The following is a 57,671-nucleotide window of genomic DNA, read 5'->3' on the forward strand; positions in this document are numbered from 1 at the left end:
GAGTGGAGTGTCGACCGTGGAGTCTGGCCGCTGGCCACGAGCGGCGGCGCGGGGGGCTTCGGCCGCTGGGTCCACACGCTGATCACCGGCGGTCGCCGTGGCGGAGTGTGCGTCGACCGTGGCGCTCAGGCGCTGGGCGCGGGCGCTGGTGAGGCGTTCGCAGACTGTGCCGTAGTCGAGAGTTTCGGTGCCGCAGCGGAGGGCCGGGCGGGCCGAGGGGTAGGTGTGGGCGCGGTCGAGGAGGTCGGCGATGGCCGGGGTGTCGGAAACCTCTACGCCGCAGGACCATTCGCCGAGAACTCGCCTGCGCTCCTCGGCGGGCATGACGTCGAGGTCGGCCAGGGTCAGGTCGGGGGTGTCGGCGAAGGCGCCGAGGACGCGCAGCATGCGGCGGGCGAACAGGTGGGCGGTGTCGCGGAGGTAGTGGTCGGCGTTGAGGGTGACCGTGGCGGCGAATCCGCCGTCGCGATCCGCGGTGAAACCGAAACCGACCGCGCGCAGGGCGCCGTCGAACGCGGGCGGCAGCACGGTGGCGGTGAGACCCGCGCCGAAGTGCGGTGCCGCCGCGCGATCCTGCTCGCTGAAGTGCAGTGTGGTGGCGTAACTGTCGGCGCCGTCGATGGCATCGCGCGCCACGTCCTGATGGCCGTACCCGGCCAGCGCGGTCGCCCGCGCCCGGTCCAGCACCGAACGCAGCGACGGATTGCCGCGCAGATTGGTGCGCAGCGCGACAATGCCGGTCAGCGGCCCGACGACCCCCGCCGCCATCGCCTCTCCGCGTCCACCCACCGCGGCACCGACCACGAGATCCGTCCCGGCCCCGAGCTTGTGCAGCAGGGTGAGGACAGCGGCCTGGTACAGCATGAATTCCGAGGCACCGGCGGATTCCGCCAGCACCCGCAACCGCTGCCGCAACTGCGCGGGAACGGGGAATCGGGCGAGATGCCCGGTCACACCGGGACGACGACCGGCACCCGAGCTGGTTGCACCTACGCCGATGTCGCGACCGGTAGTCGGCATGGGTGAGGTGAACAGGTCCGGTGCCGGGCCGGTGGCGGCCGGGGTGCCGGACAGCGCCGCGCGCCAGTAGTCACGCTGGGCGGCGAGGGCGTCGGCGGCTTCGTGTTCCCAGCGGGCGACATCGGCGAAGTCGAATTCGGCTGGGGGCCACTGGGGTTCGGCGTCGGCGACGCGGGCGCGGTAGGCGACGGCGGTTTCGGCGAGGAGGAGGTGGAGGGAGCGGTGGTCGGCGATCAGTTCGTGGGCGGTGAGGACCAGGACGTGGGAGCGCTTGTCCGCCACCAGGATCCGGATGTCGATCGGCGGCGCGACCCGGGGGTCGAAGGACTGGCGTGCGGCAGCGGTGGTCGCCGCGGCCAGCTGCGTGGGACCTGCGGTCGTGCGGACGGTGACCGCGACCGGCTCGGCCGACACCGACGGGGTCGGCTCGCCATCGGTCTCGAGGAAGATCGTGCGCAGAATATCGTGCCTGCCAACGACTTCAGCGACGGCGTGCCGCAGAGCTTCGACGTCGAGGCGCCCGTCGAGCCGCGCCGCGAGCGACACATTTCCCGCGCCCTCGTCGGCCGAGTCCACGTCGGCCCGGCCGACGGCTTCGCTTCGCCCGGCGAGTTCCAGGGAGCGGAAGCGGTTCCAGCGGGTGCGCTGGGCTTGGGTCAGGGGGGCCGGGTCGGGGCCGGGGTTGCGACGCAAGGGCGGGAGAGGGATGCGGGCGGGTGGGCGGGATTCGATGAGGGCGGCCAGGCCAGCGACGGTGGGGGTGTCGAAGGGGACGCGGACGTCGATGTCTACCCCGAATTCGGCGCGGATGCGGGCGACCAGGCCCGCGGCCAGCAGGGAGTGGCCGCCGAGTTCGAAGAAGGAGTCCTGGGCGCTGATCTCGGTGCGGCCGAAGAGCTGGGCGAACAGGGCGGCCAGGCGGATCTCGGTTTCGGTGGCGGGGGCGCGGTGGGTCCCGGACCCGGCGCGCAGCGCGGCGGGCAGGGCGTGCCGGTCGAGCTTGCCGTGTTCGGTGAGCGGCAGCGCGTCCAGCACCACGAATTCGGCGGGCACCATGTAGTCGGGCAGCGTGGCCGCGACATGCGCGCGCAGGGCCGCGAGGTCGAGTGACGCGCCGGGGGCGGGCACCACGTAGGCGGCCAGCACGGTGCCCAGCGCGGGGTCGGCCGAGGCCACCACGGCGCACTGCCCGACCGCGGGATGACCGGCCAGCGCGGCCTCCACCTCGGCCGGTTCGATCCGGAATCCGCGCACCTTCACCTGCTCGTCGGCACGACCGACGAATTCCAGTGCGCCGGAATCGTTCCGCCGCGCCAGATCGCCCGTGCGGTACAGCCGGGCGCCGGGCCGGAACGGATCGGCCACGAATCGCTGCGCGGCCAGGGCCGGGCGCTCGTGATAGCCGCGCGCCAATTGCGCACCGCCCAGGTAGATCTCGCCGACCACGCCGTCGGGCACCAGCCCGAGCCGCGCGTCGAGGACGTAGGCGTACACATTGCGGTTGGGGATGCCGATCGGCACCGTCCCCGGCCCCTGCGGGCCGACGACGGGCATGTGCGTCGCGCAGACCACGGCCTCGGTCGGGCCGTAGTGATTACGCAGTTCGGCGTCGAACACCCCGGCGAACCGGTCGGCGACCTCCCCGGTCAGCGCCTCGCCACCCACCGGAACATGGCGCAGCGCACCCCATTCGCTCACTTCGGGCAGCAGCAGGAAGGTGCTCAGCGTGGAGGGCACCATGTGCAGCACGGTGATCGCGCTGCGCGAGATGAGCTCGGCGATGTGCGCGATGTCGCCGAAGGCGTCGGGCTTGGGCACCACCAGGCAGGCACCCACGGTGAGGGTGACGAAGATGTCGAGCAGCGAGGCGTCGAAGCTCACCGACGACGACTGCAGCACCCGGTCCTCGGCGGTGAGATCCCACTGCGCGCAGAACCCGATCAGATGCTCGGCGATGGCCGCGTGCGGCACCGGGACGCCCTTGGGCTTGCCGGTCGACCCGGAGGTGTAGACGAGGTAGGCCAGGTTATCCGGGCGCAGCGGCCGCACCCGCTCGGCGTCGGTGGGCGGGTGTGCGGGCAGGTGCAGCGCGGTTTCCTCGGCGGCGGCCAGCTCGACGGGGCCGAGGACCAGGCGCGCACCCGCGTCGGCGTCGAGGAAGGCAATGCGCTCGTCGGGGTAGGCGGGGTCGATCGGCAGGTAGGCGCCACCGGCCTTGAGCACGGCCAGCACCGCGACGATGAACTCCACCGAGGTGCTCGAGCGCAGGCCGACAATGTCCTCGGTGCCGATGCCCTGCCCGATCAGCCAGTGCGCCAGGCGATTCGCGCGCAGGTCGAGCTCGCGGTAGGTGAGCGGGCGGTCGGCGGTGCGGTCGCGGCCGGGGGCCAGCAGGGCGAGGGCGTCCGGGCGGGCGCGCACCTGATCCTCGAACAGCCGCACCAGGGTGGTGGGCGGGGTCGGGACGAGTTCGCCGCGCGAGAGATCCAGCAGCCGGGCGCGCTCGTCGGCGTCGACGAGTTCGAGATCGCCCAGGCAGGTGGCCGGGGTGGACAGCGCGTGGTCGAGCAGGTGCCGGTAGTGCCGCAGCAGCCGGTCGACCAGGGCCGGTTCCAGACGGTCGGTGGTGTATTCGGCTTCCAGGCGGGCGCCGTCGGCACCGTGCACGATGGTCAGGCGCAAGGGCAGGGGGGCACGGCCCGCTTCGTCGTCGAGGCGGGTCGCGGTGACGCCGTCGAGGCGCAGCGGCGCGGGCTCGGAACGGACAGCGAAGCCCAGCTGGGTGATGACCTCGAAGCCGTCGCGACCGCCGGTGCGGTTCGGGTTGACCGCGCGCACCACGTCATCGATGCCGACGCCGCCGTGGGCGAAGGCCCCGGCGCAGGTGACCTCGGAGGCGGCGACCAGATCGGCGAAACTGTCCGCGGCGGAACAGGAACCGCGCAGCACGACGGTATTGCCGTAGTAGCCGATCTGCTCGTCGGCGTCGGCGGCCCTGGTCGTGACCGGGGCGGCGACCAGGAACTCGGACGCACCGGTGTACCGATAGACCACGGCCTGCCAGGCGGCGAAGAGCACCGCGAACGACGACACGCCCTGCTCGTCCGCGAATTCGCCCACCCTGGTGCGCAATTCGGCGGGGAGCTGCGCGCCTGCCCGGCGGCCGCGTCCCGGCTCGGCCCGCGCGAACCGCGGGCGGCCGGGAAGTTCCAGCGCGTCGGGCAGCACGTCGAGGGTCCGGCGCCAGTATCCCAGCGCCTCTTCGATCGCTCCCGAATCCGGCAGCGCGCCTGTGCGCGGCGTGCCGAGGGTCGACGCCACCGCGCGCCGGGCCTGCTCCACGCCGGTCTCGGCGACGGCGCAGGCCGACTCGTCAGCGGCAGCGGTCTCGAGCGACAGCTCAGCGACACCGGTCCCGGCCGACCGGGCAGGCTCGCGGCCGGTCGCGTTCCCCGCGCCGGGGCCGGACGCGTCCGCGACGACGGCCGCCGGGCTCGCGTACGCCGTCGACAGCGCGGTGGCGAAGATCGACGCCGACTCCTCGTCCCAGGCGATGGTGTGCGCCACCAGCGAGAACACGAATTCGCTCGGGCCGGTGCGGATGAGCGTGACCCGCAGCGGCGCCCGCGTCGCGAGATCGAACGGCGCCCCGACCGCCCGGCGCAGCAGCACGGCGACGCGCCGCTCGCGGCTGCGCGCGGACAGTTCGGAGAGGTCGTGCTCGGTCCAGCTCGGCAGTACCGCCGGATCGACCACCTGATACGGCTCGCCGTCACCGCCGAGACCGTAAGTGGTGCACAGGATCCGGTGCCGATCGGCGACCGCCGCCACCGCCGCGCGCAGCCGCCGCGGATCCAGCGCCCCGGTGAGCCGGTAGCTCACCGCGACATTGAGCGAGGCGTCGGAGAGATCCCGGGTCTGCAGGAACCAGGCCCGCCGCTGCCCCGGTGCGAGCGGGACCCGCCCCGGCCGGGACTCGGCCCCGATCTCCACGGCGGGCACCCGGCTGACGGGGTGAGCGACGGTCGTCATGACTACTCCGCGGAGTCGGTGAGGTACCCACCGCGCCGGAAGAACGCGGCACCGTCGTGCTCGACACCGTCGGCGGTGCGCACGCGGGTGATCACCAGGCCGCGGTTCTTGCCCCGCACCGGGTTCGGGCCGCTGACCACCGCGCCGCCGTCCTCCTGCACGATCACGCGACCGTTGGTGCCGCCGTAGCAGGCCTCGGAGATCTTGGCCGCCAGCACCTCGACGCGCTCGCCGCGGTAGTAGCTGTAGGCGCGCGGGTACGGCTCGGACAGGGCGCGCACGAAACGCTCCAGGTCCACCGCGTCCCAGGTCCAGTCGATGCGGCTGTCGCGGTCGGAGCGCTTGTGGAAGTAGGTGCGCTCGGTCTTGTCCTGCGGACGCCACTGCGCGGTGCCGGACTCGAGCGCGGCCAGGCCCTCGGCGACCGCGCCGGGGATGAGTTCCATGCCAGCCAGCACCAGCTCGGTGCCGGTGGCGGTGGGGCCGATGGGCAGGCGGTGCTGCACCAGGATGTCGCCGGTGTCGAGCTGCTCGTCCATCCGGTGCACGGTGAGGCCGAACTCGGACTCGCCGCTGATCAGCGCCCACAGCACCGGCGAGAAGCCGGTGAACTTGGGCAGCAGCGAGTCGTGCAGGTTCAGCGTGCCGTAGCGCGGCATGTTGTAGAGCTCGGCGGGCATCCAGGTGTACCAGCTGTTGACCACGATCACGTCGGGCTCGGCGCGCTTGACCAGGTCGATGGTCTCGGCGTCGGCCGATTCGGTCAGATGGACCGGGATACCGTGCTCGCGCGCCAGCTCCTCGACCGAGTCCGACCAGATCCCCTTGTAGGAATCCTCGCTGGCCGGATGGCTGACCGCGAGCACGACCTCGTGCTCCGAATCGATCAGAGCCTGCAGGGTTTTACGGCCCCAGGTCTGGAAGCCGAACGACACGATACGCATGAACCGAACCTCATCTTTCCGAATTAGTAAGGCTAGCCTATCCTAGCGCTTTGTGCAGCTCAGCGGCGGCCCTCATCGCCGCACCCGAGCGCACCGAGGACTCCGCGAGCACCCGATCCGATAGCTCGCCCAGGCAGCTGAGGTTCGGGAAACCGGGGCCCTGGGCCATGCCCGCCATGTTCGGCAGGAACAGCTTGGCCTCCATGCCGCTCACCGCGAGGTCGTGGCCGATGGCCGCCTCGAGCCGGGTGCGGTCGATCGGGCCACCGATCGCCAGCTCGACCAGGTCGGCGGCGTCGGAGTCGAACATCTCCAGGAACCACAGCGGCTGGCCGCCGGTGGCGTCGACCACCAGGTCGAAGGTGTGCGTGGCGTCGGGGCGGCGCTCGTTGCGCAGGGTGAGCTCGATGCCCTCGCCGTCACCACCGACGCGGACCACGCGGCCCTGCAGGTGATGCACCCGGCTGTCGCCCAGCAGGTTCTCCTGCACCCGCACCGAGAACACGCCACGGTCGGTGCGGCGCACCACATCCCGGCGCTCCTCGATGCTCAGCGCGCGCCACTTGCCCGGGTCGCTGTAGAGGGAGTTCTCGAAGTAGCTCTCGCCGCGGGTGTAGATGGTGGCCGCGGGCGAGATCACCGAGACGGTGAGCACATCGTGGCGCACGAGTTCGTCCATGGCCGAGCCCGCGGTCTCGCCGCCGCCGATGACCGCGGCGCGCGAGGTCGAGGGCAGCTCACGGCGCCCGACCAGGTCCCAGAACTCCGCGATGGAGAGCATCTTCGGGTGATCGGCGAGGGCGCGGCCGCTGTTGCCGGGGCCGGTGATCATCAGCGCGTCGGACTGCAGCCTGCTCTCGGCGCCGTCGGCGTCGACCACCAGCACCTCCCAGCCCTGCGCGGCGGCGGAGATGGTGCGCACGGTGCCGTGCACCACCTCGACGCCGGACTTGCGCGCCACCCACTGCAGGTACTTGGCCCACACGTGGTGGTGCGGGCTGGGCCTGCCGCGGTCGACCCACTCGGCGTAGCCGCCGCGCTCGACCAGGAACGAGGTCCAGCTGAAGCCCATCATCGCCTCGTTGATGGCGCGGTTGTGTCCGCGCGCCCAGGACGAGTGGTACGGGAAGCCCACGTCCTTCTCCGGGCTGGTGCCCAGCCGGTGCTGGCCGTCGGTCCAGCCGCCGGTGGGCAGCCAATTACCGCCCACCGCATGGGATTCGATCACGACGACCTCGGGTGCGGGCAAACCCAGCTGCCGCAGTACGTGCGCCTTGGCCGCGACCGCCATGGCCTTGGGGCCTGCACCGACCACCAGAAGTCTGTCCACCGAGTTCTCCCATTTTCAACCGTTTGAGCGCCCGAAGCGGGGGGCACTCTTACATGTTTGCATAGGCTTACCTTATATTGGGCACCGATGCTAGTCACCGTGGTGAAATCACAGACGAGCAGCATCAGACACAGAACGATGGGACCCTCGAAAATGATCAAGAACAAGGTTCGCGCCACCACGGCCGCGTTCGCCCTCACCGCCGCCGCGATCCTCGGCACCGCAGGCACGCTCGCGACCGCCGCTCCGGCCCTGGCCGCGCCGTCGATCGTTCGCACCACCCCCGCCCCGAGCGCCGGTCAGCTCCAGGCCAAGCTGCAGCTGGTGCTCAACACCGGCGCCGACCGCGGCACCCGCGCCAACGAGCTGGAGAACGGCGAGGCCGGTCTGCCGCTGATGGATCAGATCGGTGGCGTGATGGCCTCGGTCCCCGGCTTCGCGTGGAATGTCACCAACGCCTACACCGAGGGCTCCTACACCTACGCCGACCTGCTCGTCACCGTGCCCGGCTTCGGCACCTTCCCGCCGATCGCGGCCAGCTGGGTCGATGTCGACGGCACCTGGAAGCTCACCTCCGAGTCGCAGTGCACCATCGCGTACTACGCGTCGCTGTCCTGCTGATTTCACACCAGGCCACGGCGGCCCGGCACCCCGCGACGCGCGAGGGCCGGGCCGCCGTCTTTTCCGGCGCCCGGGTCGCGACAAACCCCGTTGGTTAGGCTACCCTCACAACATGGGTAAAGGAACCAATGGCCTGATCATGAAGGTCTGGCGCGCCGACAACTACAAGCTGCGCGTCACCTCGGTGGAATCGATCACCGACAAGTACCTGCGCATCGGATTCGAAGGCGACGGCGTCCTCGCCGAGCACCCCGCCCACCCGACCCAGTTCATCCGCATCTGGATTCCCGATGCCGAGAGCGACAAGCTGCACCACCGCGGCTACACCCTGATCAACCAGGACCCCGAGACCGACCGCTTCGACATCGAATTCGCCCTGCACGGCGGCCCGGCCAGCCAGTGGGCCGCGCGCGCCGAAGTCGGCGACACGCTGGAAGCGAGCTCGCTCGGCATGGACGCCTCACACCCCGACACCGACCAGAGCGACTACGTCATCTTCGGCGACACCGCCTCCCTCCCGGCGATCAACGCGCTGCTCGACGCGATCCCCGAGGCCACCGCCCGGGTGTGGCTGGAATCGCAGTACGACTCCGACCCGACCCTGCCGGTGCACGCGCACGCCAACCACGAGGTGACCTGGCTGCCCCGCGTCGACGACGGACGGCTGTTGCGCGAGGCGGCCCAGGAGATCACCTGCGTCCCCGGCACCTACGCCTGGATCGCCTGCGACGGCGCCACCACCCGCTCGATCGTGAAGACCTTCCGCACCGTCCACACCCTCCCCAAGACCGCCATCAAGGCCCGCGCGTACTGGAAGTGACGCACACAGTGTAATAAATGTTGTCGTACAATTGCGGGCATGACCAATCCCCGCACCGGCTCTACCGCCAACGTGTCGGTGTCCATGCCGACCGACGTCCTCACCGCCGTCCGCGATCGCGCAGGGCGGCGGGGCGTCTCGGCCTACATCACCGACGCCGTTCGGCATCAGCTCGAGATGGACGGGCTCGCGGAGATAGTCACGGAGTTCGAAGCCACACACGAGCCACTGACCGAGGCCGAGATCGCTGCGGCTTCTCAGGACATGTTCGGCGACAACGGTGTCGCGGACCAGGGCGCGGCGTGAAGGAGCCTGCGACTCGCTCCGTCGTCCTGGATTCCCAAGCCTTCTCCCTGCTGCTGAAGCAGGACCGCGCCATGACCGCACGTATCGAGGCGTCCCGGCGCGCAGGTATACCCGTTCGGGTATCGACTCTGACCATCGTGGAGTCGGTGTACGGCAAGACCGACTCCGCGCGTCTCGCGTGGTTCCTCTCCCGAATACGAGTCGAACCCGCGACCCAGGACGACGCACTGCTCGCGGTCGAGCTGCTCCGCGACGCAGGCGGCCTCCACGGACACAAGTACGCGATCGACGCCCTCGTCGCGGCGATGGCCCTACGCGCACCGGCTCCCGCACTGGTCCTCACCTCAGACCGCGACGACTGGCAGAAGCTGTGCGGGCACCGGGTCGTCATTCGCGACGTTTAGCTAGACGCCCCGGAACTCCAGGTGGACGATCCGCGTGGTTTCGTCACGCAAGTCGACCGTGACCTCGCGAATCATCACCTTTCCCGCTGCCGATGTGAACCATGCTTCCTGGCCTCGTTCCACCCGGGGCGAGGTATCCAGAGGCGGCCCGGCGATCGTCTTCACGGAATAGGGTGGCTGGCGGAGACCGAGAGCGATCGGGAATCGAGACTGCTCCAGCATTGCGGCGAGATCGGAGGGGGATGTCTTGACCGCGATCCGGTATTTTCGATCGCGAATTATTTCGCGCTGGACCAGCAGAACTTCAGCGCTCGTCGGTAGGACCCAGTCACCGTACTGTGTTGCCTCTCGCAACAACTCCGGACTGGTTGATTCCTCGACATCGGGCACCATCATCCGGTCGATGGTGTGGTCGACTGCGCGGTCGCACCCGAAAACTCCGAGCGAGATCAGCAGACACAACCCCAGTGCCGACGCCACCCATACCAGCCATCGGCCGCGTCGGGCAGTCTGCACACCGACCTCAGCAGGTGTCATCGAGGAGTCCCCCTACCACTCGGCGCAGGCAAGCTCAGGTCGCCGACCGAAGGCAGCTCTCCTACGTATCGCTTGACTGTAGACGAACCGATCATGTCGAACTCCTTCGCCAAACCTGCCGTATGCAGGGCCCCCAGTTCACGGTCGGTCCAGTTGAATCCAGCGATCTCGGTATTTTTCTCACCATCCCAGTTGTATCGATCGAACAAGTGGCACTGATAATCCAGATCTATACGATACTCCGCATCCCCCTCGCCCAGCTTCTCAATCCTGACCGCCCCACAAGCTGTGGTTTCGACCGCACCGATCGCCAGATACCAGTCTCGGTCCAGAAATTCGTACTCTTTCCACTCCAGCTGGAATGATGCCGAGATTGAGTTCTCGGTCGTGATACCACCGATTCGCCTGGCGATATTCCGCACATTGACGGTTATCATGTTGTCGAAGTGGAGTTTCAGGGCGGGCTCGTCGTGCATGATCCTGTCCGGGTCGAGCTGCAAATCCGTTCCTGTATTCGCGAGGTAGTGCTCAAGGTGGTCCGCGGCGTTTGTCATCCCGGCTGCATCAGCAGCGGCAGTGGCGAAGATCATCTGGTCGAAGAACTGCAAATCGTCATACCTGGCCCACAGCGGCTGCGAACCGTGCGCGCCCTGCCCCGGATCCGTTGGCGGCGTGGGTGGCATCGGAGGAATGTCACCAGCCATCTATGACCCCCCGTTCACAAGGTGCCCGGCACCGAAGATGGTCACAAAGTCAGAACAGAGAATCAACGCGGTCCTCCCACCACATGTTGTCACCGTACCCGAACTTCCGGGCACTCAGGTCTACCGCGATCTTCTCCGGGAGATCGAACTCACTGACATTGAACGCAGGTATCGATCGCCCTGGGGCATAGTCCAGTGCCACAGAAATCTTGTCCACAGTTTCCTGAATCTGCTGCTGACGCAGAGCAACTGAAGCTTCGAGCGCAGCCAGTGATGCAACGATCTCTGATCGCATCTCACCGCGGATCGGGTTGTTTATGTGTGGGGCCCATGCACCGAGCGGGAATGTTGCGCCGAGAAAGGTCATCGGCTGCAGTATTTTTTGACACAGGTCTGCCGCTTGGTTGTAGACCTGGCGTTCGAGGTAGGTACCACCGTTCTCGACAATCTTGGACACCGACTCGAAGTCGAGGCTCCTTGCCGCCACTGTCTGCCCGAGGTTGTTCGAGCTCACACAATACGACTCCGCGACCGCGCCGGACCAACTGCCCTGCAGCCACCTCGCCCCGCCGGCAAGGTTTTCCGACGTGACGTAGTCGTTGATACCGAGCAGGCCGATCCGCTTGCCGATTGCCTGCAGTGATTCCCAGTCCGCCGCGAGCACCGACAACAGGTCGGCCGTCGGCTTGACACCGATCGCCGCGCCCCGGGCGGTCGTCGTAGACAGAGACGAGTCCGATCGCCGATTCGACCAGCTGACGGACGGTGCACTCGTTCTCCGACACTGCGGGAAGACTCGGAAGTTGTAGCCCACCGAATCGGCTCGCATACTGGCCCGCGCCGACAGCGAACCGGCCACTGTCGGAACCGAGGTCGTTCGAGACAGCGGAGATCGCGGCCGCATTGGCTTCGTCGGTGGACCCGAACCGAGACACGACCGTGGCCAGACCCGAGCGGAAGTCGCCGATGACGGCCGCCTCGGTATCGAGTACCGCGCCTGCTGCGCTGCGGAACTTCTCCAGCGACGGTGCGAGCGTCGCCAGCAGTCCCGTCGCCCCATCAGGTAGTGCTACCGCCGGTAGCAGGCGTGCGACGTTGGAAGCCGAGCAGGTCACCAGCTCCCCGAGATCTGTGGTGAATCCTGTGAGACTCGACAGCTCGACCGACAGATCAGCCACGCCGCCCCCGTGTCACTCCAGCATCCGGCCCTGCCGGTGCCTCCTTGCTGCAGGCAAATACACCGTCAGACAACATCATTGAGTCCGCTCCCCCTCCCGGCCGAGTCTATATCGCCCGATCGGAATCTATGAATCCGGCGGTGACGCCGTCGCCGCCCGGTCCAGGAGGTCGACCAGGGCGTCGAACCGCCCGTCCTTCCTGCCGGTGGTCTATGGGCCGGTAGTCACTCGGCCAATCGGTCTCTGTCCGTGTAGTGAACCACCCCGACTTCCCTGCCGCCCCGTTGTGAGGTAGCAGGAAGATCGCGACCGAGCTGGTCATCGGTGGCTGGATTATGTTGGCGGACAAGGACTACCAAAGCATTTCGGTATTCTCACTCCGTACAAGGGCCAGAACAATCCCGCCTCGTAGAAGTGGGCCAACCGCTCTCCCACGAGGCTGCTCGGCCGCTTCGACAGGTCCGCGTCCTTCGGATACGACACCCCCCTCCCGCCGGTCCTGCTCGCGGGTGTGGATCACGTAGTTGTAGACCGCCCGCGGGCATCCGAACGCACGCGCCAGCGCCTCCTGTTGCCCCGGAGTGGGGCGAGGCGGTACTGGCACCCTTCCGCTATTCCAGGTTTCGGAGATGGAGCTCGCTGAACTCGTCGAAGTCGTCGGCCTGGGCACCTAGTTGGGCTGGTCAGGTAGATAGGCGGTCTGAGATAGCACACCGACCCCGGGGATGTCCCCGAGGGCGGACGACGCCGGGTCATCCCTGGGAGTGACCCCGAATCCCCCCTGACGGCGACGCGCGCCGGGGTGATGGTCGGGCAGGCTGGTCGGGACAGTCGCGCGGATGCCCACCGCGCGAGCCGATCATTCCGAACGGGGGCCGGGTGTCGGCGATCGACGCGGTGTTGTGGGGGTCCGCGGTGGTGTTCGCGGTGGTGTTGATCGCGTTTCCGGCCGCGGGGCGGAAGGTGGCGCCGCTGGTGCTGGCGCTGTTGGGGGTCGGGGCCGTGATGCAGTGGGCGGTCGGTGGGTATTGGCATATGTGGCCGGTGTATCTGCTGATCGTGCTGATGCTGGGTTATGTGCTCACCGATGCCGATCCGCCGCGACGCCGGGTGGTCGCGCGGACGGGGCTCGGGGTGCTCGCGGCGGTGTCGATCGTGCCGTGGGCGGTGCCGCCCGCGCCCTCGTTGACCACGCCGAGCGGGCCGTACGCGGTGGGGTCGGAGATCTTCCGGTGGGTCGACGAGTCGCGCGGCGAACCCGCGACCGAGGCCGATGACCGGCGCAATGTGGTGGTGCAGGCCTGGTATCCGACGACGGTCGGGTCCGGCAGGCAGTGGAGGTATCTCGACGGGCTCGACGCGTTGCCCGGGCGGGTCAGCCAGATTCCCGGGTTCCTGCTGCGCGAGTCCTGGCGGATCGACACCCACGCGACCGCGCAGGCACCGGTCTCCGGCGAACGCACCCGCTGGCCGGTGGTCCTGTTCTCCCCCGGCTACGGCGCTCCCCGCGCCTTCTACACCGGCCTGCTCACCGATCTGGCCAGCCGCGGATTCGTCGTCCTCGCCATCGACCACCCCTACGAATCCGGGGTCACCGAACTGGCCGACGGCACCGTCGCCACCACCGTCGAACACTTCCCCGCCGACGACCCCGACGGCCTGCGCTTCATGACCGAACGCCTCGAAACCCGCACGGCCGACCTGCGATTCGTCCTCGACCAGCTCGACCGTCCCGAGACGATCGGCCTGCTGGCCACCCACCTCGACACCGCGACGATCACCGCCACCGGCCACTCCCTCGGCGGCGCCACCGCCCTGGCCGCCCTCGACGCCGACCCCCGCCTGCGCGCCGCGGCCAATATCGACGGCACCCTCTACGGCGCACTCCCCGACCACACCCTGACCCGCCCGGTCCTGCTACTCGAGAGCGACCACGCCGACACCGGCCACTCCCAGCGCTACCTCGACGGCAACGCCGCCCTCCTCGACCACCTCACCGCCCCCGGCTTCCGCTACGAGCTCGCCGACGCCGACCACTACAGCTTCACCGACGTCCCCCACTTCCTCGCCGCCCCCGCCCGTTTCGCCGTCACCCACCTGCTCGGCGGCACCCGCGGCCCGGACGCCACCCAGCACGCCACCAACGACATCCTCACCCCCTTCCTCACCGGCGACCACTCCGCCATCCCCACCGCCGCAGCCACCCACCCCGGCATCACCGGCGGACCGATCCCCGGCTGACTCAGTCCTGCTCGTAGTGGGTGTCCCGCTCCCACGCGACCATGGTGCGCCAGCGATCGTTGCCCGCCAGATAGCTCATGAACGCCGCCAGCACCAGCTCGTTCGTCGGCACGGTGACGGCGTAGTGGTGCGCCGCGTCGCCATCGCGGTAGTCCAGCCCGAACTCGTCGGTGCCCGGCAGATACGAGGTCTGGATGTACACCTCGTCCGCCGTCCCGAGGATCGCCATCGAATGCTGTCCGTCCCCGAGCGATTCGATCAACTCGACCACCTCGTCCCGGGTCGCGTCCTCGGACACAGTCGCGAAATCGGTCTCCAGATACATCATTCCCCTCCCGACGGACCGGGCGTCCGCTCATCTCATCGGGCGGATGATAGACGACGCGCAGCGGCCCCGCGGATCGGAATCCACGGGGCCGCTGGGGGTTCGAGGTCAGGCCGGGACCGGTTCCAGGCGCCAGCCGGTGGCGCGCTCGCGTTCGTTCCAGAAGGCGGCGTAGCGGCCGTCGGCGGCGAGGAGTTCGGCGTGGGTGCCGCGTTCGACGATGCGACCGCCGTCGAGGAACAGGATCTGGTCGGCGTGGGCGATGGTGGCCAGGCGGTGGGCGACGACGAGAACCGTTTTGTCCCTGGTCAATTCGTGGATGCCACGAACGACCACCGCTTCGCTGTGCGGGTCGAGGGCGCTGGTGGCCTCGTCGAGCAGCACGATCGGCGCGTCCTTGAGCAGGGCGCGGGCGATCGAAACACGTTGGCGCTCACCGCCGGATAGCGACGCGCCACCCTCGCCGACCTGGGTGTCGAAGCCCTCGGGCAGGCGGTCGACGATCTCGTCGACGCGCGCCGCCATGGCCGCGCGGCCCAGCTCCTCGTCGGTGGCCTCGGGGTTGCCGATGCGGATGTTCTCGGCGACCGAGCGGTTGAACAGGTAGACGTTCTGGAACACCAGCGACATCTGGCCCAGCAGCGTCTCCGAGGGCTGGGCGCGCACATCGTGCTCACCGACCGAGACCGTGCCGGACTCCACGTCGTAGAACCGGGCGGCCAGGCGCAGCAGGGTGGTCTTGCCCGAACCGCTGGGGCCGACGATGGCCGTGGTGGTGCCCGCGGGCACCGTGAACGACAGGTCCGACAGCACTGGTTCGCCGGGGCGGTAACCGAAGCTGACCTCGTCGAACACCACAGCGGGCGCACCGGGGGTGACGGCCTCGGTGGCCTCGGGCAGGGTCGGCTCGTCGAGCAGGTCGGTGATGCGGTCGGCGGCCGCGGCGGCCGAGCGCAGGGCGCTGCCCAGCTGGGCGGCCTGGTTGACCGGTTCGATGAAGCGCGAGCTCACCGCGATCAGCGCGATGGCGACGGCGGCCGAGATCGAGCCGTCGGTCACCTGCACCACCGCGATGTACACCAGCACCAGGAACACGGCCTGCACGAACAGCGCGAACACCACCAGGCCGGGCACGGTGGCCACCATCATCCGCATGATCGCCGAACGGTGCCGCACCAGCGCGGAATCCAGCTTCTTGTTGCCCGCGCCCACCGCGCCGAACGCGCGCAGCACCGGCTGGGCCTGCGCGAATTCGACCACGCGCGAATCGGCTTCGGCCGCCGCGTCGTGCAGCCGGGCGTCGGCGCCGGTGTAGGCGCGATTGGCGAGGTTGTTCACCAGGTAGAGCACCGGCGCGGCGAGCAGCATGGCCAGACCGACGCGCCAGTCGATGAACAGCATGCCCAGCGCCACGGCCACCGGCACGATGACGCCGGTGAGCACCTTGGTGAGCAGGTAGGCGATCAGGCCCTGCATCTCGCGCACCTGCTCGACCACCACGCGCGAGAGCGGTCCGGCGTCGCGGCCCTCGAACCAGCCCAGCGGCAGCGCGTTGAGCTTGTCACCGAGGCGGGTCTGCAGGCCGGACTGCATGCCGAGACCGATGCGCAGGCCGAGCACGGCCTGCGCATAACCGAACACGATCAGCCCGCCCACGGCGACGGCCATACCCAGCGCCCACAGCCAGGCGCTGCTCAGGTCGTCGTCGATGAGCGATTCGAGCACCGGGACCAGCAGCAGGTAGGCGGCGGCCTGGCACAGCGCCTGCAACACGATGGCGGCGAGCAGCTTGGGGACCAGCGGCCCGAATTCGGCGGGAACCAGCCGGAATACCTTGCGAATCATCGTGCGTCCTCCACCAGGGCGAGCGTGCCGAGCGCGGCCTCGTTGATCTCCCAGAGCCGCTGATAGAGCCCACCGGCACCGACCAGATCGGCGTGGGGGCCCTGTTCGACGAGGGTTCCGTTCTCCAGCACCAGGATGCGGTCGACCCCGGTGATGGTGTGCAGGCGGTGCGCGATCACCAGCACGGTGCGACCGGCGACGAGCGCGGCCAGCGCGTCCTGCACGGCGGCTTCCGATTCCGGGTCGGCGAAGGCGGTGGCCTCGTCCAGCACGAGCACCGGGGTGTCGGCGAGCAGGGCGCGCGCGATCGAGAGGCGCTGGGCCTCACCGCCGGAGAGGATGGCGTCGACGCCGATCTCGGAGTCGTAGCCGCGCGGCAGGGCCACGATGCGGTCGTGGATCTGGGCGGCGCGGGCGGCGCGCTCGAGGGCGGCGTCGTCGGCGTCGGGGCGGGCCAGCGCCAGGTTCTCGCGGATCGAACCACGGATCAGGCGCACATCCTGGAAGACGAAACCGACCGTGCGATACAGCTCCTCGCTGCCGTATTCGCGGATGTCACGGCCGCCGATGGTGATCCGGCCCGCGCCCACGTCGTAGAAGCGGGGCAGCAGCTTGGCCAGGGTCGACTTGCCCGAGCCGCTCGGGCCGACCAGGGCGGTGATGGTGCCGGGGCGCAGTTCCAGGTCGAGACCGCGCAGCACGTCGTGGTCGGTGCGGTAGCCGAACCGCACGCCCTCGAAGCGGACCACGCCGGACTCGCCATCGGTCGGCGAGGCGGTGTCCGGGGCCTGTTCGAGTTCGGCGGTCTGCTGCAATTCATGCAGGCGCAGGGCGGCGGCGCCACCGGCGCGCAGGGCCTGCGAGCCGTAGCCCAGGCCGAGCAGCGAGCTGCCGATACCCAAGCCGACCAGCACGAACGGCAGCATGTCCAGCGGCTGGACCCAGCCGAGGCCGACCCCGGCCAGCCCGCCGACCACCACGACCAGCATCACGAACACGGGCGCGACGACGATGTCGGAGGCGGCCTGCACGCGGATGATCGGCATCTTCATCTTGTGCGCCGAACGCACCAGACCGTCGACCGAGTCCTGGAATTCGCGATGCGCCTTGCCCGCCTGGCCGAACGCGCGCACCACCTGGATGCCGTCGACGAATTCGATGGCGGCCTGCGAGGTGCGCTGCTCCCAGCGGGTGTAGACGGCGACGCGGTCGCGGCCGTCGCGGTCCATGATCCGGCCGAACAAGCGCACGTAGGCGAGCAGCGGGATGAGCAGGACCAGGGTGAGCCGCCAGTCGACGGTGAACAGGTAGCCCAGCGTCACCACCGGCACCACCACCGCGCCGACGAACTCGAGCCGGGCGTGGGCGACCAGGTAGTGCAGGGCCTCGACGTCGTCGCGCAGGTAGGTCTTGACCTCGCCTGAGCTGCGCTCGCCGAACCAGCCCAGCGGCACCCGGGTGAGCTTGGCGGCCAGCGCGCGGCGCAGGCTGAGCTGATACCCCGCGTCCACCGCGTGCGACCAGATCAGCACCACGACCTGCAGGAACGCGCGCACCAGCAGCACCGCGACGGCGGCGCCGAACAGCCACCACACGCGATCGGTGTCGACCGGGGATTCGAGCAGTTCGCGGCAGGCCTGCACGATCAGCAAAAACGGCACGACCGCGCAGATCGAGGCGACCGCGACGATCAGGCTCGCGACCGTGAGCATGCCCGATACCGGCGCGAGGATCTCCTTGCGCGCCTGCGCTTCCTGCTGCTTCTTCGCCTTCGCGACCGCCTTGGGCGGCCGGTTGCCCGACTCCGCCCCCGGCGGCGGCGCTACCTGCACCGTCATCACTTCTCGCCTCTCGACCTGTTCGCGGCAACTCGCCGAAGATAGGTTAGCCTAAATTGCCCGGCGGCGGACCGGTGGGCAGGGCGGATGAGCTGCGGGGTTGAAGGTGTGCGCCGACGGGAATGGCGAGAATGTAGGCGACGTTGCGCAGACCGAACCGATCGTTCACCGTGAGGAGCACATCGTGTCCGTTCTCGACGAAAGCACCACCTTCGGCGCCAAGGTCGCGCAGCGGCTGGCAGGCGATCATGTCGTCTGGTTGACCACCGTCGCCCCGAGCGGGACGCCCCAGCCCAATCCGGTCTGGTTCCTCTGGCAGAACGGGGAGTTTCTCCTGTTCACCCAGCCCGGCACCCCGAAGCTGCGCAATATCGCCGCCGACCCGCGCGTCTCGCTGAATCTCAACAGCACCGCCAGCGGCGGCGATTTCGCGGTGTTCACCGGGTCGGCCCGGGTGGGCGAGGCGGCGACCGACGCCGAGATCGCGGCGTACTCGCGCAAGTACACGCAGGGTTTCGTCGAGATCGCGATGACCGAGGCCGAGTTCTTCGCCGACTACGCGGTGCCCGTGCGTGTGGCGCCCGATCGCATTCGCGGGTTCTGATGGTCTTCGCGCCGCTGCCGTCCTCGGCCGCGTGGCGGCAGCACGGCGCGCGTACCGGATTCGAGGTGGCCTACTTCCGCGACGGCGAGCGCGGGCTCGTCGTCGAGGGCTGTGCGACCGCCGTCGAGGACGGCCAGACCTGGGCGATCGACTACCGCCTGCGGATCGACAGCGATTGGCGCACCCGCTCGGCCCAGATCACCGGCCGCTACCCCGGCGCCCGGCACGCGATCACCGTGCAGACCGACGGACTGGGCCGCTGGCAGGTCGACGGCGTGCACGCCCCCGAACTGGACGGATGTCTCGACGTGGACTTGGCGGCCTCGGCCTTCACCAACGCCCTGCCGGTGCACCGCCTCGGCCTGGCCGTCGGCGACGCCGCCGACGCCCCTGCGGTCTACGTGGACGCGACCGACCTCACCGTCACCCGCCTGAACCAGCACTACCGCCGCCTCGCCGACACCACCGCCCAGCGCTACGACTACCGCGCGCCCAGGTTCGACTTCGAGGCCACCCTCGAATACGACGACTCCGGCTTGATCCTCGACTACCCAGGACTAGCGACAAGGGCCGACTGACCCCCCACACCAGCCCCGCACGCCCCGACCTCGAGGAGGGGCAGGCCGACGAAGTCGGCCGTCGCGGCCCGTCCCGGGGGGCCGCGACTCGAGCGCGCCAGCGCTCCGATAACACTGCTCTCATGCGACGCAGGCAGCAGCCGCCGCTGCCGAAACGGCACGGCCTCGATCCCGCCCGGCTCCGGCTCCCCGAGGACGGGCACTGGGCGACCGTGCGCGAGCACCTGGTGGAGCGGTTGCCACGGGTCGATCCGGCGCGGATCGACGAGATGCTGGCGGCCGGTGAGATCGTCGATCTGACGGGTCCGCTGGCGCCGGACGCGCCGTATGTGCCCGGTGGCGCGGTGTGGTTCCACCGTGATCTGCCCGTGGAGCGCGAGGTGCCGTTCGAGATCGGGATCGTGTATCGCGACGCGGACATCCTCGTCATCGACAAGCCGCATTTCCTGGCGACCATCCCGCGCGGGCAGCACATCCTGCAGACCGCCCTGGTCCGCCTGCGCCGCGATCTCGACCTGCCCGATCTCATCCCCGCGCACCGCCTGGACCGGGTGACCGCCGGGCTGATCCTGTTCGTGGTGAATCCGGCCGCGCGCGGCGCGTATCAGACCATGTTCCACCGGCGCACCGTGCGCAAGGAGTACGAGGCCATCGCGCCCTACGATCCCGCGCTGGAGCTGCCGCGCGTCGTGCGCAGCCGGATCGTCAAGGAGAAGCACGTGATCGCGGCGCAGGAGGTCGAGGGCGAGCCGAATGCCGAGACCGAGGTGGAGCTGCTCGAGCACCGCGACGGCCTCGGCCGCTACCGGCTGCGCCCGCACACCGGCCGCACCCATCAGCTGCGCCTGCATATGAACAGCCTCGGCGTGCCGATCCTCGGCGACGATTTCTACCCGGTGCTCACCGACAAATCCGTCGACGACTACACCCGGCCGCTGCAATTGCTGGCCGCCTCGCTCGAGTTCACCGATCCGCTCAGCGGGCAGCCGCGACGGTTCGAGACCGGGCGCGGCTTGCAGGCGTGGACAGATCTGCCGGGCTGGTCCGGATCGGCTGACGAGTAGCTCACAACCCCCGGACGGCGTGTCGATCTTGATGCTCGCCAGCCGCCCCGGTAGCCCCCGGTTTCGGCCGGGAATCCCGCGTTGACCTGCGTTCCCCCGGCCGTTTCCTTTTCGTGACCTTTCCGTACACTCGGTCGGGTGCCCGTACCCGCCACCGTCGCCGAGCCCCGGCCCAAGCTGCACGCGTACATCGATATCGCGGTGGTCGTGGTCGTGCTGGCCGGGACCAATCTGATCGCGCACTTCACCACCGCGTGGGCCAATATCGTGACCGTGCCGATCGCCGCGATCGCGCTGCTGGCGCTGATGCGTCGGCGCGGGCTGGGCTGGGCCGAGCTGGGGTTGTCCCCACGGCACTGGCGACGCGGGACGATCTACGCGCTCGGCGCGGTCGGCATCGTGCTCACCGCGGTCGCGATCGGCGCGATCCTGCCGATCACCCGGCCGTTCTTCCTGGCCGACCGCTATGCCACCATCTCCGGCGCGCTCATCGCGTCGATGATCGTCATCCCGTTGCAGACGGTGATCCCCGAGGAGCTCGCCTTTCGCGGCGTGCTGCACGGGACGCTGGACCGGGTGCTCGGGGTGCGCGGGCTGTTCGCGGCCGGGTCGCTGCTGTTCGGGTTCTGGCATATCGCGTCGTCGCTGGGGTTGACCAGCGGGAACAAGGGGTTGTCCGACATCGTCGGGGGCGGGCTGGCCGGGCAGATTCTCGGCATCACGCTCGCCGTCGTGGCCACGGCCGGGGCCGGTGTGGTGTTCACCTGGCTGCGCAGGCGCAGTGGCAGTCTGCTCGCGCCGATCGCGTTGCACTGGTCGCTCAACGGGGCGGGCGCGCTGGCCGCGGCACTCGTCTGGCATACCGCGCTGCGCTGAAGGCTTCCGACATGATGTCATGTCAGAAGTACCTTGTTCTCGATCGAAAGGCTCCCTGCCGATGAAGCGCATCCATGCCGGTCTCGTCGTGGCAGTCACCGGCGGCGCGGCGGGCATCGGCCGCGAGATCGCGCACCAGTTCGCCGCCGCGGGCGCGAAGGTGTGCATCGGCGATCTCTCGGGCCACGACGCGCGGGTCACCGCCCGCCAGCTGCCCGGCACCGTGCACGGATGCGAACTCGACGTCACCGACGAGCGGTCCTTTCACAGCTTCCTCGCCACCGCCGAGGCACTGCTCGGACCGATCGACGTGCTGGTCAACAATGCGGGCGTGATGTGGGTCGGCGCCTTCGACACAGAACCCGACGCCGCCACCGCGCGGATGATCGCGGTCAACCTGCACGGTGTCATCCGGGGCGTGCGGCTGGTCGCGCCCGGCATGCGAGCCCGCAAGCGCGGTCACATCGTCACCATCGCCTCGGCCGCCTCCCGGCTCTCCCCACCTGGCGAGGCCACCTACGCGGCGACCAAACACGGCGTGCTGGGCTACCTCACCGCCGTCCGCGAGGAACTGCGCGGCACCGGCGTGCGGCTCTCGGTCATCCTGCCCGGCGTGGTCGACACCGAACTCGCCGTCGGCACCGCCACCGGCGCCGCGAAACTCCTCGACCCCACCGATGTCGCCCGCGCCGTCGTCGACGTGGTCGAACACCCCCGCTTCGAAGTCTCCCTCCCCGCCTACGTCACCCCCCTGGTCCACCTCACCGGCCTACTCCCCCAGCGACTACGCGACTTCTTCCTGCGCCGCACGGTCCCCAACCAGGTCACCGCCACCCGCGGCTCCGCCGCCCGCACCTCCTACGAAACCCGCGTACTGGGCGAAGAGCCGCACTCGGGGAACTGACCGCGACGGTCAGGCCGAAGTCGACCCGGGTCCGAGACGAGCCAGCAGCTCGCCGACCTCGCGAACCGCATCGACGGTTCGCAGCAGATCCGGCATCCGATCGAGAGCCCTTGACCATTTCCCCCGGAGCCGGTCCACCGGCTTGCCTTCATCGAGCGCCTCCACGATCTCCTCGACGTCAGCGGGCTGGGTCTGCGGCCCCGGCGCGGATTCGAGCAGCGCGACCACCCGCACCAGACTCGTGCGCAATTGCTCGAGGATGGCGGCGGAGGCGTCGTCCAGTCCGGCGCTGTGCTGCGTGACGGCAGCATTGATCATGCCGTTGTTCCCCGATCCGCCGATATTTCCGGCGACTACCTGGCCGCCCGAGATTTCGACACCATGTCCACCGGTCACTACGTTTCCCCTACTCCGTGCCCGCACCGTCGGCGGCACCCTGTTTGTTATCTATCGACCCGATATTGCCCGTGCCGCCGACATTTCCGGCGATCACCTGCGAGTTGTTGAGAACAGTCGAATTGTTGATCTGGGTGACCATTTCCCGGAGTCCCTCGGCCGCGATTCCGCGTTCCTCGAGAAATTTCTGTATCGCGTCCAGCACGCACCGCTCCATGATCTTGAGATAGCGATCGCTGTCGGACTCCTGGAAGAACGAATTCAGCCGGAGGCCTGCGGCGAGTTCTCGCATGCTCGCCCGGCTCCCGAAGACCTCGGCCGCCTCCGTCGGCGAACTCCACCGGCCACCCGAGCCCTCGCTCCCGCTGATCGACCGCCATAGATCGAGTGTCCGGGCCACCAGGTTCAAGGGAAGCAAGGCAAGTGCCGACGCGGCCTGGCCCAGTGCTTTGAGCTCGAGATTGGGCGGTGGCCGGTCGACCCCGCGGAAGCGGCCCGCGATAGGCGCGAGGACGAAACCATGCCACTCGACGACCAGCATCCGCTCGACGCAGCCGACGTGCAGATATCCCGATACCCCGAGCTGACGACCCCATCCTTCTACGCGAAAACACCGGAAGTACCGCATCCACTCCGGTGAGCAGTCGGCTAATTCCGCCCAGTCCCGGTTGCCGAGCACTGGGTCGGTATCGCTTTCGAGTGCGTGCAGCATCGCGTCGGCACGGCGCTGATACGGCAGTTGCCAAGCCGGGACGATCGCCCACTGGGTGACCGTCGCTTCGTTGAACCGCGAACCCGGCGTCAGGAACTCCGCTTTCGTCAGTTCCGCCACTCGCGCGGATACATAGTCCTGGAGTTCGCTCGGGCGGAACCGGGGAACTTCGGCCGCCGTGTCGTCTTTCGCACGCAGCTGAAACGCACTGGACCACGACCGGACCAGATTCCCCGCACCCAGGAACGGCGCGTCCCCGCGATAGACGATGACCTCACCCGAACTGTCGACCGCACGCCGGGCGTCCTCGGCGGCGATCCGGCGCAGCCGCTTCTCGTACCGGGCACACGCGGCCATGATGTCCGCCCGCCGGGACACCGACGGATCGTAGGCGTGGAACCGGAAATAGGCGGTCGCCGTCTGCCATGGCACGAACAGCTCGTAGGTCAGTGTCAGATAGATGCCAAGGGCGGCCACGAGCGCCACGGACAGCGAGATCATCACCGTAGCCGAGTCGTTCAGGCCGAGCAGGACGTACCCCGCGGCCAGCGGCCACGCCCACAAGAACGACAGGAGCCACCACAATGTCGCGGTGAGCGCCCAATTCGAACTCCGGCCCACCGAGCCCGAACCAGCGGGACCGAACTTGGCCACCACCCTGGCAAGCAGGCGCCAGCTCAACGCGGACAGTAGCCACCCCATCATCAGCGGCGCGGCGGCCAGGAGAAAGACCACCGCGCCACCGACCACATAGGCATTCAGCTTGCGCCGCTGCGCCCGTGCGGCAACAGCCTCGCGCAGGACCAGTTCGGCTTGCACACCAGGACTCGGTGGCACCGACCGTTTGGGCTCTGCGAGGAACTCGTTGATGAACCGATCGGCCAGCCGGGGGTCGAGATGAACCGCAGCGCTGAGAAACCTGGTGGCCTCGTCTTGATCACGACCCACGTCAGACATGCAACCCCCACGCAAAACGGTCGAATAGTGTTGACACTCCCCATATTTCACCGTGTCTCGCGCAACCGAGACTACCGCCCGCGATGACCGGCTGGGGTCATTTCGCCCCTAGCGACCCCTCGGGTTCGTTGACCTGACGACGGTCGACGTTTACGCTCTCTGCAATCACACATATGTTCGATAGTCCATATGTTCGAGTGACGCGGAAGGCGCGAGATGTCCGACGATCGGTCGATCGAGAATGCCCTCAGCACGCCGGACACCGCGATCACCGCCCTGGCTCAGCAGGTGGCGACGGCGCGGGGGAAGATCGGGCTGCAGCACGACACCGCGCTGTACGAGGCGCTCTCCGATGCCGAGATCCGCGCGGAACGTGAACTGGCCGAATGGGTTCGGGCGCAGCGGCGCAAGCAGCGCCGCCAGGCCGTCGCCGATGAACTCGCCACCGACCGGCGGGATCGGCGCACCGGCACACTGATCCGCCGGGCCGACGAGGCCGACGCGCGGTGGCATCGCAAGGCCCTGGCCGCGCGGCGGCGGGTGTCGAGCGCCGATGCCCGGCTCGCGCAGCTGTACCGGCGGTCGGAGTGGTCCTCGCGGGCGCTGATCGGGGTCGTTGTGCTCGGCATGGTCTGGGCCGGGGTGAACGTCCAGCGCAATCTCGTGCCGAGCGGGGATATGAGCGATCCGCTCTACTGGCTCAGCTACGGCATCGAGGCGATGATCTCGATCCCGATCATCGTCATCATGATCACCGCCACCACCGCCGCCCGCTGGGGGCGCGAACTGGAACGCGGCAAGGTCCTGCTGTTCGAACTCGCCCTCCTCGGCACCACCGTCGCCCTCAACGCGGGCCCCCACCTCGCCGCCGGATCCTTCGGTCGCGCCGCCGAATACGCCATCGCGCCGGTCATGGTGGGCGTGGTGATCTGGCTACACGCGTGGGTCTCGGCGCGGTACGCGATGTTGATCGAGGCCGCGTCGGTCGGGCTGCCCAACGACGCACCGAGCTACTCCCCCGCCGAGCGGATGACGTCCGGCTTCGCGGACGAGGCAGACCAGACCTCCGCCATGGAGAACACCACCCGCCCCCGGACCGACGCGACGGACACCCCCGCCGCCGAGCGCACCTCACGCCCGCACGGTGTCCGCCGCGTCTCGACCGAGAAACCGACCGCCCCCAGCACTCTCGAACTGATCCACAAGGCCGCCGCCGAACACCGCCGCGGCACCCCCGCCCCCACCACCCGGCGAATACCGGTGGCCGCCGCCGCGCAGACTCCCGCCGGCGACGCGACCGGCACCGACCCGGTTCCCGAGGCGACGGCGCACGCCGACACCGTCGCCCGTAACCCGAACGGCGACACCCCGTCACCTGCCGAACTGGCAGCGGTGCACATCGATCCCCAGCCCCCGGCCGACGAGCCGGAACAACTCACCCGCACGGCCGAACCCGAGCCGATCCGCGATAGCGAGCCCGCGGCCGCAGTCGACGCAACCCCCGGTAGCGAGCCCCCAGTCGATCAAGCGGCAGCATCCGAACCGGCACCCACCGACCCGGCCGACGACCTCCTCACCGAAGATCCCGAAGAAACCCCCGACTACGACTTCGACACCGACACCGAAGTCCGAGCCCTGGCCCGCCAGATCGCCAACCGCAGCCCCCTCCGCCTGACCCTCGCCCAGATCGAGGAAATCCTAGAACTCACCGACCAGTCCTGGCCCGCCCCAAATATCGGCGCCGAGGTAGGCGTCTCCGGCGCCACCGTCACCAACATCATCGAATTCGCCCGAAAGATCCGCCAGCCCTACGCCTTCACCGGCTGACGAACTCACGCCGGATCAGACCACAGCTCCAAGCTCTTCGCGATCTCGGCGACCTCCACATCGGCCGTCGCGATTCTGTCCATCAACTCTTCCTGCTCGTCCGGGAGTGGGCGGACACGATAGCCGTTCAGCCGGAGCATGGCGACACCGGCGACGAACGCGGTTCGTTTGTCGCCGTCGATCAGCGCGTGGTTACGCGCGATCGAATGCAAGAGAGCAGCAGCTTTGAGGAACAACCCGGGGTAGGCCTCCTGCCCGAAGACCGTCGCCTTCGGACGCTCGACAGCCCCTGCTAGTAGACCGATGTCCGCGACAGCGTGCGGCGTCTTGTTGACCTTGCGAGCGATGGCGACGACCTCAGCGAGATCGAGATAGATCATGCGAGTCGGCGCATCAACTCGGCATGCTCGTCCATGATCGAGTCGACCATCGAACCGAACGCCTCTGCTTGCCGGGCGACATACATATGAATGGCTTCCTGCGCCAAGTCCTGCTTACTGCGCCCAAGCCGCTCGGCCAGCTCGGTGAGCCGCCGGTCATCGTCCGCATTGAGCCGCAGTGTCATCGCCATGGCCACATGATACCAGCCAGGTATCACACTCCTGACGCAACGACGAAGGCCCGCTTCCCAGGGGGAAACGGGCCTTCGTGGCAACGATCTCGATGGATCGAGGAGGGACCTTACTTGGCCTTCTCCAGGACCTCGACCAGACGCCAGCGCTTGGTGGCCGACAGCGGACGGGTCTCCATCAGCTGAACGCGGTCGCCGACGCCGGCGATCTCGTTCTCGTCATGCGCCTTCACCTTGGAGGTGGTGCGGATGATCTTGCCGTAGAGCGGGTGCCGGTGACGGTCTTCCAGCTCGACGACGATCGTCTTGTTCATCTTGTCCGAGACAACGTAGCCGCTGCGTACCTTGCGGCTGTTGCGCTCTTCCTTCTTCTCGCTCATGCCGCGTCTCCCTTGCCAGCGGGTGCCGAGGCCAGGCCGAGCTCGCGCTCACGCATGACCGTGTAGATGCGCGCGATCTCGTGGCGGACGACGCGCAGACGACGGTTGTTGTCGAGCTGACCCGTCGCCATCTGGAAGCGCAGGTTGAAGAGCTCTTCCTTGCTCTCGCGCAGTTTGGCCACGAGCTCTTCTTCGTTGAGCTCGCGGAGCTCTGCGGCCGGTGTTCCGGTAGCCATCAGAACTGCTCCTCCCTGGTCACGATCCTGCACTTCATGGGGAGCTTGTGCATCGCGCGACGCAGGGCCTCGCGAGCGATCTCCTCATTCGGGTAAGACATCTCGAACATGACCCGACCGGGCTTCACGTTCGCGACCCACCACTCCGGCGAACCCTTACCGGAACCCATGCGGGTCTCGGCAGGCTTCTTGGTGAGCGGGCGGTCGGGGTAGATGTTGATCCAGATCTTGCCGCCACGCTTGATGTGGCGGGTCATCGCGATACGCGCCGACTCGATCTGACGGTTGGTGACGTAGGCGGGCTCGAGAGCCTGGATGCCGTACTCACCGAACGCCACCGCGGTGCCGCCCTTGGACATGCCGGAGCGGGACGGGTGGTGCTGCTTGCGGTGCTTGACGCGACGGGGCATCAGCATGCGTCAGCCCTCCTGGTTCTCTGCCGGTGCGTCCGCCACAGCGGTGGCGGCGCGACCGACCTCGGTCGAGGTCGCGGTGGTGCCGGCGGAACCGGAACGACGCGGGCGGCTCGGACGCTCGCGACGCGGGCGCTCCGGAGCAGCGGCGGCGGCGGTCAGCTCACGACGACCACCGACGATGTCACCCTTGTAGATCCAGACCTTCACGCCGATGCGACCGAAGGTGGTCTTGGCCTCGTAGAGGCCGTAGTCGATGTCCGCGCGCAGCGTGTGCAGCGGGACGCGACCCTCACGGTAGAACTCCGAGCGCGACATTTCGGCGCCACCGAGGCGGCCCGAGCACTGCACACGGATGCCCTTGACGTTCGGCGAACGCATGGCCGACTGGATGGCCTTGCGCATCGCGCGACGGAACGCCACACGGTTGCTGAGCTGCTCGGCGACACCCTGAGCGACCAGCTGCGCATCCGACTCGGGGTTCTTGACCTCGAGGATGTTCAGCTGGACCTGCTTCTTGGTGAGCTTCTCCAGCTCGGCGCGGATGCGGTCGGCCTCCGCGCCACGGCGACCGATCACGATGCCGGGACGCGCGGTGTGGATGTCCACACGCACGCGGTCACGGGTGCGCTCGATCTCGACCTTCGAGATACCAGCCCGCTCCATGCCGGTGGCGAGGAGCTTGCGGATCTGAACGTCTTCCTTCACGTATTCCGCGTACTGCTTGTCCGCGTACCAACGCGACTTCCAGTCGGTGGTGATACCGAGGCGGAAGCCATGGGGGTTGATTTTCTGTCCCATTTACTTTGCCCCTCCCTTCCGGCGGCTACGAGTGGCAGCGCCGGCAGTGGGCACGCTCTCGACCTCGATGGTGATGTGGCTGGTGCGCTTGCGGATCCGGAACGCGCGGCCCTGGGCCCGCGGCTGGAAACGCTTCATGGTGGCACCCTCGTCGACGAACGCGGTCGAGATGACCAGGGTGGCCGGGTTCAGGCCGAGGTTGTTCTCGGCGTTCGCCGCGGCACTGGCCACGACCTTGGCGACCGGCTCGCTCGCGGCCTGCGGCGCGAACTTCAGGATCGCCAGGGCGTCCTCGACGCGCTGACCGCGGACCAGGTCCACGACGCGACGCGCCTTCATCGGGGTGACCCGCACGTGCTTGGCGGTGGCGCGGGCAGTCGGGTTCTGAACCGTTTCGGTGTTGGTGTCAGTCATCGCCGCTTGCTCTTCCGGTCGTCCTTGACGTGGCTCTTGAACGTCCTGGTCGGCGCGAACTCACCGAGCTTGTGTCCGACCATGTTGTCCGAGATGAACACCGGCACGTGCTTGCGACCGTCGTGGACGGCGAAGGTGTGGCCGATGAAATCGGGGATGATGGTCGAGCGACGCGACCAGGTCTTGATGACCTGCTTCGTGCCCTTCTCGTTCTGCACGTCCACCTTCGCGAGGAGGTGGTCGTCGACGAACGGGCCCTTCTTGAGGCTGCGTGGCATTTCTTACCTCCTCCTTAGCGCTTCTTGCCGGTCTTGCGACGGCGGACGATGAGCTTGTCGCTCGGACGGTTGGGCTTACGGGTGCGGCCCTCAGGCTGACCCCACGGGGAGACCGGGTGGCGACCACCGGAGGTCTTACCCTCACCACCACCGTGCGGGTGGTCGACCGGGTTCATGACGACACCACGGACGGTAGGACGACGGCCCTTCCAGCGCATACGGCCGGCCTTGCCCCAGTTGATGTTCGACTGCTCGGCGTTGCCGACCTCGCCGACGGTGGCGCGGCAGCGCACGTCGACACGGCGGATTTCACCGGAGGGCATACGCAGGGTCGCGTACGGCCCTTCCTTGCCCAGCAGCTGGATGCTCATGCCTGCGGCACGGGCCATCTTGGCGCCGCCGCCCGGACGCAGCTCCACGTTGTGGATCGTGGTACCGGTCGGGATGTTGCGCAGCGGCAGGTTGTTGCCCGGCTTGATGTCGGCCGTGGGGCCGGACTCGATCGGGCTGCCCTGCTTGATGCCCTTCGGCGCGATGATGTAGCGCTTCTCGCCGTCGGCGAAGTGCAGCAGGGCGATGTTGGCGGTGCGGTTGGGGTCGTACTCGATGTGCGCGACCTTGGCCGGGATGCCGTCCTTGTCCAGTCGACGGAAGTCGATGACACGGTAGGCACGCTTGTGACCGCCACCGCGGTGACGCGTGGTGATGCGACCGTGCGCGTTACGGCCACCGGACTTGGTGAGCGGGCGCAGCAGCGACTTCTCCGGCGTCGACCGGGTGATCTCGGCGAAGTCCGAGACGCTCGAGCCACGACGGCCCGGCGTAGTCGGCTTGTACTTACGGATTGCCATGAGTTCTTCTCTGCTTTCTGGATGACCAGCCGCTTACGCGACCGGGCCTCCGAAGATCTCGATGGGCTTGCTGTCGGCCGAGATGGTCACGAGCGCGCGCTTGGTGTCCTTGCGCTTGCCGTAACCGAAGCGGGTCCGCTTGCGCTTGCCCTGACGGTTGGCGGTGTTGACGCTGGTCACCTTGACGCCGAAGACCTTCTCGACGGCAATCTTGATCTGCGTCTTGTTCGAATCCGGGTGCACCAGGAAGGTGTAGGTGCCTTCCTCGATCAGTCCGTAGGACTTCTCCGAGATGACCGGTGCGAGCAGGATGTCGCGGGGGTCGGCGATGGTGCTCACTTGCTCTCCTCCTGGGCCGCCTCGGCGGGACCGTGAACGAACGCGTTCAGGGCCTCGACGCTGAACACCAGTTCGTCGCTGTTGAGGACGTCGTAGGTGTTGAGCTGATCCGGGGCGATCGGCAGCACGTTCTGCAGGTTCGCCACGCTCTTCCACGCGGCGACGTCCTCGCGACCGACGACGACCAGGAACTTCTTGCGGTCCGACAGCTCGGACAGGAAGCTCTTGGCGGCCTTGGTCGACGGGGTCTGACCCGCGACCAGCTCGGTGATCACGTGGATGCGCTCGTTGCGGGCCCGGTCGGAGAGGGCACCGCGCAGGGCGGCGGCCTTCATCTTCTTGGGGGTCCGCTGGCTGTAGTCACGCGGCTGCGGGCCGTGGACGGTGCCACCACCGGCGAACTGCGGCGCACGGGTCGAACCCTGGCGGGCGCGGCCGGTGCCCTTCTGGCGGTACGGCTTCTTGCCACCACCACGGACCTCGCCACGAGTCTTCGTGGAGTGGGTGCCCTGGCGAGCGGCGGCGAGCTGAGCGATGACGACCTGGTGCATCAGCGCGACGTTGGCGGTCACGTCGAAGATCTCCGCGGGGAGTTCGACGGTGCCTTCGGTCTTGCCGCCTGCGGCCTTGACGGTCAGCGTCAGGTTGGCCTTCTTGTCGAGGCTGGTCATGCGTGCGCACCACCCTTCACGGCGCTCTTGACGATCACGACGTTGCCCTTGCGGCCAGGGATCGCGCCCTTGACCAGGAGCAGGCCGTTCTCGGCGTCGACCTTGTGAACCGAGAGGTTCTGCGTGGTGACGCGGTCGTTACCCATGCGGCCCGACATGCGCATGCCCTTGAACACGCGGCCGGGGGTGGCGCAGCCACCGATGGAACCCGGGCGACGGTGCACAGCCTGCGCACCGTGCGAGGCGCCCTGACCGGCGAAGCCGTGACGCTTCATGGTGCCGGCGAAGCCCTTGCCCTTGCTGATACCGGTCACGTCGACGTAGGTGCCCTCTTCGAAGACATCGGCGGAGAGCTCCTGGCCGACCTCGAAGGTGGAGGCATCCGCGACGCGGATCTCGGTGACGTGGCGGCGCGGGGTGACACCGGCCTTGGCGAACTGGCCGGCAGTCGGCTTGTTCACCTTGCGCGGGTCGATGGCGCCGAAAGCGATCTGGACGGCCGAGTAGCCGTCGCGCTCCACGGTGCGGATCTGGGTGACCACGTTCGGGCCCGCCTTGATGACGGTGACCGGGACGACGCGGTTCTTCTCGTCGAAGACCTGGGTCATGCCGAGCTTGGTGCCCAGGATGCCGGCCGCGGGCCGGTTCTTGTTGTCAGTCATATCTCGAGTCCCCGTCACTGAATGTTGACGTCGACGCTGGCCGGCAGGTCGATGCGCATGAGCGCGTCGACCGTCTTCGGCGTCGGGTCGAGGATGTCGATGAGGCGCTTGTGTGTACGCATCTCGAAGTGTTCGCGCGAGTCCTTGTACTTGTGCGGCGAACGGATGACGCAGTACACGTTCTTCTCGGTGGGCAACGGCACAGGCCCGACCACGCGGGCGCCAGTGCGGGTCACCGTCTCCACGATCTTGCGCGCAGACGCGTCGATCGCCTCGTGGTCATAGGCCTTGAGCCTGATGCGGATCTTTTGTCCCGCCACGCTAAGTGTCCTTTTCTCCGCTTTCCTTCGTGGTCACAGGAGCAAGCTCCCGCACCACCCTCATTTGCACAGTCCGAACACACGGGCTCATCCCCGCAGGCGCGAGGAACAAGTTGAAGACCGTGACCGGGCATCGCCCGATCCTCGCCGCTGTTCATCTGTCATGGTGCTCCGGTCCACGCGGTCGGGCGTGTCGCCTTTTCGCTCATTCTTCAGCCCTGATCACTTGCTCATCATCGGCCTGGAACGTGGTCCCGGACGTATCCACACCCGGCGAACCGGGGAGATACAAACTTCTGCTCGCCTGACTCGAACCGCCTCCTCCGAGGAGAGGGCATGATCCTGTGCAAGGCAACCCGAACAGTATGCACCATTCCGACAAGGCTCTTCAAATCGGGGGTCATGAGGTATCGATCACGCCCCCGCAGGGGCATCTACCTGGACCGCATCGCCGGAACGGGCTGTACCGAACAATGGTAGCTGTCACGATGCCAGCGGCCTCGAGCGAGGGTTCCCCGCTAACTTACTTTTGAGTAAGATAGTTCCCATGACACAGGAAACCGCGACCTACCGCGGCTGGAAGAAGCTGCCCGACAACAAGCTCGGGCACGCGCTGTTCTCCCTGGGGATGGTCGCCCGGGTCCCCTACTTCGGCACCGTGCTGCCCCAGGTGGTCCGGCTCGAGCCGGGTATCTGCGAGGTGACCTCGCCCAAGTGGTTCGGCATCCACAACCACATCGGCACCTTCCACGCGATCGCGGCGTGCAACCTGGCCGAGGTGGCGATGGGCATGCTCAGCGAGGCCACCGTGCCCACCACGCACCGCTGGATTCCGAAGGCGATGAACGTGCAGTATCTGGCCAAGGCCGAGAGCGGGCTGCGCGCGGTGGCCAAGCTGGCCGAGATCCCGGACTTCGACGCCATCACCGAGGGCACCGAGCTCACGGTGCCGGTCTCGATCTACGACAAGGACGGCATCGAGGTCGTGCACGCCGACATCACCACCTGGGTCACCCCGCGCTGAGTTCGGCCCCCGAAAGTCGTTGACTCGGTACGGTTGTGCTCGACGACGACAGACGGGGAGTGGTCCATGCTGGAAGTCGCGCAGCTGGTGCGCCGGTTCGGCGAGCACGTGGCGGTCGACGGGGTGTCCTTCGGGGTGCCGCCCGGCGCGTTGACGGGGTTCGTCGGGGGCAATGGCGCGGGCAAGACCACCACCATGCGGATGATCATGGGGGTACTGGCCGTGCAGGGCGGGGAGATCCGCTGGGACGGCAGGCCGGTAACGGCGCAGGACCGGCGCGGCTTCGGGTACATGCCCGAGGAACGCGGGCTCTATCCCAAACAGCCGGTCCTCGATCAGCTGGTCTATCTGGCCCGGCTGCGCGGACTGGCCACGGCCGAGGCCAAGCAGCGGGCCGGGGAACTGCTGGAACGCTTCGGGCTGGCCGACCGGAGTAAGGACAAGCTCGAGTCGCTGTCGCTGGGCAATCAGCAGCGCGTGCAGATCGCGGCCGCGGTGATCGCCCAGCCCACCGCGCTGATACTGGACGAACCGTTCTCCGGGCTGGACCCGGCGGCGGTGGATTCCATGGTGGAACTGCTGCGCGAATACGCCGACCAGGGTGTGCCGGTGCTGTTCTCCTCGCATCAGCTGGATCTGGTGGAGCGGCTGTGCGATCAGCTGGTGATCCTGGCGGGCGGGCGGGTCGTCGGGCAGGGCTCGGTCGAGTCGCTGCGGGCGGGCAGCGCGGCCCGGTACCGGCTGGTGGTCGACGGTGATCCGGGGTGGTTGCGGGAATTCGCCGGGGTGCGGGTGCTCTCGACCGAGGGGTCCTCGGCACTGCTCGAACTGGACGGGACCGACACGGACACCGTGTTGAAGGAAGCGCTGACCCGGGGGTCGGTGCGGGAGTTCGCCGAGGCGCGGCCCACCGTCGCCGAGATCTACCGGGAGGTGACCGCGTGAGCGGGGTGTGGCGGATCGTCGCGGTGCGCGAGATCGTGGTGAAGCTGCGGGATCGCAACTTCGTCGTGTCGACCGTGGTCACCATTGTCGCGATCGTGGCGTCGCTGGCGATCAGCGGATTCCTCAGCAGCAGGCCGGACAAGGTCGAGGTGGCGATCACCGGGCCCGAGACCGCGGTGGTACTCGATACCGCGAACGCCCTGGCCGACGCCGCCGACAGCGATACCACCTTCACCGCGCACCCGGCCGCCGATCGGGCGGCCGTGGAACAGCAGGTGCGCGACGAGACCGTCGATGTGGGTCTGGTGCCCGCGGAGTCCGGTGGCTGGCTGCTGGTGGGCAAGACCGCCGAGGACGACAACGCCACCACCTACATCACCGCCGCCGCCCAGCAGCTGGCCCTGCAGCGCAATGCCGAGGCCGCGGGCGTCTCGCTCGAGGAGCTGGGGCGCGGCGCGGGGGTGAGCTACGACCTGCTGGAGAAGGGCGCCGTCGATCCGGGGCTGAGCAAGATCGTGGCGCTGGTCTTCGCGTTCCTGTTCTACCTGGCCTCGGTGCTGTTCGGCATGTCGATCGCGCAGAGCGTGGTGGAGGAGAAGCAGAACCGGATCGTGGAGATCCTGGCCAGCGCGATGCCGTTGCGGCAGTTGCTGATCGGCAAGGTCGTCGGCAACGCGGTGCTGGCCTTCGTGCAGCTGGCGCTGTTCGTCGGCGCCGGGCTGGCGGGTCTGGCGGCCACCGGCAAGGCCGATCAGCTGGGTCAGATCGCCGGGGCGGCGGGCTGGTTCATCGTGTTCTTCCTGGTCGGGTTCGTCGCGCTGGCCAGCCTGTGGGCGGTGGCCGGTGCGCTGGCCACCCGCAGCGAGGACCTGCAGTCCACCGCCACTCCCCTGTCGATGCTGATCATGATCGTGCTGTTCGCGGGTATCTTCCTCACCGGCACCGCGCGGGTGGTGGCCTCCTATGTGCCGATCATGTCGATCGTCGCCATGCCGGGGCGGCTGGCCGATGGCACGGCGGCCTGGTGGGAACCGATCGTCGCGCTGGTGCTGATGGGGGTGGCGGCCTACGGGATCGTGGTCGTCGCGGAGAAGATCTACCGCCGCTCGCTCATGCAGACCCAGGGCCGCCTGACTATGCGCCAGGCCCTGGCGCTCGAGGACTGAGCTCCGTTCGGGATCGCCTCGCCGGTGGCGCAGCTCCGCGGGCTGCGACACCGGTCCCGGCCGCTCGGCGATCCGGATGGAACCGTGGACGGCGCCGACCGCCGCCGGGTTCCGTCCGAACGCATGGTTGCGCCGCGCGGCGCGCAGCGGATTGAATGCGGACGTGAGTGTTGCGCGGGAATTCGATGTGTGTGTGGTCGGGCTCGGACCGACGGGGCGGGGGCTGGCGCATCGGGCGGCGGTGGCCGGACTGCGGGTCGCGGCGGTGGATCCGCGGCCGGAGCGGTTGTTCCCGCCGACCTTCTCCTGCTGGGTCGACGAGCTGCCGGACTGGCTGCCGGACAGCGTGATCGCCCAGCGCATCGCGACCCCGACGGTGTGGACCAAGACCGAGCACCGGATCCCGCGCGAGTACTGCGTGCTGTCCAAGGCGGGACTGCACGCGGCGCTGGCCCTCGATGACGCCACGGTCTTCGCCGAGCGCGCCCGCCGCGTGGACCAGCACGAGGTCGAGCTCACCGACGGGACCGTCGTCCGGGCGAACACCGTCTTCGACACCCGCGGTCTGCCCACGCTGGGCAAGCGCCGGGCCGCCTCGGCACACGGCATCTTCGTCGACGCCGAGACCGCCGCGCCCATGGTCGGCGACGGCGAGGGCCTGCTGCTGGACTGGCGGCCGGAAAACGGCGCGGGCCCGGACGAACCGCCCTCGTTCCTCTACGCGGTCCCGCTCGGCGACGGCACGGTGATCTTCGAGGAGACCAGTCTGGGCCTGCGCGGCGGTATGCCCCAGCACGAACTGCGCAAGCGCACCCTGGCCCGCCTCGCCGCGCACGGCATCGTCCTGCGCGGGGACGAGCCCAGCGAGGCCGCGCACTACCCGCTGGACCAGCCGCCGCCGAAGCAGGGCGCCGCCGTGGCGGTCCCGTTCGGTTCGCGCGGCGGCATGATGCACCCGTGCACCGGCTACAGCGTCGCCGATTCGCTGGCGCTGATCGATACCGCGGTCACCGCCGTGCGACAGGGCGAGGACCCGGTCGAGGCGCTGTGGCCGTGGCAGGCGCGCGCGGTCTACTGGATGCGGATGCGCGGGCTGTTCGGCCTGGGCAGGCTCACCACCGATCAGTCGATCGCCATGTTCGAGGCGTTCTTCACCGAGTCCGAACGCGGGCAGCGCGCCCTGCTCTCGGCCCACGACGACTACGCGGCGCTGGGCGCGGTGCTGTTCAATACCGTCGCGCACACCTGGCCGTTCCGCTGGCGCTACGACCTGGTCGGCTGGACCAACCGCGACCGCTGGGTGGACTACCCCTTCGCCCCGGCCGAGGTCCAGACCAGCTGACACGCGAATCGCCTCCCCGGAGTCCGAGGAGGCGATTCGGCGTGCGGAACCTAGGCGGTCTGCGCGGCCTTCTTGTATCCGGCGATGGCCGGGTACGCGAACACCGCGATCATGCCGACCGTCCACGCGAGAGTCTTGAGCAGCGGCTCGGTCACCGGACCGCCGTAGGACAGCCCGATCATGGCGTTGATCGCACAGCTCATCGGCTGATTGGCGACCACGGTCTGCAACCAGGTCGGGTAGGCGCCGATCGGCACGAAGCCGGTGTTGAAGAACATGAGCAGCGTGTTGACGATGCTGATCAAGCTCACCAGCATCACGCCCTCGGTAATGGTGGCCAACGCCGTGACCATCACCGCGAACCCGAGACCGAACAGCACCGGCACGCTGACCAGCGCGATATTGGTCAGCGGCGATTCCATGAACAGGAAGCCCAGCGGCACCGCGACCAGCAGCACGATGATCGTGGTGATCAGGATGCGCAGCACCTCGGCCAGCAGCCTGCCGGTGAGCAGCGAGGCCTTGTTCAGCGGCATCGTGTAGAAGCGGCTGAGCAGTCCGGCCGCCTTCTCGCGTTTGAAGCCGAGCGCGCTCACCACCGCGCCGGTCATGGCCGCGACCAGCGTCAACAGCGCGGCCTGGCCGTAGATGGCTGGCATGCCGCCGTAGGCGGTGATGTAGTCGCCGAGCACGATGCGGAACATCAGCAGGGTCACCGCCGGGTAGGCGATGGTCTGGATGGTCGTCGACGGGTCGCGCAGCCACACCATCAGCAGGCGCTTGGCCTGGATGACGCTGTGCGTCGCCCATACGGTCACCGCGCCCTCGGGCTTGGCGTGCACCTCCGGCAGCTGGGCCGCGGTCAGGGTTGTCGTCATGATCGCCTCACACTCGCCCACACAGCCAGTGGGAGGAAGAAGATGGCCAGCCCGCCGAGCCACGTCAGCGAGACCCAGGTGCCCGCCCAGCTCAGGTCACCGGCGGCCATATCGCTGAGGGTCTGCGCGGCCTGCGAGATCGGCTGGTTGCGCGCGAAGGCCCGCGCCCAGGTGGGGAAGGCCTGCTCGGGCACGAAGCCGGTGGAGAGCATGCCGAAGATCAGGATGGGCAGGGTGAGGGCCTGGCTGAGCGCCTCGGGGTTCTTGGTGAGGCTGCCCAGCGCGTCGGCGCCCAGCGTCAGCACCACGCCGACGGCCAGCGCGAAGCCGAAGAACGCCAGCGCCTGCACCCAGCCGCCGGTGAACCGGAAGCCGATCAGATAGCCGTAGCCCACTGTCGCGATCAGCGAGACCACCGAACGCACCAGGCCCGCGCTGATCCGCGAGAGCAGCGGCACCAGCGAGCCGATCGGCATGGTCTGCAACCGGGTACTCAGGCCGGTGAGCGCCTCGAACGCGGCCAGCTGGGCATTCGACATCATGGTCATGGCCATGGTCTGCAGCACGATGATGGGCATCACGTACTGCGCGTAGTCGATGCCCTGCACCTTCATCACATAGCGCAGCGGCAGGTAGAACGCGACGGTGATCACCAGCGGGAACAGCACCGCGACGATCAGCTCGCCCTTGGTGACCATGGTGCGCACGATGCGCCCGGTCAGCGCGCGCCACTGCGCGAAGCTGCTCGGATGCGCTTCGGGGAGATCGGCGAACAGGGTGTCCGCCGTGGCGGCGGGGGCACTCACTGATGCCCGCCCGAATGGCCGGTGATGGAGAGGAACACGTCGTCGAGCGAGGGCCTGCGCAGCGCGATGTCGGCCAGGTCGATGCCCGCGGTGTCGAGCCTGCGCAGCGCCTCGGCCAGGGTGGCCGCGCCGTCGGGGGCGGGCACCGAGAGCTTGTCGGCACCGGCGATCTCGGCGGCCACCGCGGCGGGGACCAGATCGCCCAGCGCCTGCACGGTCGCGGCCAGGCGGCTCGGGTCCAGCGGGACGATCTCGCAGAAGCTGCCGCCGGTCTTGGCCTTGAGCTGGTCGGCGGTGCCCTCGGCGATGACGGTGCCCTTGTCGATGACGATGATGTTGTCGCTGAGCACGTCGGCCTCTTCGAGGTACTGCGTGGTGAGCAGCACCGTGATGCCCTGGTTCTTCAGCGCGGTGACCAGGTCCCACACGCCCTGACGGCTGCGCGGGTCCAGACCGGTGGTCGGCTCGTCGAGGAAGACCACCTCGGGCCGCACCACCAGGCCGCAGGCGATGTCGACGCGGCGGCGCATCCCGCCGGAGTAGTTGCGCACCGCGCGCTTACCGGCGCTGACCAGGTCGAATTCCTCGAGCAGCACCTCGGCGCGCTTGCGGGCGGCCGATTTGGTCAGGCCCATCAGCCTGCCGAACAGCTCGAGGTTCTCCCGGCCGGTGAGGTTCTCGTCGAGGGCGGCGTACTGGCCGGTCATCATGATCGCCCGGCGCACCCCGGCGGCGTCGGTGCGCACGTCGTGTCCGGCGACCACCGCGGTGCCCGAATCGGGGCTCAGCAGGGTGGACAGGATCTTGACCGTGGTGGTCTTGCCCGCGCCGTTGGGGCCGAGGATGCCGAGCACGCTGGCCCGTTCGGCCTGGAAACTGATGCCTTGCAGGGCGTGCACGTCCCCGAAGGACTTGCGCACGTCGGATACCAGCACCGCGGGCTCGTCGCGGTGCTGCGCGACGCCACCCACGGGCGAATCCACTGACTTCGAACTCGGCATCAACTCTCCACCATCGCACCGGGCGCGCGAGACCCGTCCGGAAACGCGCACACGGAATTTTTCGTCTCGGTAGGTGATCCATACCGTTCGGCGCGATGTTACCGGTCCGGCGCTTTTCCCGGTCGCGTCTCGGTCTGACTCGCCGGTTTTCCACACTCGTGTGGTCTTCCTCACGAGGGCAGTGCAAGGGCAGTGCGGCGACCTTGTCGGGCCGCTCGGACGGCCATACGCTGACCTTCGGGGAAACACTCGTCTCACCGGTCCGTTCCGACGGGCGTGTTCGATCTGCCGTGAGAGGTGACAATGATCGAGTCAGCACCGGCGGGCGCCGCCGCGCCCGCGAGCCGAACCGACGTGCTGACGTCGTACGACCCGCGCACCGGCGAACAGCTCACGCAGTATTCCGTGCACAGCACCGCCGAGGTCACCCGCGCCGTGCGCACCGCGCGCGCCACCCAGAACTGGTGGGCCGAACTGGATTTCGCGGGCCGCAGACGGCTGCTGCTGAAGTGGCGCCGTCATATCGCCCGCAACGCGGGCGCCCTGGTGGAGGTACTGCGCAGCGAGACCGGCAAGCCGGAGGCCGACGCCGCACTCGAGGTGATGCTGGCGGTGGAGAACCTGGACTGGGCCGCCCGCAATGCCGAGCGCACGCTGGGCCGCAAGCGGCTGGCCTCGGGCTGGTTCACCCGTAATCAGCACGCCTCGGTCGGCTATCTGCCGCTGGGCGTGGTCGGGGTGCTCGGCGCCTGGAACAACCCGGTCTTCACGCCGATGGGCGCCATCGCCTACGCCATGGCCGCGGGCAACTCCGTGGTGTTCAAACCGCACGAGCTCACCACCGGCGTGGGCGTGTGGCTGGCCGAGAGCTGGGCGACCATCGCCCCCGACCAGCCGGTGCTGCAAGCCGTCACCGGTGACCAGCGCACCGCGACGGCACTGTGCCGGGCCGAAGTCGACAAGATCGCCTACGCCGGTCCGGAGGCGGGCGGGCGCGAGGTGATCGCCCAGTGCGCGCGCACCCTCACGCCGGTGGTGGTGGAACACAGCGGCAAGGGCAGCATGATCGTGCACGTCGACGCGGTGCTCGACGCGGCGGCCGAGGCGGCGGTCTTCGGTGCCATGGCCAACGCGGGCCAGAACGCCACCGGCATCCAGCGCTGTTATGTGGCGGATTCGGTCTTCGACGATTTCCTGGCCCGGGTGGCCGAGCGCGCGGCCCGGCTGCGGCCCGGCGCCGACAATCGCGCCGCCTACGGCCCGATGATCAACGGCGCCCAGGTCGACGTGGTGCGCAGGCAGGTCCGCGACGCCATCGCCCGGGGCGGGCACGCGGTACTCGGCGGGCTGGAGTCCTTCCGCGAGCCGTATGTGGAGCCGATCGTGCTGGCCGAGGTGCCCGAGGAGAGCATCGCCATCACCGGCGAGGGCATCGGCCCGGTCCTGGTGGTCAACCGGGTCGCCGACCTGGCCGACGCGGTGACCAGGGTGAACGCGGCGGGCAACGGCATCGCCGTCACGGTGTTCACCCTCGATATCGCCAGCGCCGAATTCATCGCCGAGCAGCTGAGAGTCGGGGTGGTGACGGTGAATTCGTCCACCGCCTTCACCGGCATCCCGGCCCTGCCCTTCGGCGGCGTCGGTGAGTACGGCCAGGGCCACAGCCACGGCCAGCAGGGTCTCTACGAGTACAGCCGCACCATGGCCATCGCCCGCAGGCGGTATCGCGCGCCGCTGCGGCTGTCCACCTTCGACCGCCACCCGCGCCATCTGCGCACCGCCAAGGCGTTCTTCCGGTTACGGCACGGCCGCTGAGACTCCGGCTCAGTCCTGATCGGTGGGGTTGCCGATCAGGACTGCGCCGGTCAGCGCGGCCATCCGGGCCAGCTGTTCGGGCCGGGCGTCGAAGCGCAGCAGCCTGCCGACGTCGATGATCTGCCCGATCGCGGCGTGCACCCGGAAGCGCGCCTCGATCGGATCACCGTCGAGCAGATTGGCCCATTCCAGGACGTTCTGACGCTGGATCGCGCGCAACCGGTGCTGTTCGGCCTGCGGCAGATTGCTGAACTCCGCGTAATACACCGGCATGATCTCCGGGGTCGCGAAGGTGAGCCGGGCGTAGCGGTCGGCGATGAGGCGGGCGGCGTCGGCGCGGGTCTCGGATTCGGCCAGCGCCTCGCCGATGGCGACGGCGAGCCGGTCGCCGGTGCGGTGAAAGGCGGCGGCGAGCAGGTCGGCCTTGCTGTCGAAGTGCCGGTAGACGCTGGAGGCGTTGATGCCGACGGCGGCGCCGATCTCCTCGATGCCGGACTCGTGGTAGCCGTTGCGGCCGAAGATCCGGATCGCCTCGGTGAGCAGCTGTTCACGTTTCGAGGTCACCGGCAGGCCGCGGTTCTGCCGGTCCGGTTCGGGCGCGGCGGGCGCGGGCGGCAGCTCGGCGCGCACGATCGACCAGGCCATATCGAGTTGCAGGGCGAGCATGCGCGAGTGCGCGAGGGTGGTGCGGTGCGCGGCGATACTGGCCAGCGCGCTCAGCGCGCCGACAGCGAGCAGGGTGACGTCCTCGGGGCTCGCCTCGGGGCGCAGCGCGGCGATGGGCGCGGCGACCATGGCCTCGAGTTCGCGGTAGAAGGCGCGGATGCGGACCCGGTCCTCGCGCTCGAGGTAGCGGCGTTCCCAGCGGTAGAGTCCGGCCTCGCGCCGCAGGTCGATGTTCTGTTCGGCGACGGCGGTGAGCAGCGCGTCGAGCCTGGCCTCGGGCGGCAGGGCGGGGTCGTCGGCGGCGGCCGCGCCGTCGCGCAGACCGCGCGCGCCCGCCTCCGCGGCGGCCACCAGCAGCGCGTATTTGTTGGCGAAATGGCGGTACAGGGCGGGTCCGGAGATGCCGACCTCGGCGGCGATCTCGTCCACCCCGACCGGGTAGTAGCCGCGGGCGCTGAACGCGCGCGCGGCGGCCCGCATGATCTGCAACTTGCGATCCTTGGGCCTGCGGCGCACGACCTTCGCCGGTGCGGTGGTCGGCTCGCAGGCGCGTTCGGCCTCACTGCGATCGGCGACCATGCACTCACTTTCCGTTCCGCGTACCGGGGTCATCGACTACTCGGGCGCCGCCGGGAAGCAGCGCCGGACCCAGTCAACCTAAGTTAACCACAATTCGCAAACGGCGAGAGGCAGGTCGGCCAAACGAAAACCGCCCCGCCGATGGGCGGGGCGGTTCGTCGAGCGTGCGGGCCTACAGGCCCAGGCCGCGGGCCAGGGTCGGCCAGGACAGCTTCAGCTCGTCCTTCCAGTAGCCCCAGGAGTGGGTGCCGTTGGGACGGAAGTTGAAGGTGGCCGGGATGCCGAGCTCGTTGAGCCGGTTGGCCAGGTTGTGCGTGCAGTAGTTGGTGCCCGCCTCGATGACACCACCGATGACGATCTGGTTGGCCAGGCCGTAGGCACCGGGCAGCGCGTACGGACCGTCGAGGGTGTCGTACGGGCCGGGCAGGCCGTTGCCGGTGGAGATGTAGAGATCGAGCCCGCGCAGCCCCTCGGCGTTGACGTACGGGTCGTTCTTCACCCACTCCTCGGAGCCCTGCGGACCCCACATGTTCATGGTGTCGCCGCCGCCCCAGGTCTCGACCGTGAGCTTCACGAACTCCGAGCCGACCGGGTCGGAGGTCTGCGCGCACCCGCTGTAGGCCGCGGCGGCCTGGTACAGGCCGGGCTTGGCGATCGGCAGCGCGAGCACGGTGGTGCCCGAGGTGGACAGCCCGGCGATGGCGTTCACGCCGTTGGTGCCCAGCGCGCCGTCGACCAGCGGGGGCAGCTCCTCGGTGAAGAAGGTCTTCCACTTGTTGCGGCCAACGACCGGGTCGTCGGCGATCCAGTCGGTGTAGTAGCTCCACGCGCCACCGATGGGCTGGATGACATTGACGTTCTTGTCGCCGAGGAATTCGAGCGCGTCGGTCTTGGCGACCCAGGACGCCGAGTCCTCGCCGCCCCCGGCACCGTTGAGCAGGTACAGGGTGGGCCGCGGGACCGAGGCGTCGGCCGGGCGCTGCACGTCGACGATGATGTTCTGGTCCATGGCCGCGGAGTACACGTGCAACCGCAGGCTGCGCGAATCCTTGACCTCGGCCTTGACGATCTTGGAACCGTCCGGGGCGACCGGGTTGGCCAGCAGGCTCTGGGAATCGATGATCGGGTCAGCCGAGGCGGGACTCGCGCCGAGACCGGACATCAGTCCGGCGGCCACTGCGGTTGCCGCGATCATCGCCGCGGCGCGGGAGCCACGACGCCGGGTCTGCCGACGCATCAATTTCGCACCTTCGCTTCGTCTCGAATTCTGTTTACTGCGTGCCCAAGATACGGGTTATGCATTCGATACAACAGTGGTAACCACGACAACAGTGCGGTCACATCTTGCCTCACCGGCCACAGTGCTGTCACCGGGACCCGGACTCCCGGTCCCCGGCGTCGAGCAACTCGGCCAAGCGCGGACCGATCTCGGCCAGCGCCTGGGGCGAGGTCATCTGATCATGCACCACCGCGACCGGCCGATCGCGGATCTCGCCGTCGACATACGGGGCCCAATTCCCGGCCGCCGCCTCGTGACCCAGCGCGCTGAAGTACTCGAGCCTGCCCCGGAACACCGCGGGCCGGTGTTCGGCGATCAGTTCCGCCGAGCGCACCGCGCTGCGATAGATCCGGCGCACCCGTTCCGGGGTCAGCACGGCCATATTGGCCGGGATGATCGCGTGCAGGGCGGCGAGCGCGTCCTCGCTGAGCTCACGCACCCCCGAGACGGGCAGCGCCGCGCTGATGTCGACGCCCAGTTCGGCGAGCGCGTCGCGGACCGCGGTGTGGAAATCGGGCACGTCGATGTCCGGGTGCGAGTCGAGCATGGCCAGCAGCGAGACCCGCTCCCCCGACGCCTGCAGCTCGGTGGCCATCGCGTGCGCGAGCACACCGCCCAGCGACCAGCCCATGAGCCGGTAGGGCCCGTGCGGCTGTTCGGCGCGGATCTCGGCGACGTAGCGCCGCGCCATCTCGGCCAGCGTGCCGGGCAGGTAGCCCGCCTCGCTCAGGGCCGGTGACTGCAGGCCGAAGATCGGACGCCGGGACGGGATGTACTGGGCGAGTCCGGCATAGCACCAGGACAGCCCGTACATCGGGTGCACGCAGAACAGCGGCCCGCCCGCCTCGGTGCCGTGCGGCACCCGGTTGCGGATGGGCAGCAGCACGCCGAGGGCGTCGTCGGATTCCTGGTCGTAGTCGCCGGAGCCCGCCTGGGTGGCGTCGATCCGATCGGCCAGGGCGGCCACGGTGGCGTCGGTGAAGAACCACTGCACCCGCACGTCGGCGCCCACCCGGGTGCGCAGCCTGCTGATGGCCTTGGTGGCGATCAGCGAGTTGCCGCCCAGTTCGAAGAAGTCGTCGTCGAGGCCGACCTTGCCCGCGCCGAGCACCTCGGCGTAGACCTCGGCGACCGCGCGCTGCAACGGCGTGGTCGGCGGGCGGTAGGGCCGGGTGGTGAAGGCGGGCACCGGCAGTGCCTTGCGGTCGAGCTTGCCACTGGCATTGAGCGGCAACGACTTCAGCACCAGCAGCGTGGCCGGAACCATGTAGGCGGGCAGCGCGGCCCTGGCGTGCGCGAGGACCGCGGCCTCGTCGAGCGTGGCGGTGGGATCGATGGCGTAGCCCGCGGGCTTGCCTGCCGGTGCGGGCTCCGCCGGAACCGGCACCACGTACCCCACCAGCCGGTCCCCGGTCGGCCCGTGGACCAGCGCGACGGCGGCGTGCCGCACGGCCGGATGATCGCGCAGCACCGCCTCGACCTCGCCGAGCTCGATCCGCTGCCCGCGCAGCTTCACCTGGAAGTCGCTGCGGCCCAGGTACTCCAGCTCGCCCCCGGCCCAGCGGACCATGTCACCGGTGCGGTACACCCGCCCGCCACCCGGCAGGGCGACGAACCGTTCGGCGGTCAGCGCCGGAGCACTCAGATACCCGCGCGCGAGCTGCACACCTTCCAGATACAGCTCCCCCGCTGTGCCGGGCGGCACCGGACGCAGCTGCCGGTCGAGCACGTGTACGCGGGTGTTGGCGACCGGCGCGCCGATCGGCACACTCACGCCCGCGACCCGTCCCACGTCGGCGGCGGTGACCACGGTGGCCTCGGCGGGACCGTACCAGTTGATCAGGTCCACACCCGACAGCACCTGGGCGAACCGGTGCGCGGTCGAGGTCGACAGTGCCTCACCGGCGGCGAACACCCGGCGCAGGGCGGGCAGTTCGACGCCACCCTCGTCGGCCAGGAACGCGTCGAGCATGGATGGCACGAAATGCACGGTGGTGACCTTCTGTTCGGCCATCACCCGGGCGAGATACGCGGGATCACGATGCCCGTCGGGTTCCGCGATGACCACAGTGGCACCGGTCTGCAACGGCCACAACAGTTCCCACGTGGAGATGTCGAAGGTCACCGGCGTCTTGTGGAGCACCACGTCACCGGGGCCGTGCGGGTACGTACGCTGCGCCCAGCGGAACTGGTTGACCAGCTGCCGATGGGTGAGCATGACACCCTTGGGCCTGCCGGTGGACCCGGAGGTGTGGATGACGTAAGCCAGATTGTCCGGCTGTGCCGCCGCGAACGCACCGTTCACGGAAGCGGCCGCGCGGGTACCGAATCCAGCCCCCGAAGCCGACCCGCCGACCTCGGTGCCACTACCCGGCGCACCGGGTACCCCACCGGCCGGGCCGGGAGTGCCGAACGGCGCACCGGCCCCGGCTACTTCGGACGCCGCCGCACCAGCGACCCGGTCCGCGCCGATGGTGTCGATGGCGACGACCGGAACTGCCCCACCGGTGCTGAACCCGGTTGTGGCAGTGGTCAATACGCACACCGGCTGGGCCGAGGCCAGCACCCGTTCGGTGCGTTCGGCGGGGTGATCCGGGTCGACCGGAACGTAGGCCGCGCCGGTGCGCAGGACGGCGTAGATGGCGGTGACGAGGTCGATCCCCCGCCGCATGGCGACGGCGACCAGCGCCTCCGGTCCGGCTCCGCGCGTCCGGAGTTCGGCGGCGAGTGCCCGTGCCCTGGCGTCGAATTCGGCGTAGGTGTAGGTCTTCTCGCCGTCGATCAGCGCGGTCGCGTGTGGCGTGCGGGCCACCTGTGCGTCGAACAGGGTCAGCAGTGTCGACTCGTCGAGCAGTTCCGGCGCGTCGGTGGCATTGACCGAAGCCAGGGTCGCGCGCTCCTCCGCCAGCAGCACGTCGATATCGGCCAGGCGGGCCTGCGGGTCGGCGGTGAACCGGGCCAGCAGCATCGAAAGTCGTTGCGCCAGCGCGGTAGCGGTGTCGGCGGCGAAGACATCGCGCAGGTACTTCACCGAGACCCGCAGCTGACCGCCGGACACCACCTGCACGGTCAGCGGGTAGTGGGTGCCGTTGGCGGCGTCCATGCCGGTGACCGTGGCCGAGCCGGTGGCGGCCTGGGCCAGGGCGGCCCGGTCGACGGGGAAGGACTCGAAGACCACCAGCGAGTCGAACAGCGCTTCGATGCCCGCGATCTCCTGGATCTCGCCGAGGCCCAGGTAGTGGTGGTCGAACAGGGCGGCCTGGTCGTCCTGGAGGGCGCGCAGCAGTTCGGCCACGGTATCGCCGGGTCGCACCCGCACCCGCACCGGGATGGCGTTGAGGAACAGCCCGACCATGCGCTCGACGCCGTCGAGGGCGGCGGGCCGGCCGGAGACGGTGGCGCCGAAGACCACGTCGTCGCGGTCGACCAGCCGGGCGATGAGCAGCCCCCACGCCGCCTGCACCACGGTATTGACCGTGACGCCGAGCCCGGCCGCCAGCGCGGCGAGCGCGGTGGTGTCGGCCGGGGTGAGCGCGAAGCCGGTTTCGCCGGTGCCGGTGGCGATTTCGCGGCCCTGGTCCACCGGGGCGAGCGGGGTGGGTTCGGCCAGGCCGGTGAGCGCGGTGCGCCAGGCCTGGCGGGCGGCGTCGAGATCCTGTCCGGCCAGCCAGGTCAGGTAGTCGCGGTACGGCGCGACCTTGGGCAGGCGCCTGCTGCGGCCGCCGACGGCGTAGGCGGTGAGCAGTTCCTGCAGCAGCAGCGGGGTGGACCAGCCGTCGATCAGGATGTGGTGGCTGGTCACCAGCAGGTGCGCGCCCGCGGGGGTGCGAGCCAGGGTGAAGCGCAGCAGCGGCGCGGTGGCCATGTCGAAGTGCGTGGCCAGGTCGGCATCGCGGAGGCGCTGGTAGGCGTCCTCGTCGGCGTCGACGACCCGCCACGGCACCGGGACCTCGTCGAGCACGATCTGTAGCGGGGTGCCCGCCGCGTCGGTGGCGAAGGCCACGCGCAGGTTGTCGTGCCGGTCGAGCACGGCCTGGGCGGCCTCGTGCAGCCGGTCGGCGTCCACGGCCGGGTCGAGATCGAGGACGAACTGGGTGATGTAGGGGTCGACCGAGTTCTCCGCGAGCAGCGCGTGGAAGAGCATGCCGGATTGCAGCGGCGTCACCGGCCACACATCGCTCAGGCGCGGGTACCGCCGGACCAGGCGGCCGAGTTCGGTCTGTCCGAGCGTGACCAGCGGGAAGTCCGAGGGCGTGAATCCGCCCGCGCCGGGCCGCAATCCGTGTTCGGCGAGGCCGCCGAGCGCGCGGATCCAGTGTTCGGCGAAGGTCTTCACCGCGTCGGCGGTGAGCACGGTGGTGGCGTAGTCGAAGCGGGCGACCATGCCGTCGGCGGTGGCGTCGACGGTGAGGACGAGCGCCAGGTCGTCGGCGGCCAGGTCGGTGTGCACGGTGGCCGGGCGCAGGTCGCGGAAGCGCACCGCGAACCGGCCGCGGTCGAGGGCGCGCACGCTGTCGGCGGCCTCGATATCGAGGTAGCGCAGCAGCCCGAAACCGGCGCCGTGGGCGGGGACCGTGCGGCGCAGTTCCTTGATCTGGGCCAGCGCGGCACCCGCGGCCGGACCGCCGACCAGGGCGTCGGCGATATCGATGCCGTCCAGGCGCAGCGGCAGCGGGAAGTCGGTGGTGAAGCCGCCGACGACGTTCTCCGCGTCGGCCCGGCCGAGCAGGCGTTGGTCGGCCCGCAGCCGGGCGACGCCGCCCAGCACCCGGACCGCGGGGGTGTCGGCGGCGGTGTGCAGGGCCAGCGCGGCGGCGGTGATCAGCACTTCGTCGACGGTGGCGCGGTAGGCGTCGGCGACCCCGCTCACGGCGGCGGACCCTTCGCCGGTGATGGTGAGCGAGACGCGGTTGCGCTGCCGCAGGTCCGCCGGTTCGTCGGCCCTGGACCGGATCACCCGGTGCCAGTACTCGCGTTCGGCGCGGGCGGCGACGGTGGACGGGTAGTCGGCGAGCCGGTGGATCAGATCGCCCAGCCCGGCGTCGGGTGCGCCCGGCGCGGCGTGGCGGCCCCGGCTCCAGGCCGAGGTCAGCTGGTCGATCACGGTGCGCCACGAATTCTCGTCCAGCACCAGCGCGTTGGCGACGACCACCAGCGTGGCCGGGCCGTCACCGACGCCCGTGAGTACGAAGTGGATATTGCGGCCCTCGTCCGGGTCGAGCGCGGCGGCGGCCGCGGCCACCACATCGTCGACAGGCAGCGTGGACTCGCCGTCCTCGGCGTCGAGCCTGCGGAAGGCCTCGCCGATGCGTTCCTCGGCGGGCGGAATCCGCAGCGCGGGGGTGTCACCGGTGCGATCCAGCAGCGCCCACAGCATCGGGTGCTGGTTCATGACGGCGGCCGCGGCCTCGGCGACGGCCTGATCCGGGCACTCGGCGGGCACGGTGAGCAGCACCGCGCGCGGTTCCACGGCCCGCTCCCCCGCCTCGATCAGCTGGGCGGCGGTGGCGGTGAGCGGCAGCGCGGCCCGCAGGACGCCCGCTCCGGACGACAGTTCGGCGCGCTCGGCGAGGGCGCCGACGGTGCGCGCGTCGAAAAGGTCGCGCGGCCGCAGCGCCACCCCGGCGGCCCCGGCCCGCGAGACCACCTGAATGGCGGTGATGCTGTCGCCGCCGAGGGCGAAGAAGTCGTCGTCGAGGCCGACCCGCTCATGTCCGAGCACCTCGCCGATCACCCGCGCGACGGCCCGCTCGGCCGGGGTGCGCGGCGGCCGGTGTTCGCTCCGGGCCACGATCGGGTCGGGCAGTGCCCGCCGATCCAGCTTGCCCACCGGGGTCAGCGGCAGTTCGTCGAGCACGATGATCGCGGCGGGAACCATGTAGTCCGGCAGCACCTGCGCGGCCAGCGCGGTCAGCTCAGCCGGAAGATCCTCCCGCACACCGCCTTCCGCCAGCACATAGGACACCAGCATGGTCGACCCGGACCCATTGTCCCGGCCGATCGTGGTCGCCCACGCGACACCCGGCGCGGCGGCCAGCACCGCGTCGATCTCGCCGAGCTCGATCCGCAGGCCACGAATCTTCACCTGGAAGTCGTTGCGGCCCACGAACTCCAGCACGTCACCCCGGCGCCGGACGAGGTCACCGGTGCGATAGAGACGAGCGGCAACACCGGTGGTGGCCACCGCGTACGGGTCGGCGATGAAGCGGGCGGCGGTCAGGGACGGGCGCTCGTGGTAGCCGCGGGCCAGCTGGATGCCGCCCAGGTAGAGCTCGCCCGTAACGCCCTCGGGGACTGGGCGCAGGCGGGCGTCGAGGACCAGGGCGCGCACGCCGCGGATCGGGCCGCCCATGTGGACCGGCTCGCCGGGGCGCAGCGGGTCGCTGATGGCGGTCATGATGGTGGTCTCGGTGGGGCCGTAGCCATTGTGGAAGTGCCGCTGCGGCACGGTGTTCCAGCGAGCGGCCAGGTCGGCGGGGACGTGTTCGCCACCGACGACGAGCGAGCGCAGACCGGGCACACCCTCGGGGTCGAGGGTGGACAGCACGGTCGGGGTGAGGAAGGCGTGCGTGACGCCCTCGGACCGGATCAGTTCGGCCAGTTCGGTGCCACCCACCGATCCGGCGGGCGCGATCACCAGGGTGCCCGCGCCGCCGAGAGCGAGCAGCAGCTCGAGCATGGAGGCGTCGAAGGACGGCGAGGCGAAAGCCAGGGCACGCGAATCGGGACCGAGCTGGTAGCGCTGCTTCTGCTCGGCGCAGAAGTTCGCCAGTCCGGCGTGGGTGACCACGACGCCCTTGGGCAGCCCGGTCGAGCCGGAGGTGTAGATCATGTACGCGGCCTGGGCCGTGTGCGGTGTGCCGCGCAGTTCGATCTCGCGCAGCGGGATGCCGGGGAATCCGGCGATCTCGGCGGTGAACGCGCGCTCGTCGAGCGCCACCCAGCCGGTGTCGCCCGCCAGCGGCGGCAGGTCGGCGAGTTCGGCGGTGAGCGTGATGCCGAACAGCGCACCGGAATCGGCCACCATGTGGCTGATCCGCTCGGCGGGATAACCCGGATCGATCGGCACGATCACCGCGCCGGTGCGCGCGATGGCCCACACGGCCAGCACCGCTTCGGCCGAGCGCCGGATGGCCACGGCCACCGCGACTTCCGGTCCAGCGCCCCGGGCGAGCAGGCCGCGGGCGAGCTGATTCGCGGCGGCGTCGAGGTCCTTGTACGGGTAGCCGCGACCGTCGGCGCGCAGGGCCGGGCCGGTGGGGTTGGCGCGGACGGCGGCGTCGAGGAGTTCGGCAAGGGTGCGCGGCGGTTCGGCGGCGGGTCCGGCGAAGCTGGTCTGCCGGGCGATCTCGGTGGCGTCGAGCAGCTCGATATCGCCGACCGCGAGATCGGGGTCGGCGACCAGTCCGCCGAGCAGGCGCTGGAACCGCACCGCGAGGGACTGCACGGTCTCGGCGTCGAACAGGTCTGTTGCGTAGGCGAATTCGGCCTGGATGCCGCCGTTCTCGGGGAACTCGCGCAGGGTGAGCAACAGGTCGAATTTGGCTTCGGCGGTGCGGGCGTCGAGCGCGCTCACCGCGAGCCCGGGCAGTTCGACCGCAACCGGGGCGAGGTTCTCGAACGACAGCGCCACCTGGAACAGCGGATGCCTGCCCGCCGAGCGCGCGGGCTGGACCGCGTCCACGACCCGCTCGAACGGCACATCGGCGTGCGCGAAGGCCCGCAGATCGGTCTCGCGGGTCTGGGTGAGCAGCTCGGTGAACGGCCTGCCCTCATCGACGTGATTGCGCAGCACCAGCGTGTTGACGAACATGCCGACCAGGTCGTCGAGTTCCCTGGCCCCACGCCCGGCGATAGGCGTGCCGATGGCGACGTCATCGGTATCGGCGAGCCGGGCCAGCAGCACCGCGAGCGCCGCCTGCACCACCATGAACACGGTGACACCCTGCGCCCGAGCGAGTTTCGCCATCTCCGCGTGCAGCCCGGCATCGATCGCGAACTCACTGGTGGCGCCCGCGAAGGACTGCACCGGCGGCCGCGGCCGATCGGTGGGCAGCGCGATCTCCTCGGGCAACCCCGCCAGTTCGGTGGTCCAGTAGGCCAGCTGTTCAGCGGCCACCGACGACGGATCGTCCTCCGCCCCCAGTGAATCCCGCTGCCACACCGCGTAATCCGCGTACTGCAAGGGCAGTGGCACCCACGCGGGCTCCGCACCGGCGGTCCGCGCGGTGTAGGCGAGCACGAGGTCGCGGGTCAGCGGCCCCATCGAGAAACCATCTGCCGCGATGTGATGCGCGACGAACACCAGCACGTACTCGTAGTCCCCACCGGCGGACCGCGCGTCAGCGTCCAAGTCCGCGGACCGCGCGCCCGCCTGGGGGGCTGAGCCGTCCGACGGTGGTGTCCGCGTAACTGCTCCGGTGCTCCCCCGGCCCTCTGGCGACGGACCACCGTCGTGCCCGATCACCCGGAGCAGCCGCATCCGCACCGGCGGCGCGGCCGTCACATCGAACCCGACCCCGACAATGTCCCGGATCACGTCCGCGAGCTCGCCGGGCATGACCACCACGGGCGTCAGATCAAGCGGCACCGCCCCCGGCGCCAGCACCTCCTGGACCGGGCCGTCACCGACCTCGGGGTACCGCGTGCGCAGCACCTCGTGCCGGGCGAACAGATCACCAACGGCCAGGTTCAGGGCCGCGAGGTCCAGATCGCCGGTCAGGCGGATGGCGGCGGGGATGTTGTAGACCGTGGCCGCGGGGTCGAGGCGGTTGAGCAGCCACATGCGGTGCTGGGCCAGGGACAGCGGCACACGATCCGGACGGGGGCCCGCGACCGGGGGTAGCGCGGCCAGGGCGTCGGCGCGGTGGACGCGCAGGGCCAGGTCGGCGACGGTGGGAGCCTCGAAGAGGAGGCGGACGCCGACCGCGCGGTCGAGGGCGGTGCCGATGCGGGCGGCGGCGCGGGTGGCGAGCAGGGAGTTGCCGCCGAGGGCGAAGAAGTCGTCGTCGGCGCCGACGGTGTCGAGTTCGAGGATCTCGCCGTAGACCCCGGCGATCAGCTGTTCGGTGGGGGTGGCGGGGGCGCGGAAGGTGGCCGCCTCGAAAACCGGGGCGGGCAGCGCATTCCGGTCGAGTTTGCCGTTGACGGTCAGCGGCAGCGCGTCGAGCACCACGAACGCCTCGGGCACCAGATACGCGGGCAGCGCGTCTCGCAGCGCCGACTTCACCTGCGCCACATCGAGTTCGGCGCCGACCAGATAGGCGACCAGCCGATCGCCGAAGTGCGCGTCGGTACGGGCCAGCACGGCGGCCTGATCGACGGCGGGCAGCGCCAGCAGCGCGGCCTCGATCTCGCCCGGCTCCACCCGGAATCCGCGCACCTTCACCTGGAAGTCGGTGCGGCCGAAGTAGATCAGTGCACCGTCGCGGGTGCGGGCCACGAGGTCACCGGTGCGGTACATCCGCGCACCGGGCTCGAACGGATCGGCGACGAACCGCTCGGCCGTGAGCGCGGCCTTGCGCAGATAGCCCCGCGCCAGCTGCACACCACCGAGATACAGCTCGCCCCGGACACCCGGCGGTACCGGCCGCAACCGCTCGTCGAGCACGTGCACCCGGCTGTTCCATTCGGGCGTGCCGATGGGCACGGTCACCACGTCGGCGGCGGTGACCCGGTGATCGGTGATCGAGACGGCCGCCTCGGTGGGGCCGTACAGATTGTCGATCCTGGTGCCGGGCAGCGCGTTCAGCAGCCGCTGGGCCAGCACGGCGGGCAGCGCCTCACCGATGGCGAGGATCCGCGACAGCGGGCGCGGGGTGGTCTCCCAGTACCCGGCCAGCGCGTCGAGCAGCGAGGGCACGGCGGTCAGCGTGGTGACGCCGGTGTCGGCGATGAGCGCGTCCAGGTATCCGGGATCGCGATGCCCGTCCGGCGCGGCCAGCACCAGCGTGCCACCGCACACTGCCGCCGACCAGAACTCCCATACAGACAGGTCGAAGGTGGCGGGTGTCTTCAGCAGGAACACATCGGACGCGTCGGTCCCGAATTCGCCACGCAGCCACTGGACCTGGTTGACGACGGCACCGTGCGAGACCGCCACACCCTTGGGCCGCCCGGTCGACCCGGAGGTGAAGATGACATACGCCGTGTTCTCCGGCCGCAGCGGCGCGCGCCGGTCGGCGTCGGTGATCGGTCCGGGATCGTGCGAGCCGATCACCGGATGATCCACATGCACCACCGGTGCGACTTCGGTCCGGAAACCATTGGTGAGCACACAGATCGGTGCCGCCGTACCGAGAATGTAGTCGGTGCGCTCGGCGGGCTGATCCGGATCGATCGGCACATACGCGCCCCCGGCCCTGGCCACCGCGTACATGGCGACCACCAGCTCGACCGACCGCGACAGCGCCAGCGCCACCAGTGATTCCGGCCCGACTCCCAGCGAGATGAGATGCCGTGCCAGCCGGTTGACCCGCGCGTCGAACTCGGCGTAGGTGAGTTCGAGGCGCCCCTGCGGCAGATCGGCGACCAGCGCCACCGCCGTGGGACGAGCATCCAGCGGCAGATCCGCCAGCGTGCCACCAGGCACCGCGAGATCCGCCGCACCGCTGACGATTTCGCTCGCCAGCTCGTCCGGAGTCCGCAGCTCTACGGCGCCGACGACCACCGACGGCTCACGCACCACCGCGTCGAGCAGCAGCGTCAACCGGTCGGCGAAGGCCGTGACGGTCGCGGCGTCGAACAGCTCGGTGGCGTAGGTGAAGAAGCCCTCGATGCCGGTCGGGGTGCCGTCGGCGGCGTAGCCGTCGCCGACGATCAGGTGCAGGTCGAACTGCGAGACCGCCAGCTCCGCCTCGACGGGCGCGATCCGCAGCCCGGGCAGTTCCAGCGCGGCCCGGTCGACATTCTGGAACGACAGCCCCACCTGGAACAGCGGGTGCCGCGCGGTCGAGCGCGGCGGGTCCAGGACCTCCACCAGCCGCTCGAACGACACATCGGCGGCGGCGAACGCGGCCAGATCGCGGGCCCGCTGGGCGGCGACCAGTTCGGTGAAGCTCGCGCCACCGTCGTAGCTGGTACGCAGCACGACGGTATTGACGAACATGCCGATCAGCTCGTCGAGCTCACGCTCCCCGCGCCCGGCGACCGGCGTGCCAACGGCCACCTCGGTGGCCCCGGCCAGCCGGGCCAGCAGCACGGCGAAGGCGGTGTGCAACACCATGAATACCGTCGCGCCGCTCTCGCGGGCGATCCCGGCCAGCCCGGCGTGGGTGTCGGCGTCGATCCGCACCGGCACCCGGGCACCGGCCAGCGAGGCGACGGCCGGACGCGGCCGGTCGGCGGGCAGTTCCAGCAGGTCCGGCAGCCCGGCCAGTTCCGCGCGCCAGAACGTGATCTGCTGGGCGGCAACGGATTCGGTGTCGTCCTCGGTGCCGAGCCGGTCGAGCTGCCAGAGCGCGTAGTCGGCGTATTGCACGGGCAGCGCGGCCCAGTCGGGGGCGCGCCCGGCGGCGCGGGCGAGGTAGGCGGTGGTCACATCGCGCACCAGCGGCGGCATGGAGGACGCGTCGGCGGCGATGTGGTGCACCACCACCGCGAGTACGTACTCGGTGGGCGCGTCGGGGTCGGGCTCGGTGATGTCGAGCAGCCGCACCCGCAGCGGGACCTCGGTGGTCACATCGAAGGCGGTGGCCGCGAGCACGCCGACCTGTTCGACCAGCTCGGCGACATCACCGCGATGGGCCTTGACATCCAGGTCGACGGCCTCGACGGGCAGCACCTGCTGGATCGGGCCGTGATCGGTCTCGGGGTAGATGGTGCGCAGCACCTCGTGGCGGGCCAGCACATCGCGCAGGGCCGCGCCGAGCGCGTCCACGTCGAGACGGCCGGTCAGGCGCAGCGCGAAGGGCAGGTTGTAGGCCGCGGCCCCGTCCCCGCCCATGCCCTGGTCGAAGCGGTTGAGGAACCACATGCGCCGCTGGGCCGGTGAGAGCGGCAGCTCGGCGGGCCGGTCGAGGGTGCCGAGGCCGCTGGTGACGACCGGTTCGGCGTCGATATCGAGGACGGCGGCCAGCGCGGCCACGGTCGGGTTCTCGAACAGGGTGCGTACCGCGATCCGGCCGCCGGTGGCGGCGCCGAGCCGGGCGATCAGGCGGGTGGCGACCAGCGAGTTGCCGCCGAGGGCGAAGAAGTCGTCGTCGGCACCGATCTCGGTGCGGCCGAGTACGGCGCCGAACTGCTCGGCGACCAGCTGTTCGGCGGCGGTCGCGGGTGCCCGGAAGGCCCGCGCGCGGAAGTGCGGCGCGGGCAACGCCTTCCGGTCGAGCTTGCCGCTGGCATTGAGCGGCAGCGCGTCGAGCACGGTGATCGAGGCCGGAACCATATAGGCGGGCAGTGTTTTCGCCACCACGGCTTGCAGCCGGTCGGCCTCTGCGGCATGGCCGGGCGTGGGCACGACATAGGCGACGAGCTGATCACCCAGCTCGGTCGCGGCGACCAGCGCGGCCGCCTGGTTGACCGATTCGTGGGCCAGCAGCGCGGTTTCGATCTCGCCGAGCTCGATCCGCTGCCCACGGAACTTCACCTGGAAGTCGATGCGACCCAGGTAGTCCAGCCGGTGCGGCGCGGTGGCGGTGGGCTCGCGCCACACCACCAGATCGCCGGTGCGGTAGAGCCGTTCACCGGTGCCGAACGGATCGGCGACGAAACGATCGGCGGTGAGACCCGGGCGCGCGACGTAGCCGCGCGCGAGCTGATCGCCCGCGAGATAGAGCTCGCCCGCGATCCCCGGCGGCACCGGTCGCAACCGCGAATCCAGCACGTAGACGCGAGTATTCCACTGCGGCAGGCCGATCGGCACCGAGCGCTGTCCCGCGCGGGCGGGCCAGTAGGTCACCGAGACGGCGGCCTCGGTGGGCCCGTAGAGATTGTGCAACCGCGCCGAGCCGACGGCGGCCATGGCGTCGACGGTCTCCGGCGGCAGCGCCTCGCCGATCACGAACACCTCGCGCAGCGAACCGAGGCTGCCGGGGGTCACCTGGGCGGCGAACACCGTCAGCATGGAGGGCACGAAATCGGTGACGGTCACGTTGTGCCGCCCGATCAGCTCGATCAGGTAGGCCGGGTCGCGATGCCCGTCCGGGGTGGCCAGCACCAGCGTGGCGCCGACCCGCAACGGCATGAAATAGCCCCACAGCGATACGTCGAAGGTGGTGGCGGTCTTCTGGAGGTACACGTCACCCAGCACCAGCGGGTATTTGGCGAGCATCCACACCAGCTGGTTGTGGATGGCGCCGTGGGTGACGGCCACGCCCTTGGGCTTGCCGGTCGAGCCGGAGGTGAAGATGACGTAGGCGGGGTTCTCGGGGCGCAGCGGGGCGCGGAGTTCCGCCGGGCGCACCGCGTCGGTCGGCACCGCGCGGGTGTCGAGTTCGTCGAGCAGTAGCAGTTCGATGTCGGCGGGTACGGCGATGGCGTCGGCGCGGGTGCTCAGCACCGCGGCGGGCCGGGCGGTGTCGAGGATGTAGGCCAGGCGCTCGGCCGGGTGGTCCGGGTCCAGCGGCACGTACGCGCCACCGGCGGTGAGCACCGCGTACATGCCGATCACCAGCTCCGGCGAACGCCGGATGGCCAGGCCGACCAGCGCCTCCGGGCCGACACCCGCGCCGATGAGCAGCCGGGCCAGCGCGTTGACCCGCTCGTCGAACTGCCGGTACGACAGCTCGACACCCTCGTAGACCAGCGCGGTCGCCTCGGGGTACGCCTTGACCGCCCGGCGGTACGCGTCGAGCAGCAGTTCCGGGGCGACCGGGTGGGCGGTGCCGTTCCAGGCCGTGAGGGTGAGTTCGCGCTCGCGCTCGGTGATCAGGCCGATCTCGGCGATGGCGGCATCGGGGGCCGCGGCCACCGCGCCGAGCAGGTGGGTGAAGCGGGCCGCCATCGTGGCGATGGTGTCGGGATCGAACAGATCGGTGGCGTAGGTGAAGGCCGCGGCCATCGGCTCGGTCGGGTCGCTGCCCGGCACGATGGTGAGCTGGAGGTCGAAACGCGCGACGGTGCCGCCGAATTCGACCGCGGTGGCGTCCAGGCCGGGCAGCCGCAGGTTCGGCAGGTCGAGGTTCTGGAAGAACAGCGCCACCTGGAACAGCGGGTGGTGGGCCTGCGAGCGG

At 69.5% G+C, this 57,671-nt stretch carries 47 protein-coding genes (1 of these 47 running past the window's edge); 16 read left to right on the forward strand and 31 right to left on the reverse strand.

Features of this window, described 5'->3' with window-relative positions; all coding sequences use genetic code 11:
* The 3 genes from WA675_RS22910 to WA675_RS22920 all read right to left on the reverse strand — a co-directional run.
* On the reverse strand, window positions 1-5,052 hold a 5,052-nt coding region (locus WA675_RS22910), incomplete at its 3' end, for an amino acid adenylation domain-containing protein (protein ID WP_336086937.1).
* Window positions 5,053-5,054: 2 nt separating this feature from the next.
* The gene (locus tag WA675_RS22915) at window positions 5,055-5,996 is read right to left on the reverse strand and encodes a methionyl-tRNA formyltransferase (protein ID WP_336086938.1); all 942 of its coding nucleotides are present in this window, start codon (window positions 5,994-5,996) and stop codon (window positions 5,055-5,057) included.
* A 37-nt stretch (window positions 5,997-6,033) separates the two neighbouring features.
* Window positions 6,034-7,326, reverse strand: coding sequence for a SidA/IucD/PvdA family monooxygenase (locus WA675_RS22920; protein ID WP_336086939.1), 1,293 nt, complete (start codon window positions 7,324-7,326; stop codon window positions 6,034-6,036).
* A 138-nt stretch (window positions 7,327-7,464) separates the two neighbouring features.
* Here WA675_RS22920 and WA675_RS22925 point away from each other — a divergent pair, with 138 nt between their 5' ends.
* The 4 genes from WA675_RS22925 (at window position 7,465) to WA675_RS22940 (ending at window position 9,477) form a co-directional block, all read left to right on the forward strand.
* A complete protein-coding gene (locus WA675_RS22925) occupies window positions 7,465-7,947 on the forward strand; it encodes a hypothetical protein (protein ID WP_336086940.1) in 483 nt (160 codons plus the stop codon).
* Window positions 7,948-8,059: 112 nt separating this feature from the next.
* A complete protein-coding gene (locus tag WA675_RS22930) occupies window positions 8,060-8,767 on the forward strand; it encodes a siderophore-interacting protein (RefSeq protein WP_336086941.1) in 708 nt (235 codons plus the stop codon).
* 39 nt (window positions 8,768-8,806) lie between these two features.
* The gene (locus WA675_RS22935; protein WP_336086942.1) at window positions 8,807-9,073 is read left to right on the forward strand and encodes a hypothetical protein; all 267 of its coding nucleotides are present in this window, start codon (window positions 8,807-8,809) and stop codon (window positions 9,071-9,073) included.
* Window positions 9,070-9,477, forward strand: a complete 408-nt coding sequence (locus WA675_RS22940) for a type II toxin-antitoxin system VapC family toxin (protein WP_336086943.1) — start codon at window positions 9,070-9,072, stop codon at window positions 9,475-9,477. Before WA675_RS22935 ends, WA675_RS22940 begins: the two co-directional genes overlap by 4 nt.
* Here WA675_RS22940 and WA675_RS22945 read toward each other — a convergent pair whose 3' ends face one another.
* The 4 genes from WA675_RS22945 to WA675_RS27445 form a co-directional block, all read right to left on the reverse strand.
* Complete coding sequence (locus tag WA675_RS22945) at window positions 9,478-10,014, reverse strand: hypothetical protein (protein WP_336086944.1); 537 nt, start codon at window positions 10,012-10,014, stop codon at window positions 9,478-9,480.
* Window positions 10,011-10,718, reverse strand: coding sequence for a hypothetical protein (locus tag WA675_RS22950; RefSeq protein WP_336086945.1), 708 nt, complete (start codon window positions 10,716-10,718; stop codon window positions 10,011-10,013). The genes WA675_RS22945 and WA675_RS22950 overlap by 4 nt, the downstream gene beginning before the upstream one ends.
* A 49-nt stretch (window positions 10,719-10,767) precedes the next feature.
* Window positions 10,768-11,577, reverse strand: coding sequence for a hypothetical protein (locus tag WA675_RS22955; RefSeq protein WP_336086947.1), 810 nt, complete (start codon window positions 11,575-11,577; stop codon window positions 10,768-10,770).
* A gap of 671 nt (window positions 11,578-12,248) precedes the next feature.
* A complete protein-coding gene (locus tag WA675_RS27445) occupies window positions 12,249-12,566 on the reverse strand; it encodes a helix-turn-helix domain-containing protein (protein ID WP_442945700.1) in 318 nt (105 codons plus the stop codon).
* Window positions 12,567-12,775: 209 nt separating this feature from the next.
* On the opposite strand from WA675_RS27445, the gene WA675_RS22960 reads away from it, so the two are divergent.
* Window positions 12,776-14,137 carry an alpha/beta hydrolase family protein gene (locus tag WA675_RS22960; protein WP_336086949.1) on the forward strand — a complete coding sequence of 454 codons (1,362 nt, stop codon included), beginning with the start codon at window positions 12,776-12,778 and terminating at the stop codon, window positions 14,135-14,137.
* A gap of 1 nt (window position 14,138) precedes the next feature.
* Here the strand turns inward: WA675_RS22960 and WA675_RS22965 are convergent, their stop codons facing one another.
* From WA675_RS22965 to WA675_RS22975, 3 genes are all read right to left on the reverse strand, one after another.
* Window positions 14,139-14,465 carry a hypothetical protein gene (locus WA675_RS22965; RefSeq protein ID WP_336086950.1) on the reverse strand — a complete coding sequence of 109 codons (327 nt, stop codon included), beginning with the start codon at window positions 14,463-14,465 and terminating at the stop codon, window positions 14,139-14,141.
* Window positions 14,466-14,570: 105 nt separating this feature from the next.
* On the reverse strand, window positions 14,571-16,307 hold the full coding sequence (locus WA675_RS22970) for an ABC transporter ATP-binding protein (RefSeq protein WP_336086951.1): 1,737 nt from the start codon (window positions 16,305-16,307) through the stop codon (window positions 14,571-14,573).
* Window positions 16,304-18,145, reverse strand: a complete 1,842-nt coding sequence (locus tag WA675_RS22975) for an ABC transporter ATP-binding protein (protein WP_336086952.1) — start codon at window positions 18,143-18,145, stop codon at window positions 16,304-16,306. The genes WA675_RS22970 and WA675_RS22975 overlap by 4 nt, the downstream gene beginning before the upstream one ends.
* Window positions 18,146-18,329: 184 nt before the next feature.
* Here WA675_RS22975 and WA675_RS22980 point away from each other — a divergent pair, with 184 nt between their 5' ends.
* The 5 genes from WA675_RS22980 (at window position 18,330) to WA675_RS23000 (ending at window position 22,171) form a co-directional block, all read left to right on the forward strand.
* Window positions 18,330-18,749 (forward strand): TIGR03667 family PPOX class F420-dependent oxidoreductase, encoded by a 420-nt coding sequence (locus tag WA675_RS22980; protein ID WP_336086953.1) that lies wholly within the window; start codon window positions 18,330-18,332, stop codon window positions 18,747-18,749.
* On the forward strand, window positions 18,749-19,327 hold the full coding sequence (locus tag WA675_RS22985) for a putative glycolipid-binding domain-containing protein (RefSeq protein WP_336086954.1): 579 nt from the start codon (window positions 18,749-18,751) through the stop codon (window positions 19,325-19,327). The genes WA675_RS22980 and WA675_RS22985 overlap by 1 nt, the downstream gene beginning before the upstream one ends.
* 122 nt (window positions 19,328-19,449) lie before the next feature.
* The gene (locus WA675_RS22990; RefSeq protein WP_336086955.1) at window positions 19,450-20,391 is read left to right on the forward strand and encodes an RluA family pseudouridine synthase; all 942 of its coding nucleotides are present in this window, start codon (window positions 19,450-19,452) and stop codon (window positions 20,389-20,391) included.
* Window positions 20,392-20,529: 138 nt separating this feature from the next.
* Entirely contained in the window at window positions 20,530-21,267 is a 738-nt protein-coding gene (locus WA675_RS22995) for a CPBP family intramembrane glutamic endopeptidase (protein WP_336086956.1), read from the forward strand.
* Between the two features lie 61 nt (window positions 21,268-21,328).
* On the forward strand, window positions 21,329-22,171 hold the full coding sequence (locus WA675_RS23000) for an SDR family oxidoreductase (protein WP_336086957.1): 843 nt from the start codon (window positions 21,329-21,331) through the stop codon (window positions 22,169-22,171).
* Window positions 22,172-22,180: 9 nt separating this feature from the next.
* On the opposite strand, the gene WA675_RS23005 is transcribed toward WA675_RS23000, so the two are convergent.
* Both WA675_RS23005 and WA675_RS23010 read right to left on the reverse strand, forming a co-directional pair.
* On the reverse strand, window positions 22,181-22,567 hold the full coding sequence (locus WA675_RS23005; protein WP_336086959.1) for a hypothetical protein: 387 nt from the start codon (window positions 22,565-22,567) through the stop codon (window positions 22,181-22,183).
* Between the two features lie 10 nt (window positions 22,568-22,577).
* Window positions 22,578-24,236 carry a hypothetical protein gene (locus WA675_RS23010; protein ID WP_336086960.1) on the reverse strand — a complete coding sequence of 553 codons (1,659 nt, stop codon included), beginning with the start codon at window positions 24,234-24,236 and terminating at the stop codon, window positions 22,578-22,580.
* Window positions 24,237-24,452: 216 nt separating this feature from the next.
* Between WA675_RS23010 and WA675_RS23015 the strand changes: the two genes are divergently transcribed.
* Window positions 24,453-26,063 (forward strand): hypothetical protein, encoded by a 1,611-nt coding sequence (locus WA675_RS23015; RefSeq protein WP_336086961.1) that lies wholly within the window; start codon window positions 24,453-24,455, stop codon window positions 26,061-26,063.
* A 5-nt stretch (window positions 26,064-26,068) separates the two neighbouring features.
* On the opposite strand, the gene WA675_RS23020 is transcribed toward WA675_RS23015, so the two are convergent.
* The 13 genes from WA675_RS23020 to rpsJ all read right to left on the reverse strand — a co-directional run bounded on the left by WA675_RS23020 (window position 26,069) and on the right by rpsJ (window position 31,999).
* The gene (locus WA675_RS23020) at window positions 26,069-26,443 is read right to left on the reverse strand and encodes a type II toxin-antitoxin system death-on-curing family toxin (RefSeq protein WP_336086962.1); all 375 of its coding nucleotides are present in this window, start codon (window positions 26,441-26,443) and stop codon (window positions 26,069-26,071) included.
* Window positions 26,440-26,634, reverse strand: a complete 195-nt coding sequence (locus WA675_RS23025; RefSeq protein ID WP_336086963.1) for a ribbon-helix-helix protein, CopG family — start codon at window positions 26,632-26,634, stop codon at window positions 26,440-26,442. Before WA675_RS23025 ends, WA675_RS23020 begins: the two co-directional genes overlap by 4 nt.
* Before the next feature lie 110 nt (window positions 26,635-26,744).
* Window positions 26,745-27,014 carry a 30S ribosomal protein S17 gene (gene rpsQ / locus WA675_RS23030; RefSeq protein WP_336086964.1) on the reverse strand — a complete coding sequence of 90 codons (270 nt, stop codon included), beginning with the start codon at window positions 27,012-27,014 and terminating at the stop codon, window positions 26,745-26,747.
* Window positions 27,011-27,250, reverse strand: a complete 240-nt coding sequence (gene rpmC, locus WA675_RS23035; RefSeq protein WP_336086965.1) for a 50S ribosomal protein L29 — start codon at window positions 27,248-27,250, stop codon at window positions 27,011-27,013. Before rpmC ends, rpsQ begins: the two co-directional genes overlap by 4 nt.
* Entirely contained in the window at window positions 27,250-27,666 is a 417-nt protein-coding gene (gene rplP, locus WA675_RS23040) for a 50S ribosomal protein L16 (RefSeq protein WP_019045023.1), read from the reverse strand. The genes rpmC and rplP overlap by 1 nt, the downstream gene beginning before the upstream one ends.
* A 3-nt stretch (window positions 27,667-27,669) precedes the next feature.
* Window positions 27,670-28,464 (reverse strand): 30S ribosomal protein S3, encoded by a 795-nt coding sequence (gene rpsC, locus WA675_RS23045; RefSeq protein WP_019045022.1) that lies wholly within the window; start codon window positions 28,462-28,464, stop codon window positions 27,670-27,672.
* On the reverse strand, window positions 28,465-28,878 hold the full coding sequence (rplV, locus tag WA675_RS23050) for a 50S ribosomal protein L22 (protein WP_336086966.1): 414 nt from the start codon (window positions 28,876-28,878) through the stop codon (window positions 28,465-28,467).
* On the reverse strand, window positions 28,875-29,156 hold the full coding sequence (rpsS, locus tag WA675_RS23055; RefSeq protein WP_056818481.1) for a 30S ribosomal protein S19: 282 nt from the start codon (window positions 29,154-29,156) through the stop codon (window positions 28,875-28,877). Before rpsS ends, rplV begins: the two co-directional genes overlap by 4 nt.
* 14 nt (window positions 29,157-29,170) lie before the next feature.
* Window positions 29,171-30,007, reverse strand: a complete 837-nt coding sequence (gene rplB / locus WA675_RS23060) for a 50S ribosomal protein L2 (RefSeq protein ID WP_067491152.1) — start codon at window positions 30,005-30,007, stop codon at window positions 29,171-29,173.
* Between the two features lie 33 nt (window positions 30,008-30,040).
* A complete protein-coding gene (rplW, locus tag WA675_RS23065; protein WP_019045018.1) occupies window positions 30,041-30,346 on the reverse strand; it encodes a 50S ribosomal protein L23 in 306 nt (101 codons plus the stop codon).
* A complete protein-coding gene (rplD, locus tag WA675_RS23070) occupies window positions 30,343-31,017 on the reverse strand; it encodes a 50S ribosomal protein L4 (RefSeq protein WP_336086967.1) in 675 nt (224 codons plus the stop codon). The genes rplW and rplD overlap by 4 nt, the downstream gene beginning before the upstream one ends.
* The gene (rplC, locus tag WA675_RS23075; protein ID WP_336086968.1) at window positions 31,014-31,679 is read right to left on the reverse strand and encodes a 50S ribosomal protein L3; all 666 of its coding nucleotides are present in this window, start codon (window positions 31,677-31,679) and stop codon (window positions 31,014-31,016) included. Before rplC ends, rplD begins: the two co-directional genes overlap by 4 nt.
* A gap of 14 nt (window positions 31,680-31,693) precedes the next feature.
* Window positions 31,694-31,999 carry a 30S ribosomal protein S10 gene (gene rpsJ, locus WA675_RS23080; protein WP_003938093.1) on the reverse strand — a complete coding sequence of 102 codons (306 nt, stop codon included), beginning with the start codon at window positions 31,997-31,999 and terminating at the stop codon, window positions 31,694-31,696.
* Between the two features lie 547 nt (window positions 32,000-32,546).
* Between rpsJ and WA675_RS23085 the strand changes: the two genes are divergently transcribed.
* The 4 genes from WA675_RS23085 to WA675_RS23100 all read left to right on the forward strand — a co-directional run bounded on the left by WA675_RS23085 (window position 32,547) and on the right by WA675_RS23100 (window position 36,476).
* On the forward strand, window positions 32,547-33,023 hold the full coding sequence (locus tag WA675_RS23085) for a hotdog fold domain-containing protein (protein WP_336087002.1): 477 nt from the start codon (window positions 32,547-32,549) through the stop codon (window positions 33,021-33,023).
* Between the two features lie 66 nt (window positions 33,024-33,089).
* Window positions 33,090-33,968, forward strand: coding sequence for an ABC transporter ATP-binding protein (locus tag WA675_RS23090; RefSeq protein ID WP_336087004.1), 879 nt, complete (start codon window positions 33,090-33,092; stop codon window positions 33,966-33,968).
* Window positions 33,965-35,134, forward strand: a complete 1,170-nt coding sequence (locus tag WA675_RS23095) for an ABC transporter permease (protein ID WP_336087006.1) — start codon at window positions 33,965-33,967, stop codon at window positions 35,132-35,134. Before WA675_RS23090 ends, WA675_RS23095 begins: the two co-directional genes overlap by 4 nt.
* Window positions 35,135-35,297: 163 nt before the next feature.
* Window positions 35,298-36,476, forward strand: coding sequence for a lycopene cyclase family protein (locus WA675_RS23100; protein ID WP_336087008.1), 1,179 nt, complete (start codon window positions 35,298-35,300; stop codon window positions 36,474-36,476).
* Between the two features lie 50 nt (window positions 36,477-36,526).
* Here WA675_RS23100 and WA675_RS23105 read toward each other — a convergent pair whose 3' ends face one another.
* From WA675_RS23105 to WA675_RS23115, 3 genes are read right to left on the reverse strand one after another with little or no spacing between them, the layout of a single operon-like run.
* Window positions 36,527-37,354 carry an ABC transporter permease gene (locus tag WA675_RS23105; RefSeq protein WP_336087010.1) on the reverse strand — a complete coding sequence of 276 codons (828 nt, stop codon included), beginning with the start codon at window positions 37,352-37,354 and terminating at the stop codon, window positions 36,527-36,529.
* Window positions 37,351-38,160, reverse strand: a complete 810-nt coding sequence (locus WA675_RS23110; protein ID WP_336087012.1) for an ABC transporter permease — start codon at window positions 38,158-38,160, stop codon at window positions 37,351-37,353. Before WA675_RS23110 ends, WA675_RS23105 begins: the two co-directional genes overlap by 4 nt.
* Complete coding sequence (locus WA675_RS23115) at window positions 38,157-39,161, reverse strand: ATP-binding cassette domain-containing protein (RefSeq protein ID WP_336087014.1); 1,005 nt, start codon at window positions 39,159-39,161, stop codon at window positions 38,157-38,159. Before WA675_RS23115 ends, WA675_RS23110 begins: the two co-directional genes overlap by 4 nt.
* Window positions 39,162-39,464: 303 nt before the next feature.
* On the opposite strand from WA675_RS23115, the gene WA675_RS23120 reads away from it, so the two are divergent.
* Entirely contained in the window at window positions 39,465-40,976 is a 1,512-nt protein-coding gene (locus tag WA675_RS23120; RefSeq protein WP_336087016.1) for an aldehyde dehydrogenase family protein, read from the forward strand.
* 9 nt (window positions 40,977-40,985) lie between these two features.
* Here the strand turns inward: WA675_RS23120 and WA675_RS23125 are convergent, their stop codons facing one another.
* From WA675_RS23125 to WA675_RS23135, 3 genes are all read right to left on the reverse strand, one after another.
* Window positions 40,986-42,221 (reverse strand): TetR/AcrR family transcriptional regulator, encoded by a 1,236-nt coding sequence (locus WA675_RS23125; protein WP_336087018.1) that lies wholly within the window; start codon window positions 42,219-42,221, stop codon window positions 40,986-40,988.
* Between the two features lie 172 nt (window positions 42,222-42,393).
* Window positions 42,394-43,416, reverse strand: a complete 1,023-nt coding sequence (locus WA675_RS23130; RefSeq protein WP_336087207.1) for an alpha/beta hydrolase — start codon at window positions 43,414-43,416, stop codon at window positions 42,394-42,396.
* Between the two features lie 172 nt (window positions 43,417-43,588).
* On the reverse strand, window positions 43,589-57,671 hold the 3' portion of the coding sequence (locus tag WA675_RS23135) for an amino acid adenylation domain-containing protein (RefSeq protein WP_336087020.1). It continues 2,861 nt past the right edge of the window; 14,083 of the gene's 16,944 nt are visible here — the last part of the coding sequence; the start codon falls outside the window, past its right edge; it ends in the stop codon at window positions 43,589-43,591.

It is taken from the genome of Nocardia sp. SSK8 (genome assembly GCF_037034205.1).
Lineage (GTDB): Bacteria > Actinomycetota > Actinomycetes > Mycobacteriales > Mycobacteriaceae > Nocardia.

Coding starts and splice junctions, on each gene's coding strand:
- WA675_RS22915 (WP_336086938.1), bottom strand. CDS start 5,996: ATGCGTATCGTGTCGTTCGGCTTCCAGACCTGGGGCCGTAAAACCCTG.
- WA675_RS22925 (WP_336086940.1), top strand. CDS start 7,465: ATGGGACCCTCGAAAATGATCAAGAACAAGGTTCGCGCCACCACGGCC.
- WA675_RS22930 (WP_336086941.1), top strand. CDS start 8,060: ATGGGTAAAGGAACCAATGGCCTGATCATGAAGGTCTGGCGCGCCGAC.
- WA675_RS22935 (WP_336086942.1), top strand. CDS start 8,807: ATGACCAATCCCCGCACCGGCTCTACCGCCAACGTGTCGGTGTCCATG.
- WA675_RS22945 (WP_336086944.1), bottom strand. CDS start 10,014: ATGACACCTGCTGAGGTCGGTGTGCAGACTGCCCGACGCGGCCGATGG.
- WA675_RS22950 (WP_336086945.1), bottom strand. CDS start 10,718: ATGGCTGGTGACATTCCTCCGATGCCACCCACGCCGCCAACGGATCCG.
- WA675_RS22965 (WP_336086950.1), bottom strand. CDS start 14,465: ATGATGTATCTGGAGACCGATTTCGCGACTGTGTCCGAGGACGCGACC.
- WA675_RS22970 (WP_336086951.1), bottom strand. CDS start 16,307: ATGATTCGCAAGGTATTCCGGCTGGTTCCCGCCGAATTCGGGCCGCTG.
- WA675_RS22975 (WP_336086952.1), bottom strand. CDS start 18,145: ATGACGGTGCAGGTAGCGCCGCCGCCGGGGGCGGAGTCGGGCAACCGG.
- WA675_RS22985 (WP_336086954.1), top strand. CDS start 18,749: ATGGTCTTCGCGCCGCTGCCGTCCTCGGCCGCGTGGCGGCAGCACGGC.
- WA675_RS22990 (WP_336086955.1), top strand. CDS start 19,450: ATGCGACGCAGGCAGCAGCCGCCGCTGCCGAAACGGCACGGCCTCGAT.
- WA675_RS23000 (WP_336086957.1), top strand. CDS start 21,329: ATGAAGCGCATCCATGCCGGTCTCGTCGTGGCAGTCACCGGCGGCGCG.
- WA675_RS23010 (WP_336086960.1), bottom strand. CDS start 24,236: ATGTCTGACGTGGGTCGTGATCAAGACGAGGCCACCAGGTTTCTCAGC.
- WA675_RS23015 (WP_336086961.1), top strand. CDS start 24,453: ATGTCCGACGATCGGTCGATCGAGAATGCCCTCAGCACGCCGGACACC.
- WA675_RS23020 (WP_336086962.1), bottom strand. CDS start 26,443: ATGATCTATCTCGATCTCGCTGAGGTCGTCGCCATCGCTCGCAAGGTC.
- WA675_RS23025 (WP_336086963.1), bottom strand. CDS start 26,634: ATGGCGATGACACTGCGGCTCAATGCGGACGATGACCGGCGGCTCACC.
- rpsQ (WP_336086964.1), bottom strand. CDS start 27,014: ATGAGCGAGAAGAAGGAAGAGCGCAACAGCCGCAAGGTACGCAGCGGC.
- rpmC (WP_336086965.1), bottom strand. CDS start 27,250: ATGGCTACCGGAACACCGGCCGCAGAGCTCCGCGAGCTCAACGAAGAA.
- rplP (WP_019045023.1), bottom strand. CDS start 27,666: ATGCTGATGCCCCGTCGCGTCAAGCACCGCAAGCAGCACCACCCGTCC.
- rpsC (WP_019045022.1), bottom strand. CDS start 28,464: ATGGGACAGAAAATCAACCCCCATGGCTTCCGCCTCGGTATCACCACC.
- rplV (WP_336086966.1), bottom strand. CDS start 28,878: ATGACTGACACCAACACCGAAACGGTTCAGAACCCGACTGCCCGCGCC.
- rpsS (WP_056818481.1), bottom strand. CDS start 29,156: ATGCCACGCAGCCTCAAGAAGGGCCCGTTCGTCGACGACCACCTCCTC.
- rplB (WP_067491152.1), bottom strand. CDS start 30,007: ATGGCAATCCGTAAGTACAAGCCGACTACGCCGGGCCGTCGTGGCTCG.
- rplD (WP_336086967.1), bottom strand. CDS start 31,017: ATGACCAGCCTCGACAAGAAGGCCAACCTGACGCTGACCGTCAAGGCC.
- rplC (WP_336086968.1), bottom strand. CDS start 31,679: ATGACTGACAACAAGAACCGGCCCGCGGCCGGCATCCTGGGCACCAAG.
- WA675_RS23085 (WP_336087002.1), top strand. CDS start 32,547: ATGACACAGGAAACCGCGACCTACCGCGGCTGGAAGAAGCTGCCCGAC.
- WA675_RS23090 (WP_336087004.1), top strand. CDS start 33,090: ATGCTGGAAGTCGCGCAGCTGGTGCGCCGGTTCGGCGAGCACGTGGCG.
- WA675_RS23105 (WP_336087010.1), bottom strand. CDS start 37,354: ATGACGACAACCCTGACCGCGGCCCAGCTGCCGGAGGTGCACGCCAAG.
- WA675_RS23115 (WP_336087014.1), bottom strand. CDS start 39,161: ATGCCGAGTTCGAAGTCAGTGGATTCGCCCGTGGGTGGCGTCGCGCAG.
- WA675_RS23120 (WP_336087016.1), top strand. CDS start 39,465: ATGATCGAGTCAGCACCGGCGGGCGCCGCCGCGCCCGCGAGCCGAACC.
- WA675_RS23125 (WP_336087018.1), bottom strand. CDS start 42,221: ATGGTCGCCGATCGCAGTGAGGCCGAACGCGCCTGCGAGCCGACCACC.
- WA675_RS23130 (WP_336087207.1), bottom strand. CDS start 43,416: ATGATCGCGGCAACCGCAGTGGCCGCCGGACTGATGTCCGGTCTCGGC.